This is a genomic window from Microbacterium aureliae, assembly GCF_054780155.1.
In genome coordinates this window covers 1,190,745-1,248,415 of record NZ_BAAGWW010000002.1, presented here as the reverse complement: position 1 = coordinate 1,248,415, position 57,671 = coordinate 1,190,745, and the positions used below count along the sequence as shown (strand labels likewise).

The 57,671-nt window shown below is 72.3% G+C and carries 47 protein-coding genes and 1 pseudogene (2 of these 48 cut by a window edge); 16 read left to right on the top strand and 32 right to left on the bottom strand.

The window, feature by feature from the left end:
- Window positions 1-265, top strand: partial view of a fumarylacetoacetate hydrolase family protein gene (locus ACYVF4_RS11835; RefSeq protein ID WP_460722904.1) — the final stretch only. It extends 602 nt beyond the left edge of the window; 265 of the gene's 867 nt are visible here — the last part of the coding sequence; the start codon falls outside the window, past its left edge; its stop codon occupies window positions 263-265.
- Between the two features lie 61 nt (window positions 266-326).
- Here the strand turns inward: ACYVF4_RS11835 and ACYVF4_RS11830 are convergent, their stop codons facing one another.
- The 5 genes from ACYVF4_RS11830 to ACYVF4_RS11810 form a co-directional block, all read right to left on the bottom strand.
- Entirely contained in the window at window positions 327-746 is a 420-nt protein-coding gene (locus ACYVF4_RS11830; protein ID WP_460722902.1) for a DUF4190 domain-containing protein, read from the bottom strand.
- A gap of 91 nt (window positions 747-837) precedes the next feature.
- Window positions 838-2,310, bottom strand: coding sequence for an aspartate ammonia-lyase (locus ACYVF4_RS11825; protein WP_460722900.1), 1,473 nt, complete (start codon window positions 2,308-2,310; stop codon window positions 838-840).
- Between the two features lie 128 nt (window positions 2,311-2,438).
- Window positions 2,439-3,344, bottom strand: a complete 906-nt coding sequence (locus tag ACYVF4_RS11820) for a phosphodiesterase (protein WP_460722898.1) — start codon at window positions 3,342-3,344, stop codon at window positions 2,439-2,441.
- A gap of 36 nt (window positions 3,345-3,380) precedes the next feature.
- On the bottom strand, window positions 3,381-3,710 hold the full coding sequence (locus tag ACYVF4_RS11815; protein WP_460722896.1) for a peptidase: 330 nt from the start codon (window positions 3,708-3,710) through the stop codon (window positions 3,381-3,383).
- Complete coding sequence (locus tag ACYVF4_RS11810; protein ID WP_460722894.1) at window positions 3,707-4,921, bottom strand: inorganic phosphate transporter; 1,215 nt, start codon at window positions 4,919-4,921, stop codon at window positions 3,707-3,709. Before ACYVF4_RS11810 ends, ACYVF4_RS11815 begins: the two co-directional genes overlap by 4 nt.
- 205 nt (window positions 4,922-5,126) lie before the next feature.
- Here ACYVF4_RS11810 and ACYVF4_RS11805 point away from each other — a divergent pair, with 205 nt between their 5' ends.
- From ACYVF4_RS11805 to ACYVF4_RS11795, 3 genes are all read left to right on the top strand, one after another.
- Window positions 5,127-6,677 carry a molybdopterin-dependent oxidoreductase gene (locus ACYVF4_RS11805; protein WP_460722892.1) on the top strand — a complete coding sequence of 517 codons (1,551 nt, stop codon included), beginning with the start codon at window positions 5,127-5,129 and terminating at the stop codon, window positions 6,675-6,677.
- A 37-nt stretch (window positions 6,678-6,714) separates the two neighbouring features.
- Window positions 6,715-8,832 (top strand): S9 family peptidase, encoded by a 2,118-nt coding sequence (locus ACYVF4_RS11800; RefSeq protein WP_460722890.1) that lies wholly within the window; start codon window positions 6,715-6,717, stop codon window positions 8,830-8,832.
- A 519-nt stretch (window positions 8,833-9,351) separates the two neighbouring features.
- Complete coding sequence (locus ACYVF4_RS11795) at window positions 9,352-10,065, top strand: hypothetical protein (RefSeq protein ID WP_460722888.1); 714 nt, start codon at window positions 9,352-9,354, stop codon at window positions 10,063-10,065.
- Between the two features lie 52 nt (window positions 10,066-10,117).
- Here the strand turns inward: ACYVF4_RS11795 and ACYVF4_RS11790 are convergent, their stop codons facing one another.
- From ACYVF4_RS11790 to ACYVF4_RS11775, 4 genes are all read right to left on the bottom strand, one after another.
- The gene (locus ACYVF4_RS11790; protein WP_460722886.1) at window positions 10,118-11,146 is read right to left on the bottom strand and encodes a 6-phosphofructokinase; all 1,029 of its coding nucleotides are present in this window, start codon (window positions 11,144-11,146) and stop codon (window positions 10,118-10,120) included.
- Window positions 11,147-11,267: 121 nt separating this feature from the next.
- Window positions 11,268-13,430 (bottom strand): DEAD/DEAH box helicase, encoded by a 2,163-nt coding sequence (locus tag ACYVF4_RS11785; protein ID WP_460722884.1) that lies wholly within the window; start codon window positions 13,428-13,430, stop codon window positions 11,268-11,270.
- Between the two features lie 217 nt (window positions 13,431-13,647).
- Entirely contained in the window at window positions 13,648-14,295 is a 648-nt protein-coding gene (locus tag ACYVF4_RS11780) for a hypothetical protein (protein WP_460722882.1), read from the bottom strand.
- A gap of 81 nt (window positions 14,296-14,376) precedes the next feature.
- Window positions 14,377-15,288, bottom strand: a complete 912-nt coding sequence (locus tag ACYVF4_RS11775; protein WP_460722880.1) for a glycerophosphodiester phosphodiesterase — start codon at window positions 15,286-15,288, stop codon at window positions 14,377-14,379.
- Between the two features lie 126 nt (window positions 15,289-15,414).
- On the opposite strand from ACYVF4_RS11775, the gene ACYVF4_RS11770 reads away from it, so the two are divergent.
- A complete protein-coding gene (locus tag ACYVF4_RS11770) occupies window positions 15,415-16,809 on the top strand; it encodes an MFS transporter (RefSeq protein WP_460722878.1) in 1,395 nt (464 codons plus the stop codon).
- 9 nt (window positions 16,810-16,818) lie between these two features.
- Here ACYVF4_RS11770 and ACYVF4_RS11765 read toward each other — a convergent pair whose 3' ends face one another.
- The 5 genes from ACYVF4_RS11765 to ACYVF4_RS11745 form a co-directional block, all read right to left on the bottom strand.
- A complete protein-coding gene (locus tag ACYVF4_RS11765) occupies window positions 16,819-17,682 on the bottom strand; it encodes an aldehyde dehydrogenase family protein (RefSeq protein ID WP_460722876.1) in 864 nt (287 codons plus the stop codon).
- The gene (locus tag ACYVF4_RS11760; protein WP_460722874.1) at window positions 17,679-19,121 is read right to left on the bottom strand and encodes an aldehyde dehydrogenase family protein; all 1,443 of its coding nucleotides are present in this window, start codon (window positions 19,119-19,121) and stop codon (window positions 17,679-17,681) included. Before ACYVF4_RS11760 ends, ACYVF4_RS11765 begins: the two co-directional genes overlap by 4 nt.
- Window positions 19,122-19,128: 7 nt before the next feature.
- Entirely contained in the window at window positions 19,129-20,136 is a 1,008-nt protein-coding gene (gene deoC / locus ACYVF4_RS11755; RefSeq protein ID WP_460722872.1) for a deoxyribose-phosphate aldolase, read from the bottom strand.
- Between the two features lie 71 nt (window positions 20,137-20,207).
- Complete coding sequence (locus tag ACYVF4_RS11750; protein ID WP_460722870.1) at window positions 20,208-21,185, bottom strand: bifunctional riboflavin kinase/FAD synthetase; 978 nt, start codon at window positions 21,183-21,185, stop codon at window positions 20,208-20,210.
- Entirely contained in the window at window positions 21,182-21,628 is a 447-nt protein-coding gene (locus tag ACYVF4_RS11745; protein ID WP_460722868.1) for a hypothetical protein, read from the bottom strand. The genes ACYVF4_RS11750 and ACYVF4_RS11745 overlap by 4 nt, the downstream gene beginning before the upstream one ends.
- Before the next feature lie 162 nt (window positions 21,629-21,790).
- Here ACYVF4_RS11745 and ACYVF4_RS11740 point away from each other — a divergent pair, with 162 nt between their 5' ends.
- On the top strand, window positions 21,791-23,503 hold the full coding sequence (locus tag ACYVF4_RS11740; protein ID WP_460722866.1) for an SH3 domain-containing protein: 1,713 nt from the start codon (window positions 21,791-21,793) through the stop codon (window positions 23,501-23,503).
- 18 nt (window positions 23,504-23,521) lie between these two features.
- Here the strand turns inward: ACYVF4_RS11740 and ACYVF4_RS11735 are convergent, their stop codons facing one another.
- Both ACYVF4_RS11735 and truB read right to left on the bottom strand, forming a co-directional pair.
- Entirely contained in the window at window positions 23,522-23,890 is a 369-nt protein-coding gene (locus ACYVF4_RS11735; protein ID WP_460722864.1) for a hypothetical protein, read from the bottom strand.
- A complete protein-coding gene (gene truB, locus ACYVF4_RS11730; protein ID WP_460722862.1) occupies window positions 23,887-24,777 on the bottom strand; it encodes a tRNA pseudouridine(55) synthase TruB in 891 nt (296 codons plus the stop codon). Before truB ends, ACYVF4_RS11735 begins: the two co-directional genes overlap by 4 nt.
- 49 nt (window positions 24,778-24,826) lie before the next feature.
- Between truB and ACYVF4_RS11725 the strand changes: the two genes are divergently transcribed.
- Together ACYVF4_RS11725 and ACYVF4_RS11720 are read left to right on the top strand one after the other, a co-directional pair.
- Window positions 24,827-25,693: an HhH-GPD family protein gene (locus ACYVF4_RS11725; RefSeq protein WP_460722860.1), complete on the top strand. Its 867-nt coding sequence runs from the start codon at window positions 24,827-24,829 to the stop codon at window positions 25,691-25,693.
- 46 nt (window positions 25,694-25,739) lie between these two features.
- Window positions 25,740-26,243, top strand: a complete 504-nt coding sequence (locus tag ACYVF4_RS11720; RefSeq protein ID WP_460722858.1) for a flavodoxin family protein — start codon at window positions 25,740-25,742, stop codon at window positions 26,241-26,243.
- A gap of 6 nt (window positions 26,244-26,249) precedes the next feature.
- On the opposite strand, the gene rbfA is transcribed toward ACYVF4_RS11720, so the two are convergent.
- The 5 genes from rbfA to ACYVF4_RS11695 all read right to left on the bottom strand — a co-directional run bounded on the left by rbfA (window position 26,250) and on the right by ACYVF4_RS11695 (window position 32,893).
- The gene (gene rbfA / locus ACYVF4_RS11715; RefSeq protein WP_460722856.1) at window positions 26,250-26,681 is read right to left on the bottom strand and encodes a 30S ribosome-binding factor RbfA; all 432 of its coding nucleotides are present in this window, start codon (window positions 26,679-26,681) and stop codon (window positions 26,250-26,252) included.
- Window positions 26,682-26,817: 136 nt separating this feature from the next.
- Window positions 26,818-29,610 carry a translation initiation factor IF-2 gene (gene infB / locus ACYVF4_RS11710; RefSeq protein ID WP_460722854.1) on the bottom strand — a complete coding sequence of 931 codons (2,793 nt, stop codon included), beginning with the start codon at window positions 29,608-29,610 and terminating at the stop codon, window positions 26,818-26,820.
- Window positions 29,611-29,704: 94 nt separating this feature from the next.
- Complete coding sequence (locus ACYVF4_RS11705; RefSeq protein ID WP_460722852.1) at window positions 29,705-29,956, bottom strand: YlxR family protein; 252 nt, start codon at window positions 29,954-29,956, stop codon at window positions 29,705-29,707.
- A gap of 26 nt (window positions 29,957-29,982) precedes the next feature.
- Window positions 29,983-30,972 carry a transcription termination factor NusA gene (gene nusA / locus ACYVF4_RS11700; RefSeq protein WP_460722850.1) on the bottom strand — a complete coding sequence of 330 codons (990 nt, stop codon included), beginning with the start codon at window positions 30,970-30,972 and terminating at the stop codon, window positions 29,983-29,985.
- Between the two features lie 82 nt (window positions 30,973-31,054).
- Window positions 31,055-32,893, bottom strand: a complete 1,839-nt coding sequence (locus tag ACYVF4_RS11695) for a lipase family protein (protein ID WP_460722848.1) — start codon at window positions 32,891-32,893, stop codon at window positions 31,055-31,057.
- Between the two features lie 61 nt (window positions 32,894-32,954).
- On the opposite strand from ACYVF4_RS11695, the gene ACYVF4_RS11690 reads away from it, so the two are divergent.
- Both ACYVF4_RS11690 and ACYVF4_RS11685 read left to right on the top strand, forming a co-directional pair.
- Window positions 32,955-34,466, top strand: a complete 1,512-nt coding sequence (locus ACYVF4_RS11690; RefSeq protein WP_460722846.1) for an alanine/glycine:cation symporter family protein — start codon at window positions 32,955-32,957, stop codon at window positions 34,464-34,466.
- A 75-nt stretch (window positions 34,467-34,541) separates the two neighbouring features.
- Window positions 34,542-35,342 carry a DUF1206 domain-containing protein gene (locus tag ACYVF4_RS11685; RefSeq protein ID WP_460722843.1) on the top strand — a complete coding sequence of 267 codons (801 nt, stop codon included), beginning with the start codon at window positions 34,542-34,544 and terminating at the stop codon, window positions 35,340-35,342.
- Between the two features lie 73 nt (window positions 35,343-35,415).
- On the opposite strand, the gene ACYVF4_RS11680 is transcribed toward ACYVF4_RS11685, so the two are convergent.
- Complete coding sequence (locus tag ACYVF4_RS11680) at window positions 35,416-37,446, bottom strand: PhoX family protein (protein ID WP_460723145.1); 2,031 nt, start codon at window positions 37,444-37,446, stop codon at window positions 35,416-35,418.
- Window positions 37,447-37,589: 143 nt separating this feature from the next.
- Window positions 37,590-39,389: a proline--tRNA ligase gene (locus tag ACYVF4_RS11675; RefSeq protein WP_460722841.1), complete on the bottom strand. Its 1,800-nt coding sequence runs from the start codon at window positions 39,387-39,389 to the stop codon at window positions 37,590-37,592.
- A 52-nt stretch (window positions 39,390-39,441) separates the two neighbouring features.
- On the opposite strand from ACYVF4_RS11675, the gene pcp reads away from it, so the two are divergent.
- Window positions 39,442-40,077, top strand: coding sequence for a pyroglutamyl-peptidase I (gene pcp / locus ACYVF4_RS11670; RefSeq protein ID WP_460722839.1), 636 nt, complete (start codon window positions 39,442-39,444; stop codon window positions 40,075-40,077).
- 15 nt (window positions 40,078-40,092) lie between these two features.
- On the opposite strand, the pseudogene ACYVF4_RS11665 reads toward pcp, so the two are convergent.
- Both ACYVF4_RS11665 and ispG read right to left on the bottom strand, forming a co-directional pair.
- Window positions 40,093-41,253: pseudogene (locus ACYVF4_RS11665) on the bottom strand (benzoate/H(+) symporter BenE family transporter).
- A gap of 143 nt (window positions 41,254-41,396) precedes the next feature.
- Window positions 41,397-42,527, bottom strand: a complete 1,131-nt coding sequence (gene ispG, locus ACYVF4_RS11660) for a flavodoxin-dependent (E)-4-hydroxy-3-methylbut-2-enyl-diphosphate synthase (RefSeq protein WP_460723143.1) — start codon at window positions 42,525-42,527, stop codon at window positions 41,397-41,399.
- Window positions 42,528-42,737: 210 nt separating this feature from the next.
- Between ispG and ACYVF4_RS11655 the strand changes: the two genes are divergently transcribed.
- Entirely contained in the window at window positions 42,738-44,669 is a 1,932-nt protein-coding gene (locus tag ACYVF4_RS11655; protein ID WP_460722837.1) for an anthranilate synthase family protein, read from the top strand.
- A gap of 10 nt (window positions 44,670-44,679) precedes the next feature.
- Here ACYVF4_RS11655 and ACYVF4_RS11650 read toward each other — a convergent pair whose 3' ends face one another.
- A complete protein-coding gene (locus ACYVF4_RS11650; RefSeq protein WP_460722835.1) occupies window positions 44,680-46,008 on the bottom strand; it encodes a M50 family metallopeptidase in 1,329 nt (442 codons plus the stop codon).
- Window positions 46,009-46,087: 79 nt separating this feature from the next.
- Here ACYVF4_RS11650 and ACYVF4_RS11645 point away from each other — a divergent pair, with 79 nt between their 5' ends.
- Window positions 46,088-47,737: a Mur ligase family protein gene (locus tag ACYVF4_RS11645; RefSeq protein WP_460722833.1), complete on the top strand. Its 1,650-nt coding sequence runs from the start codon at window positions 46,088-46,090 to the stop codon at window positions 47,735-47,737.
- Here ACYVF4_RS11645 and dxr read toward each other — a convergent pair whose 3' ends face one another.
- Complete coding sequence (dxr, locus tag ACYVF4_RS11640; protein ID WP_460722831.1) at window positions 47,738-48,823, bottom strand: 1-deoxy-D-xylulose-5-phosphate reductoisomerase; 1,086 nt, start codon at window positions 48,821-48,823, stop codon at window positions 47,738-47,740.
- Between the two features lie 20 nt (window positions 48,824-48,843).
- Entirely contained in the window at window positions 48,844-49,788 is a 945-nt protein-coding gene (locus ACYVF4_RS11635; protein ID WP_460722828.1) for an FKBP-type peptidyl-prolyl cis-trans isomerase, read from the bottom strand.
- 115 nt (window positions 49,789-49,903) lie between these two features.
- Between ACYVF4_RS11635 and ACYVF4_RS11630 the strand changes: the two genes are divergently transcribed.
- A complete protein-coding gene (locus tag ACYVF4_RS11630; protein WP_460722818.1) occupies window positions 49,904-50,698 on the top strand; it encodes a lysophospholipid acyltransferase family protein in 795 nt (264 codons plus the stop codon).
- Here the strand turns inward: ACYVF4_RS11630 and ACYVF4_RS11625 are convergent.
- The gene (locus ACYVF4_RS11625; RefSeq protein ID WP_460722816.1) at window positions 50,667-51,161 is read right to left on the bottom strand and encodes an OsmC family protein; all 495 of its coding nucleotides are present in this window, start codon (window positions 51,159-51,161) and stop codon (window positions 50,667-50,669) included. The genes ACYVF4_RS11630 and ACYVF4_RS11625 overlap by 32 nt on opposite strands.
- A gap of 51 nt (window positions 51,162-51,212) precedes the next feature.
- On the opposite strand from ACYVF4_RS11625, the gene ACYVF4_RS11620 reads away from it, so the two are divergent.
- Both ACYVF4_RS11620 and ald read left to right on the top strand, forming a co-directional pair.
- Window positions 51,213-52,202, top strand: a complete 990-nt coding sequence (locus ACYVF4_RS11620; protein WP_460722814.1) for an asparaginase — start codon at window positions 51,213-51,215, stop codon at window positions 52,200-52,202.
- A gap of 55 nt (window positions 52,203-52,257) precedes the next feature.
- Window positions 52,258-53,373, top strand: coding sequence for an alanine dehydrogenase (gene ald, locus ACYVF4_RS11615; RefSeq protein WP_460722813.1), 1,116 nt, complete (start codon window positions 52,258-52,260; stop codon window positions 53,371-53,373).
- A 28-nt stretch (window positions 53,374-53,401) separates the two neighbouring features.
- On the opposite strand, the gene ACYVF4_RS11610 is transcribed toward ald, so the two are convergent.
- From ACYVF4_RS11610 to ACYVF4_RS11600, 3 genes are all read right to left on the bottom strand, one after another.
- Window positions 53,402-54,631 carry a saccharopine dehydrogenase family protein gene (locus ACYVF4_RS11610; RefSeq protein WP_460722811.1) on the bottom strand — a complete coding sequence of 410 codons (1,230 nt, stop codon included), beginning with the start codon at window positions 54,629-54,631 and terminating at the stop codon, window positions 53,402-53,404.
- 30 nt (window positions 54,632-54,661) lie between these two features.
- Window positions 54,662-57,529: an FtsK/SpoIIIE domain-containing protein gene (locus tag ACYVF4_RS11605; RefSeq protein WP_460722809.1), complete on the bottom strand. Its 2,868-nt coding sequence runs from the start codon at window positions 57,527-57,529 to the stop codon at window positions 54,662-54,664.
- Window positions 57,530-57,596: 67 nt separating this feature from the next.
- Window positions 57,597-57,671: the 3' portion of a PP2C family protein-serine/threonine phosphatase gene (locus ACYVF4_RS11600; protein WP_460722807.1), read on the bottom strand. 750 nt of this gene lie beyond the right edge of the window; 75 of the gene's 825 nt are visible here — the last part of the coding sequence; its start codon lies off the right edge, out of view — the gene reads right to left on this strand; it ends in the stop codon at window positions 57,597-57,599.

Below are 57,671 nucleotides of genomic sequence, written 5' to 3'. Positions count from 1 at the left end.
GCAGGACCTGCATATCTGGACGGTGCTGGACGGCCGGACCCTGCAGGACGCCTCGACCGCGCAGATGGTGCGGCCGGTGAAGACGCTGATCTCGCACCTGTCGAAGTCGGCCACGCTGCTGCCGGGGACGCTCATCTCGACCGGCAGCCCGGGCGGGGCCGGGTACTCTCGGGACCCGCAGGTGTTCCTGCGTGACCGGTCGACCGTGACGGTCGGCATCGACGGGATCGGCGAGCTCACCACCCACTGCCGGATCCTCGACTGAGCCCGGACGCGAGAAGGGCGCGCACCTTCCGGTGCACGCCCCGCTCGAACGGATGCCGGTGTCAGCCGCAGGTGATCGTCACGCCGCTGTCGAGCGTGTGCATGCCGGGTCCGAGCTCGGCGCAGATGCGCGCGAGATCCTCGGCGGCGGGAATGGCGAAGGTGAGCACGGTGATGACGACGACGACGCCGACGACCATCAGGACCGCGCTGATCACGATCGCCGCGACGGCCCAGCCGTTCTTGACCCCCGCCTTGCGGCTCTGCACGAGCGCGACGATGCCGAGGACGAGGGCGACCAGCTGCACGAAGAACGACAGCACGAACGCGACGATGCCGAGGGTCCTGCCCGGCACGGGGCCGGTGCCCGGCGCGCCGGTGTACGCGGGCGGCGGGGGCGCCGAGCTGTAGGCGGGCGGCGGCGTGGGCTGGGCCGGCGGCGGGGTCGGCTGGCTGGACGGCGGGGTGAGCGGGTCTGTCATGTCGGCCTTTCTGTGGTCGATCGCGGACGCGTCGAACCTATCGACGCCTCCGCCCGCGCGCCGGGATCGACGCGCGGGGCCCGCCCCGACGTCAGTCCCGCGTCACCGCCACGACGTTCTCGGCAGGCTGGACGGTGGGGATGGCCGCGGTCACGACCTCAAGGCCCGACAGCCGGGCCGGCGAGAGCTGCTTGGCGACCTCTTCACGCGACATCAGCCCCGCCTCGACCACGAGGTCGGCGACGTTCCGGTTGGTGAGCAGTGCCGTCTTGGCCAGCGCCGCCGACGCGGCGTAGCCGATGAAGGGGGTCAGCGCCGTCACGACGCCCACCGATGAGCCCACCATCGCGCCGAGTCGCTCGCGGTTGGCGGTGATGCCGTCGACGCAGTTGACCCGCAGGGTGTGCATCCCCCGCCGCATCCACGTGATCGACTGGAAGATCGAGTGGGCGATGACCGGCTCGAAGGCGTTCAGCTGCAGCTGGCCGCCCTCGACCGCCATCGTCACGGTGGTGTCGGCCCCTGCGACGGCGAACGCGATCTGGTTGACCACCTCGGGGATGACGGGGTTGACCTTGCCGGGCATGATGCTGGACCCGGCCTGGCGCGCAGGCAGGTTGATCTCGCCGAAGCCTGCCTGCGGCCCCGACGACAGCAGTCGCAGGTCGTTGCAGATCTTCGACAGCTTGATGGCGTTCCGCTTGAGGGATGCCGAGAACGACATGAACGACCCGGTGTCGCTCGTGGCCTCGACGAGGTCGCCCGCGAGAGCGAGGTCGAGCCCGGTGATCTCGCGGAGGTGGCGGACCACCGCGTTGGAGTAGTCGGGGTGGGTGGTGATCCCCGTGCCGATCGCCGTCGCCCCCATGTTGACCTCGAACAGCAGGTAGGCGTTCTCGGTGAGCCGCTGGTGGTCGTAGCCGAGGGTGGTCGCGAATCCGTGGAACTCCTGCCCGAGGGTCATCGGCACGGCATCCTGCAGCTGCGTGCGCCCCACCTTGAGGATGTCGTGGAACTCCACGGCCTTGGCCAGGAACGCCCGGCGCAGCAGATCCAGCTCCTCCAGCAGCGTCTGCAGGTCCAGGCTCAGCCCCACCTTGATGGCCGTCGGGTAGACGTCGTTGGTGGACTGGCTGCGGTTGGTGTGGTCGATGGGCGACAGGAAGGCGTAATCGCCCTTCTCGCGACCGGCCAGCTCGAGGGCGATGTTGGTGATCACCTCGTTGGCGTTCATGTTCGTCGACGTGCCCGCGCCGCCCTGGATGACGCCGACGACGAACTGATCGTGGTACTCCCCGTCGATGACCAGCTGCGAGGCACGGTCGATGAGCTCCGCCCGCTCGGCGTCCAGCACGCCGATCTGACGGTTCGCGCGGGCGGCGGCCTGCTTCACCATGGCCAGGGCCCGCACGAGGTCCTTGTAGACCGAGATCGGCCGCTTCGAGATCGGGAAGTTCTCCAGCGCGCGGGCGGTGTGGATCCCCCAGTACGCGTCGGCGGGGATCTCCATGGATCCCAGGGAGTCGGTCTCGGTGCGGGTGAGCGTCGTTGCGTCCGTAGCCATGTGCAGGTGTCCTCGTGGGTCGATCACGGCGGTGTGTCACCCTCGAGCCTAGTCGCGCAGCCCGCCCGCTCCGGTGTCCACCGGGTACGGTCGCGCGCGGGGCTTGTACAGCGTGGCGGGAGCGATCGTCACCGCTTGCGTGAGAAGTGCTCGAGGCGCTCGGCGGGTGTGAGCGCCGCCATGCGCGACACCCACGCGGCGTCGAAGTAGTCCCCGGTCTCGGCCTGCACGACGGGGACCGTCGCATGCGTGATCGTGTCGTCGTAGACGTGCACCAGGTGGAAGGACTGCGCGGCGTCCATGCCGTTGACCTCGACGGCGGGCCGGGCGAGGTTCATCGTGTAGCACGTCGCGGCCGCGACGCTCACCGGGATGCCGGCGAAGCTCCCCGACGTCGAGTAGTGCAGGTGGCCGGCGAGGATGGCGCGCACGTCGCTGCCCCGCAGCACCTCGGCGAGGCGCGGCTGGTCCCGGAGCTCGAGGATGTCGAAGAGCGGGATGTGGCTCGGCAGCGGCGGATGGTGCATCGCCACGATCGTGCCGAGTTCGGCGGGGGCGACCAGCAGCTCGCCGAGCCAGGCCAGCTGGGCGTCGTCGAGCTCGCCGTGATGCCAGCCGGGGACCGAGGTGTCCAGCGCGATCAGGCGGAGCCCGGCGAGGTCGTGCACCGAGACGACGGGCTGCTCGGTGGCGTCGACGTCCAGCAGGGCGCTGCGCAGCGCCGGGCGCTCGTCGTGATTGCCGGCCACCCACACCAGCTGGGCGCCGATCCGCTCGGCGACCGGCTCGACGGCATCCCGGAGCGCTCGATACGCATCGGCCTCGCCGAGGTCGGTGAGGTCGCCGGTGAACACCATCGCGTCGGGGCGCAGCTCGAGCGCCTCGACCGCGGCGAGCGTCCGATCGAGGTTCGCCGCAGTGTCGTAGCGCCCGCCCAGCCGAGGGTTGCCTGCCAGCAGGTGCGTGTCGCTGAGGTGCAGCAGGGTGCGCCGCGGCGGGGCGTACTGCCCGAACTGCGGAGGGGACGCGTCCATCGCCCCAGACTATGCCGAGGCTCGGGCGGCGATGGGTCAGTGATTGAGAACGATGAGCAGGATGCCGCTCAGCACCGCCGCCGCGCACACTGCGAAGCAGGCGATCGCCCCCAGCAGTGCCGCGCGCTTCTGGAAGGGCGTCAGCGGATTCTTGCGGGCCGCCTTGGCGGCCGCCTTCTCGGCACGCCGGGCCTGCTTCTCGGTGATCACGGCGATCGCGTCGGTGAACTCGGCGGGAGCCACCACCGGGGCGTGCCCCGAAGCCACGAGCAGGCGCAGGCCAAGGGCGTAGAAGGTCACGACCACGCCCGCACCCAGGAGAGCCGCGGTGAAGACCTGCCCGAAGGCCAGCCAGTCGATGGTCATCGCTTGTGCTCCTCTCGGCGCTCGAGCGCGCGCTGACGACGGGTCGGCGGGGGCGTCGGGGTCACCTTCACGGCCGCGCCGGAGTCGGCGACCTCGCTCATGGCGTTGGCGGCGTTGACGGCGTTGCGGCGCGAGCGCAGGAACATCCCCAGGATGATCGCGACGGCGATCACCGCGTCGATCACGACGCCGGGGGTGCCCAGCCAGACCACGACGAGCGCGGCCAGCCCGCCGACGATCCCGGCGGCGGGCAGCGTCATCACCCAGCCGATCATGATGCGCCCCGCCGTGCGCCAGCGCACCTGCGAGCCGCGGCGGCCGAGGCCCGAGCCGATGACCGAACCCGATGCCACCTGCGTGGTCGAGAGGGCGAAGCCCAGGGCGCTCGAGGCGAGGATCGTCGCCGCCGTCGACGACTCCGCCGAGAAGCCCTGCGCGGGCTTGACGTCGGTCAGTCCCTTTCCGAGGGTGCGGATGATGCGCCAGCCGCCCATGTAGGTCCCGAGCGCGATCGTCACCGCGCACGCCACGATCACCCACAGCTGCGGATCGGGGGTCGACGCCGACTGCCAGCCGACGGTGATGAGAGCCAGCGTGATGACCCCCATCGTCTTCTGGGCGTCGTTCGTGCCGTGGGCCAGGGCGACCAGGGACGACGTGAAGATCTGCCCCCAGCGGAATCCGTCGCGTCCATCCGGCCGGCCGTCGTACCGGCGGGTGACGGCGTAGGCGAGCTTGGTGGCGATGAAGGCGATGAGCCCGGCGGTGAGGGGCGCGGCGAGCGCCGGGAGCACGACCTTGCTCATGACGACGCCGACGTCGATCGCGGCGGCGCCGACGCCGACGAGCGTCGCACCGATGAGCCCGCCGAACAGGGCGTGGGAGGACGAGGAGGGCAGACCCAGCAGCCACGTCAGCATGTTCCAGGTGATGGCGCCGATGAGCCCGGCGAAGATCACCGCGGGGAAGACGGTCGCCGAGATCTCGTCCTCTCGGATCATGCCGCCCGAGATCGTCTTGGCGACCTCGGTCGACAGGAACGCGCCCACGAGATTCAGCACCGCGGCCAGCAGGACGGCCGTGCGTGGTTTGAGGGCGCCGGTGGCGATCGGCGTCGCCATCGCATTGGCGGTGTCGTGGAAGCCGTTGGTGAAGTCGAAGAACAGCGCCAGGGCGACGACGAGCACGATGATGAGGGCTGCGGTTTCCACGTTCGCTTTCCGTGAGGCCGAGAAGGAAGGTGCCGACGGGATCGGCGCGACGAACGAAGAGTTCACCTGGAGTTCATGAACCGGCAACCGGCCGTTGAGAATCCTTACATCGCGGCGGCCCGGGGTCAATCCCGCGACCCCGCAATCCGATGCGCCCGCCGGGCCGAACAACCTGGACCGCACGACGGCGAAGGGAGCACAGCCGGTGGAACGACGTCGCCATGTCCGGTTCGCCCTGCTCGCCGCCGCCGCCGGGGCGGTGGCCGCGGCATCCGTTCTGGCTGTCGCCGAGCTCGTCGCGCTCGTCGTCGCCCGGCCGGCCGGTCCCCTCGTCGCGGTGGGGTCGGTGATCGTCGACGGTGTGCCGCAGCCCGTGAAGGAGTTCGCGATCGCCGCGTTCGGCGAGAACGACAAGATCGTGCTTCTGGTCTCGGTCGGCGTCGCAGCGCTCCTCGCGGCGGCCGGTGCCGGCATCCTGCAGCTGCTGCGCCCGCCGTCGGGCGCGCTCGTCATCGCCGCCGGGGCCGTGGTGGCCGTGACCGCCGCCATCACCCGCTCCGGCGCGGACGCGTCGTGGGCGCTGCCCGGCGTCGTCGGCGGCGCCGCCGGCGTCATCGTGATGACCCTGCTCGTCGGCCGGCTTCGACGATGGCGGGATGCCGTGGGCGAGCCGTCCGCGGCGGCGCCCAGTCGGCGCGCGTTCCTGACGATGGCCGTCGTGAGCGCCGGGGCGGCGATCCTCATCGGCGCGGGTACCCGGGCCCTCACCGCGGTCACGGCGTCGATCGAGGCGATCAGGGATGCTCTGCGGCTGCCGGCGCCGCGGTCGACGGTGACGATCCCCGCCGGCGCGGCCTTCGACGACGTGCCGGGCCTCAGCCCGCTCATCACGCCGAACGCCGACTTCTACCGCGTGGACACCGCGCTCACCCTGCCCGAGGTGGATCCGGCCACGTGGCGGCTGCGGATCACCGGGATGGTGGACTCCCCGTTCGAGATCGGGTTCGACGACCTGGTCGGCCGCGGACTCGACGAGTACTCGATCACCCTGACGTGCGTGTCGAACGAGGTCGGCGGCGGACTCGTGGGAAACGCGGTGTGGCAGGGCGTGCCCGTGCGCGATCTGCTGGCCCTGGCGTCACCGCAGGCGGACGCCGACATGGTGCTCTCGCGGAGTGCCGACGGATTCACGGCATCCACCCCGCTCGAGGCGCTCACCGACCCCGGGCGCGATGCGATCCTCGCCGTCGCGATGAACGGCGAGCCGCTGCCCGTCGAACACGGCTTCCCGGTGCGGATGGTCGTCCCGGGGCTCTACGGCTACGTGTCGGCGACGAAATGGGTGACCGAGCTGACGGTGACGCGGTTCGACCGCGACGAGGCCTACTGGACGCCGCGCGGCTACAGCGCACAGGCGCCGATCAAGATGTCGTCGCGGCTCGACACCCCGCGGGCGGGCACGGCGGTGGATGCCGGCGACGTGACCCTCGCCGGGATGGCGTGGGCGCAGACGGTCGGCATCGACCGCGTCGAGGTGTCCGTCGACGACGGGCCGTGGCAGCGGGCGGAGCTGTCCGCCCCCATCAACGACGACACGTGGGTGCAGTGGCGGATGCCGTGGCGCGCCGAGCCCGGCACGCACTACGTCGTGGTCCGCGCAGTGGACCGCGAGGGACGGGTGCAGGTGCGTGAGCGCGCACCCATCGCCCCGGACGGTTCCACCGGCTGGCAGCGCGTGCTGCTGACGGTGAGGTGACCGCCCCGCGCCGCCGCGGCTCGGCTAGCGTGAACGGGTGACCGACTCCCCCGCCGTCCCGGCCGCGCCCGTCGCCGCCACCCGCCCGTCCGTCCGCAGCCACCACGGCGACGAGGTGACGGACCCGTACGAGTGGCTCCGCGGCAAGGACGAGTCCGACGTCATCGCCCATCTCGAAGCCGAGAACGCCTACACCGCGTCGCGCACTGCCCACCTCGAGCAGCTGCGCACCCGCATCTTCGACGAGATCAAGGGCCGCACGCTCGAGTCCGACCTCTCGGTGCCCGTGCGGCGCGGGCAGTGGTGGTACTACGGCCGCACCGTCGAGGGCAAGCAGTACGGCATCCAGTGCCGCGCCCCCCTCGCCTCACCCGACGACTGGACCCCGCCGGAGCTGAGCGCCGAGGTCGAGGTGCCCGGCGAGCAGGTGCTGCTCGACAGCAACGTCGAAGCCGAGGGCCACGAGTTCTTCTCGCTGGGCAGCTTCGAGGTCTCCAACGACGGCAACCGGATGCTGTACGGCGTCGACGTCGCCGGCGACGAGCGCTACACGATCCGCGTGCGCGACCTCGTCACCGGTGAAGATCTCCCCGACGAGATCCCCGACACCTTCGCCGGGGCGGGCTTCTCGCCCGACGGACGCCACATCGTCTACACCACCGTCGACGACGCGTGGCGTCCGGACACCGTGTGGCTCCACGAGCTCGGCACCGCCGTCGAGGACGACGCCAAGCTCTTCCACGAGCCGGACGAGCGGTACTGGGTGGGCGCCGGCTTCACCCGCAGCGACCGCTACCTGATCATCGGTCTGGGCTCGTCCATCACCTCGGAGGAATGGCTCGTCGACGCCGACGACCTGCGCGCCGAACCGCGCGTGGTGTGGCCCCGTCAGGAGGGGGTGGAGTACGAATCCGAGCACGCCGTCATCGACGGCGAGGACGTGCTGCTGATCCTGCACAACGACGGCGCCCTGGACTTCGAGCTCGTGCAGGTCGACGCCGCCGACCCGCAGGGCGACCGGCAGGTCGTGATCCCGCACCGCCCCGGCCAGCGCCTGCTGGGGGTCTCGACCTTCCGCGACTGGGGTGTCGTGGGCTACCGCCGCGAGGGGCTCGCGCGCCTGGGGCTGCTGGACTACGCCACCGGCGGCGTCGACGAGATCGGCTTCGACGAGCCGCTGTACGCCGTCGGCAGCGGCGGCAACCCCGAGTGGGCACCGCCCGTGCTGCGGCTCTCCTACGGCTCCTTCGTGACCCCCGGGACCGTCTACGACTACGACATCGCCGACCGCCGGCTCCACGTGCGCAAGCGCCAGCCGGTGCTCGGCGGCTACGACCCGGCGCACTACGGCCAGGCGCGGGTGTGGGCGCCCGCGGCCGACGGCACCGGCATCCCGGTCTCGCTCGTGTGGCGACGCTCGTTCGGGGAACCCGGGCAGTCGCCGCGACCCCTGCACCTGTACGGCTACGGGTCGTACGAGCATTCCATCGAGCCCGGATTCTCGATCGCGCGCCTGTCGGAGCTCGACCGCGGCGTGATCTTCGCCGTCGCGCACGTGCGCGGCGGCGGAGAGATGGGCAGGCAGTGGTACGAGGACGGCAAGCTGCTGCGCAAGCGCAACTCGTTCACCGACTTCGTCGACGCCGCCCGCCACCTGGTGGCCGAGGGCTACACCCTCCCGGACCGCCTCGTCGCCGAGGGCGGGTCGGCGGGCGGACTGCTCATGGGCGCGGTGGCCAACCTCGCCCCGGAGCTGTTCGCCGGCGTGCTGGCGGACGTGCCGTTCGTCGACGCGCTCACCACGATCCTCGACCCCTCGCTGCCGCTGACGGTCATCGAGTGGGACGAGTGGGGCGACCCCCTGCACGACCCCGAGGTGTACGCCTACATGAAGTCCTACTCGCCGTACGAGAACGTGCGGGAGGGCGTCCGCTACCCCCGGATCCTCGCGGTGACCTCGCTCAACGACACTCGCGTGCTGTACGCCGAGCCGGCGAAGTGGGTCGCGCGCCTGCGCGAAGCCGGCGCCGACGCGCTCCTCAAGTGCGAGATGGCCGCCGGCCACGGCGGCGTCTCGGGGCGGTACAACGCCTGGCGCGAGCGCGCGTTCGAGCTCGCCTGGCTGCTGGACGTCCTCGGCGTCGCGGAGGCCTGACCTGCCGGCATCCGTCGGTCGATCGTCGAGGCAGGGGGATCGCCGCGAACCGCGGGGCCTCACCCCCGGTCTCGCGCGGATCCCCGCGGCTCGGCGGCGGGAACGGATGCCGCGATGAACGGATGCCGGCGGGCGCGGCATCCGGTCCTCCCCAGGCGGGCGCGGGCGCGCGGTTGTCCACCGGCGAACGCCGGCCGGGCCGAGCCCGCCTGCCGCACGCGAGGCTGGGGCGATGGAGTCCGCCGCCCTGCCGCCGCTGCTGCTCGCCCGGGACCGCCCGTCGGACGTTGCGCGCCTCGATCGCTCCGGCGCGCTGCACCGGGTCCGCCCCGGGGTCTACGTGGCGAAGGCCGTGTGGGACTCGCTGGCGCCGTGGGAACGGTACCGGGTGCGGGTGCGCGCCGTCACCATGACGTGGACGGCACCCGTGCTGTGCCTGGAGTCCGCGGCTGTCGAAGCCGGGCTGCCGATCTTCGGGGAGCCGCGCCACATCCACCTGCTGAGCCCGAACAACCGCTCGTGGCGCGAGGGGACGTCGTGGTCCACGGGTCACGCGACGAGCGCGAGATCGTGGCGCGCGACGGCATCCATGCCACCTCGATCGCAGAGACCACCGTCGACCTGTGCCGCGTGCTTCCCCCGGCCTTCGCCCTCGCCGTGGCGGATGCCGCCCTGCGCGCCGCGACGGCACAGGGGGCGCGGCTCGATGTCGCCGCGACGGGTCGGGGGCGCGCCGACCGCCGCGGCCTGCGCCAGCTCGACTGGGTCGGAGCCCGCGCGTCCGCGGTTCCGGAATCCGTCGGAGAGTCGGTCAGCCGGGCGGTCATCGAGTGGCTGGGGTTCGAGGAGCCCGAGATGCAGCGCGAGTTCCGGCACGAGGGCGCGGTGGACCGCGCCGACTTCTTCTTCCGGCGGCTGCGGATCGTCGGCGAGTCCGACGGCTACGGCAAGTACGACGCCGCCGACGCCGAGGCGAGCAAGGCCCACTTCATCGCCGAGAAGAAGCGCGAGGACCGGCTGCGCCGGCACGAAGGAGGGTTCGCGCGGTGGGACTGGAGCGATGCGATGGGCGGCGACTCGCTGGGGAGCAAGCTCGCAGCCGCGGGGCTCACGCCCGGGCACAGACGGCAGGCCGCATTCCTGGCGACCCTCACGAGCCATCCGCGCTCGTTCGCTCCGCGAACCAAGGGATCCGCCGCGACACCGGGGGCGACGCCCCGCGGCTCGCGGTGAATCCCTTGGCTCGACGATGCCGGCCGGATGCCGGCGCGCGGGCGGCGCGGGGTCAGCCGAAGAGTGCGGCGGCCTCTTCGTAGCGGTAGAGCGGGACGGTGTTGAGCTCGCCCAGCGCCTCGGCGAACGGCACGCGCACGATGTCGGTGCCGCGCAGGGACACCATCTGGCCCCATGCGCCCTCGACGACCGCATCGGCGGCGTGGAGCCCCAGGCGCGTCGCGAGCACACGGTCGAAGCCCGACGGCGAACCGCCGCGCTGGATGTGCCCGAGCACGGTGGCGCGGGTCTCGATGCCGGTGATCCGCTCGATCTCGGGGGCGAGCACCTCGCTGATGCCGCCCAGGCGAGGACGGTTGAAGGCGTCGAGGCCCTTGTCGCTGTAGGCCTCCTGCATGCCCGTGAGGGTGAAGCCCTCGGACACCACGACCAGCGGCGCGCGACCGCGGTCGTGCGCCTTGCTGACCTGCGCGCACACCTCGTCGATCGACATCGGAACCTCGGGGATGCAGATGACGTGGGCGCCCGCGGCGACGCCGGCGTGCAGGGCGATCCAGCCGACGTGGCGGCCCATGACCTCGGCGACCATGCAGCGCTGGTGGGAGTCGCCGGTGGTGCGCAGGCGGTCCATCGCGTCGGTGGCGATGTTCACGGCGGTGTCGAAGCCGAAGGAGTAGTCGGTGGCGCGCAGGTCGTTGTCGATGGTCTTGGGGACCCCGATGACGTTGATGCCGTCGCCCGCCAGGCGGTTGGCCGCAGCGAGGGTGCCCTCGCCGCCGATGGCGATGATGCCGTCGATGCGGTGGCCGTACAGCGTCTTGGCGATGTTCTCGGCGCCGCCGCGCGGGCCCTCGTAGGGGTTCGTGCGGCTCGTGCCGAGGATCGTCCCGCCGACCTTGGACAGGCCCTTCACCTCGTGGCGCGTCAGCGGGAAGAAGTCGCCGTCGACGACGCCGCGCCACCCGTCGCGGATGCCCACGAACTCAAGGTCGTACGTCGTCGTGCCTTTGAGGACGACGCCGCGGATGACCGCGTTGAGGCCGGGGCAGTCGCCCCCGCTGGTCAGGATGCCGATCTTCATGGGGGGTCCTTGCGTTGGGTGGTACGGGGCTGTCTCGTGACGAATCGGCGACGCTGCCTCACCCGACATTAGCGGCGGATGCCGCACCCTGCCACAACGGCGCGGTGCGGCATCCGTTCGCTCAGGCGGCGCCCAGAGCCTGCCGCAGCAGGTGCATCAGCGCCGACAGCTGGACCGAGTCGCTGGACTGCGGATCGACCGCCTCGCCGTCCAGCGCGCGCTGCGCCAGCCCCTGCTTGGAGTCGATGAGCTCGGCGATCTTCGTGTCGATGGTGTGGGCGGCGATGATGCGCCACGCCGTCACCGGCTCGTCCTGTCCGATGCGGTGCACGCGGTCGATGGCCTGCGTCTGCTCGGCGGCCGTCCACGACAGCTCGGCGAGGACGACGTTCGAGGACGCCTGCATGTTCACGCCGACGCCGGCGGCCGTGAGCGAGCAGACCGCGATCCCCACATCGGGGTCGCTGTTGAACGCGTCGATCGCCTGCTGACGCACCGGAGTCGTCTGGTCGCCGCGCAGCGACACCGTCCGAAGGCCCGCAGCGGCGAAGTGCGCCTCGGCGGCGTCCATGACGTCGATGTGCTTGGCGAAGAAAACCACCTTGCCCACCGAGCGCTGCAGCTGCAGCGCGTAGTCGGCGGCCAGCAGCGCCTTGGCCTGACCGATGCGGCGGACCATGGTGAACACGTTCTCGGAGCCCGTGCCGGCGGCCTTGGACTCGTCGAGCTCGTGCCGGGCGACCAGGCGCACGATGTCCTCGTCGACCTCGCCGTGGGCGAGCCCGCGGTCGCCGCGGGCGTCGATGATGCGGCGGTAGCGGTCGGCCAGGCGGGCACCGAGCTCCTTCTCGGCCTGCCGGATCGAGCGGCCGTACTCGTCGTCGAGCTCGACGGGGAGGTCGGCGATGAGCTTGTCGGGCAGGTCTGCGGCGACGTCGGTCTTCCGGCGGCGGACGATGCCCATCGAGATGACGGCTTCGCGCGCGGCCGGGTAGAAGGCCTTGTCGGCGGGGGTGAGCCCGGTCTCGTCCAGCTTCTCCATCAGCAGGGGCCCGGGCTTCTCGCCGTTCGTCCAGCCGAGGAAGCGCCAGATCGCGTCGAAGTCCTCGACGTCGTTGATCAGCGGCGTTCCGGTGAGGGCGAGCATCAGCGGGTCCCGCACCTGCTCCCGGATGCGGGAGGCCAGGGCCAGCACGTTCTGCGAGCGCTGCGAGGTGAGGTTCTTGATGAAGTGCGCCTCGTCGACGACCATTCCGCGCAGCCCGAGCGAGCTCAGCCACGACAGGTGGCGGTCGAGGATCTCGTAGTTGACGATGAACACGTCCGCGAACGCGTCGATGCTCTCGCCGTCGCCCTGGATGACCGTCGCGCGCCGGTGCGGGGTCCACCGCTGCACCTCGCGCGCCCAGTTCATCTTCACCACGTTGGGCACGACGGCCAGCAGCGGGTAGGCATCGGCGACGGATGCCGCGATCACCGACTCGGCGGTCTTGCCCAGGCCCGGCTCATCGGCGAGCAGGAAGGATCGGTGCCCCTCGCGCACGGCCTCGATGAAGCGGGACTGGTGCGGCATGATCTCGAGGCCCTTGGGCGAGACCCGGTCGAACTCGGGGACGGGCGGCAGGTCCATCGTGGCCGAGCCGCCGCCGGCGCCGGTCTCGAACGCCTTGTACAGCGGCCCCATGAGCTCCCAGCCGTCGAGGCGGCGGCGGGGCGTGGGCTTGGGTGCGCGCAGGGCGAGGTCGGGAGCCAGGAACGGGTTGGCCAGCTGGCGCGATTCGATGGCGGCCGGTACCACCTGGCGCTCGGCGAGCGCCGGCGGCACGACGGTCGCCGGTGCGGGCGCCACGTCGGTGATGATCAGCTCGTCCGGCTGCAGCTCGGCGCCCGATTCCAGCAGCCAGTCCCGCCGCATGCGGCGAGCGACCGGGGACGCGGCCTGGTCGACCTCGAGCAGCTGGATGAGGGACGTGTCGCGCGCCGCCGTCTTGGCGAGGATCGTCGCGACGCCGTCCAAGCGCTTGAGCAGCTCGGCGCGGGCGTTGTCGGGGACGGCGCCTTCTTCCTTCACCCGGGCGCGCTCCTCGCGGACGAGGAAGGCGATCACCTGGAACTTGACGCGGTTGGTGGGCCCCAGCTTGCCGCGCTGGGCCTTGGCCTCGACCTCGCGCACCTTGCGGGCGAGGATCGGGATGATGGGCGCTTCGTCGTCGCGACGCGCCGATGAGGGTCGGCGGCGCTGGCGGCCGGAGCCGGTCTGAGCGGTGGGTGCCGTGGTCGGCATGCTCCTCCTGAGCGTGTCTGCCGGTACGTCCCTGATCGGGGCGAGCGGTGCGTGCAGCGTGCTCCCGCGGGCGGCGCGTGCGCCGTCACGGACGCGGGATCGGATGTCGCCGACTCCTGCCGCTGGCACTCGCTTCTGCGAGCCGCGGCGCCGGGGAGGGCGTCTCCGCGGGCCAGTCTAGCGCGCCCGGGCCCCGGACGCGGCGCAGAAGCTCCGGTCAGCCCTTCGCCGCGGCCTCCTGCAGGTGCGCGACGATGTCGGTGGTGTACCCGTCGGGCATGAAGTTGATCCAGGACGTCGCCACCCACAGGCCCTCCGCCACGTGGTGGGTCTCACCGCGGACGTACTCCACGTCGTCGAAGGTCACGCCGCGCTGCTCGATCTCGCACAGCTGACCGCCCAGCTGCTCGGAGCAGCCGAAGCCCTCGGCGCGCAGGGTGTCCAGGACGGCCTGCTCCTGCGTCTGGTCGACGACGGTGATGTTGGTGGACAGTCCCCGCTCGCTGGGCGCCCCCCACGTGCACCGCAGCGTGGGCGCGCCGGACTCGATGACCTCGATCAGCGGCACGTACTCGGTCGACAGCATCGTGACGCCCGGGTCGTTCAGCGGCGGGTTCTCGGCATCCAGCAGATCCAGCATGTCGAGCGAGTACACGTCCTCGCACCGCTCGGGCAGCGCGTCGTCCTGCGGCAGGTTCGTCTCGATGGGTGTCGGCGAGGGACCGGTCGTGGGTTCGGCGATGCTCGGCGTCGGCTCGGGCGACCCCGTCGCGCTGGGCGAGGGCTCGGGGCGGCATCCCGCGGCGGCGATGCTCAGGACGACGGCGAGGCCCGCCACCAGGGCGAGTCGGGGTGCGGCGCGCATGGGTTCCTCCGGTTGGCTCCCCTCGACGGTAGCGGAGGGATGCCGCAGTCCCGGGGCGCCCGCGGCGTGTCCGCCGCGCGATCAGCCGTCGGCGGGCGGGGTGCCGGGCTCGGGCAGGGTCCGCTGCCAGTCCGAGAGCGTCCTGGGGTCGTCGGTGACGATGCCGTCCACGCCGAGATCGGTCACCTCGCCCCACTCGTCGTCGGAGTTGAGGGTGTAGACGACGATCCGCATGCCGGCGTCGTGCAGGGCGTCGACGACCCCCGGGCGCTCGAGCACCGCCCGGCGGTCGGCGATGATCCCGCGGACGCCGGCGTCGGAGGCGGCGCGGACGACGTCGTCGGGAAGGTGACGCAGGATCAGCAGCCGCGCGACGATGCTCGTCCGCGCCTCGACGAGGGCGAGGAGCGTGGCGTCGAAGCTCGCCACGGTGACCCGCCGTTCGAGGCCGCGCGCGACGACGGCGTCGATCAGGCCGCCGACGGCCGCGGAATCCCACCTGCCCTTCAGCTCGACGATCGCCCGACCGTCCTCGGCGCCGAGCACGTCCAGGAACTCCTCGAAGGTCGGCACGCCGGTCCCGGCGTAGTCGGGCGAGAACCACGAGCCGGCATCCAGCCGGCGGACGTGGGCGAGGTCCAGATCGGCGAGCGCGCCGCGTCCGTCGGTCGTGCGGTCCACGCGCTCGTCGTGCATCAGCACCGCGTGGCCGTCGGCGGTGAGGGCGACGTCCACCTCGACGTGGTCGAACCCGTGGCGCAGCGCCTCGACGACGGCGGGAAGGGTGTTCTCAGGCGCGGTGGCCGCTCCCCCGCGATGGCTGGCGATGAACGCGGCCTGACCGGGTGCACGCTCGGCCCCCAGCGCCTCGGTGGCGCTCACGCGGGCGGGCGTGGCGCCCAGCGTCGCGATGATCGCGCTGGCCACGGCGAGCACGCAGACGACGGCGAGCGCCTGCATCCGGTCGGCGGGTCGGGCGAGGGGGTCGGGCATCGCGGGGTCCTCCGATTCACCGCGTCCTCGTCGACGCGGTTCGGACCACCCTACACAGCACCGTTACCTTTCCGTTACCTCGGATCGGCCGGTCGCGGCGCGGCGCCCAGGGTCTAGGTTGAAGCCATGGCGCAGATGGCGCGTGAGGAGCGGCTGGTCCTGGGGATCGCGATCCTCGCCTCGTTCGTCGCATTCCTCGACGGCACCGTCGTCAACGTCGCCCTCCCCGCCATCCGCGCCGAGCTCGGCGGCGGGCTGGCCACCCAGCAGTGGGTGGTGGATGCGTACCTGATCACCCTGGGCGCGCTGATCCTCGTGGCGGGATCGGTGTCGGACGTCTTCGGGCGGATCCGGGTGCTGCGGATCGGCGTCATCGGCTTCGGCCTCACCTCGGTGGCGATCGCAGCCGCCCCCACGGCGGAGTTCCTCATCGTGGCACGGGCGGCCCAAGGGGTCGCCGGAGCATTCCTCGTGCCCAGTTCGCTCGCGCTCATCACATCGACCTTCCGCGATGCCGCCCAGGCCCGTGCGATCGGCGTCTGGACGGCGCTGACGACCGCGGCGATGCTGGTGGGACCCGTGCTCGGCGGACTGTTCGTCGACTTCGCGTCGTGGCGGCTCGCCTTCCTCATCAACGTGCTCCCGATCGCGGCGACCATGTGGATGCTGGGCGCGCTGCGGCGCCGGGACGTCCGGCGCGAGGGCGTCGGGATCGACTGGCCCGGAGCAGCGCTCTGCACGGTGGGGCTGGGCGCGACGGTGTTCGCCCTCATCGAGCAGCCCCACCTCGGCTGGGGCTCACCGGCCATCTGGGGAAGCTTCGCCGGGGGCCTGGCCGCCCTCGCGGGATTCCTCGTGCGGCAGCGCTCCGCACGGCATCCGATGATGCCCCTCTCGCTCTTCGGCGTGCGCAACTTCTGGACGGGCAACGTCGCCACGGCGTTCATCTACGCCGCCCTCGCCCTCAACGGCTTCGTGCTGGGCGTCTACCTGCAGCAGGGTGCCGGGCTTCCGGCCACGCTCGCCGGGCTGGCGACCCTGCCGGCGACCGTGCTGCTGATCCTCTTCAGCGCGCGGGTGGGGACCCTCGCCGGGCGCGTGGGCCCGCGGCTGTTCATGACCGCCGGGCCGCTGGTCATGGCGGTCGGCTCCCTCATGCTGCTGTCGGTGTCGTCCGACTTCTCCTACATCGCCCAGGTGCTGCCCGGGACGATCGTGTTCGGGCTGGGGCTGAGCCTCACGGTGGCGCCCCTCACCTCGGCGATCCTCGGCGCGATCGATCCGTCGCGCAGCGGAATCGCCTCAGCGGTCAACAACGCCGTCAGCCGCGTCGCGGGGCTGCTGGTCATCGCCGCGCTCGCGACGATCGTCGGCGGCGAGCTGGACCTCGACGGCTTCCACCGCGCCGCGGTCGTCACCGCGGTGCTCATGGCCGCCGGCGGCGTGATGTCGTTCGCCGGCATCCGCAATCCGCGCCCCGCGGCTGCCGCCGGAGCGGCGACCGCGGAGACGGCCGGCTGATCCGCGCGATCAGACCAGGCTCTTGGGATGCCAGACGGTCTTGGTCTCGGTGAACGCCGTGATCCGGTCCAGCCGCGGCGCGGTCGCGTCGGCGCCCTGCTCGGGGGGCAGCACCCGCGTGAGGGTCTCGGCGGCGGCGATCTGCAGGTCGACCCAGTCCAGATCACCCGCGCCGACCAGGTCCAGGCCGTGCACATCGGGGTGCGAGGCGAGCCACGGGGCGATCTCGGCCGGCGATCCGGTGAGCACGTTCACCGCGCCCGCGGGCACATCGCTCGTGGCCAGAACCTCGGCGAGGCTGATCGCCGGCAGCGCGTGGCGCTCGGACGCGACGACCACGACGGTGTTGCCCGACACGAGGGCCGGGGCCACCGCCGAGACGAGGCCGACCAGGCCGGTGTCCTGCGGCGCGACGATCCCCACCACGCCCGTGGGCTCGGGGACGGAGATGTTGAAGTACGGCCCCGCCACCGGGTTGCCGTTGCCGGCGACCTGCGCGTACTTGTCGCACCACCCGGCGTACCAGACCCACCGGTCGACCGCCTCGTCGACCTCGTCGGCGGCGCGCGCGGGCTTGACGCCCGTGAGCGCGGCGATCTCGGCGGCGAACTGGGCGCGACGGCCCTCGAGGATCTCGGCCACACGGTAGAGGACCTGACCGCGGTTGTAGGCCGTCGCACCCGACCACGCCTTCAGGGCGCCCGCGGCGGCGGCCACGGCATCCCGCGCGTCCTTGCGGGACGCCTTCGCCGCGTTCGCGAGGAACCGCCCGTCGGCGCCCTCGACCGCGTAGGTGCGGCCGGATTCGCTGCGGGGGAACGCCCCGCCGATGAACAGCTTGTAGGTCTTCGGCACCGTGAGTCGCTCGCTCATGCCGCACCGCCCTTCAGGTAGGCCGCCAGGCCATGCCGGCCGCCCTCGCGGCCGTATCCGGATTCCTTGTAGCCGCCGAAGGGGCTCGTCGGGTCGAACCTGTTGAACGTGTTCGCCCACACCACGCCCGCGCGGAGCTTGTCGGCCACCGCGAGGATCCGCGATCCCTTCTCGGTCCAGATGCCCGCCGACAATCCGTAGGGGGTGTTGTTCGCCTTCGCGATCGCCTCGTCCGGCGTGCGGAAGGTCAGCACGGACAGGACGGGACCGAAGATCTCGTCTCGCGCGATGCGGTGACTCGCCTGGACGTTGGTGAAGACCGTGGGGGCGAACCAGAAGCCCCGGTCGGGGATCGCGCAGTCGGCCGTCCACCGCTCGGCGCCCTCCTCGTCCCCGATGCGGCTGAGCGCGCGCACGCGCTCCAGCTGCTCGAGCGAGTTGATCGCACCGATGTCGGTGTTCTTGTCGAGGGGATCGCCGAGGCGCAGGGTGGACAGCCGGGCCTTCAGCCGGTCGACGACCTCGTCGTGGATGGCCTCCTGCACGAGCAGGCGGCTGCCCGCACAGCACACCTGACCCTGGTTGAAGAAGATGCCCGTGACGATGCCGTCCACCGCCTGATCGATGGGAGCGTCGTCGAAGATGATGTTCGCGGCCTTGCCCCCGAGCTCGAGCGTGACCTTCTTCTTCGTCCCGGCCACGGCCTTGGCGATCTCCCGGCCGACGGCGGTGGACCCGGTGAAGGCCACCTTGTCGACGTCCGGATGCCGGACCAGTGCCGCACCGGTCGCGCCGGCCCCGGTGATGATGTTCACCACGCCGGCCGGCAGATCGGCCTGCTGCAGGATCTCGGCGAACAGCAGCGCCGTCAGCGGAGTGGTCTCGGCGGGCTTGAGCACGACGGTGTTCCCCGCGGCGAGCGCGGGGGCGAGCTTCCACGCCAGCATGAGCAGCGGGAAGTTCCACGGGATCACCTGCGCGGCCACGCCGAGCGCGCGGGGGTCCGGGCCGAGGCCCGCGTGCTCCAGCTTGTCGGCCCAGCCGGCGTAGTAGAAGAACCAGGCCGCGACCATCGGGATGTCCACGTCCCGGCTCTCTTTGATGGGCTTGCCGTTGTCGAGGCTCTCGGCCACGGCGAGTTCGCGGGCGCGCTCCTGCACCAGCCGGGCGATGCGGAAGAGGTACTTCCCGCGGTCGCGGCCGGGCATCTTCGACCACGTCTTGTCGTAGGCGCGGCGCGCTGCGGCCACGGCCGCGGCGACGTCGGCGTCGCTCGCGGCGGCGACGGTGGCGAGGTGGGTCTCGTCCGCCGGCGAGATCGTCGAGAACGTCTCGCCCTGCCCGGGACGGAACTCGCCGTCGATGAACAGTCCGTATTCGTCGCGCAGCTGCAGGATGCTGCGGGACTCGGGTGCGGGTGCGTAATCCAGGAAGCTCATCGTGTCCTCAGTCGATCGTGACGTAGTCGGTGCCGGTGTAGTGCCCGGACGAGACCTTCTGACGCTGCCGCAGCACGTCGTTGAGCAGGCTCGAGGCTCCGAAGCGGAACAGGTGGGGCTGCAGCCATTCCTCGCCGGCGATCTCTGCGACCGTGACGAGGTACTTGATCGCGTCCTTCGACGTGCGGATGCCGCCGGCGGGCTTCACGCCGATGCGCTCGCCCGTGGCGCGGTACCAGTCCCGCACGACCTCGAGCATGAGGAGGGTGGTGGGCAGGGTCGCCGCCGGCTGCACCTTGCCCGTGGAGGTCTTGATGAAGTCGCCGCCGGCGAGGATCGCCAGCCACGATGCGCGCTTGATGTTGTCGTAGGTGGCCAGCTCGCCGGTCTCGAGGATCACCTTCAGCGACGCGTACGACCCGTCCTCGCGGCGGCACGCCTGCTTCACCTGCGCGATCTGGTCGAACACCGCCCCGTACCTGCCCGAGAGGAAGGCGCCGCGGTCGATGACCATGTCGATCTCGTCGGCCCCGGCGGCCACCGCCTCGGCGGTGTCGGCGAGCTTGATCGCCAGCGATGCGCGGCCGCTCGGGAAGGCGGTGGCGACGGCCGCCACCGAGACGCCGCCGTCATCGGGGTCGCCGTGGGCCTCGCCGAGCGCCTCGATGGCGTGCGGCACCATATCGCCGTAGACGCAGACAGCCGCCACGCGCGGGCAGGTGGGGTCGGCGGCATCCGGCACGAGCGCCTTGGCGACGAGCGAGCGCACCTTGCCGGCGGTGTCGGCGCCCTCGAGGGTGGTCAGGTCGATGAGCCGGATGATCGTGTCCAGCGCCCACGCCTTCGACGACGTCTTGATGGAGCGGGTGCCGAGGTCGGCCGCGCGCTGCGCCAGGCCCACGGCGTCCACGCCGGGGAGCCCGTGCAGGTACCGGCGGAGCGTGGTGTCGTCGGGCTGACCGCCCAGCAGGTCGACGGCGCGTTCGGGAAGCGTCTGCAGATCGGTTCGGCTCATGGCTCCTCGTTCCGGACGGTCCGGCGCTGGCCGTCCACGCTCGATCGTATGCGGCGATCGGGGCCCTGGCGCTACCGACTCAGGGTGTGGCGCACCCGCTCGACGTCGTCGGTCATCTGCGCGATGAGCGCGTCGATGCCCTCGAAGGCCACCATCCCGCGGATCCGCTCGGCGAACTGCACCTGCACGCGGTGGCCGTACAGGTCGAGATCGGTCTCGTCGAGGACGTAGGCCTCGACCTGGCGGACGAGCACGTCGTCGAAGGTCGGATTGGTGCCGATGCTGATCGCGGCGGGGTACCGGATGCTGCTTCCCGGTCCCTCGGTCCGATCGGGGTCGCCGAGCCCCTCGTCCACGAGCCAGCCGGCGTAGACGCCCTCGGCGGGGACGAACCCCTCGAGGTCGGCCGACAGGTTGGCGGTGGGGAAGCCGAGGGCGCGTCCGCGCTTGAGGCCGTGGACGACCTCTCCCCACACCGAGGGGAGCCTGCCCAGGAGCCGTGCGGCGCTGGCGACGTCGCCGTCGGCGAGCAGCTCCCGGATCCACGTCGACGACACCCGTCGCTGCCCTTCGATGGCGCGGATGTCGCCCACGACCTGGACGTCGAAGCCGAACTCGGCGCCGAGCTCGGCGAGGGTCTCGGGGGTGCCGGCGCCGCCGCGCCCGAACCGGAAGTCCGCGCCCACCAGCACCACGCGCGCGCCGAGCCGGTCGGCGAGCACGTGCTCGACGAACGCGCGCGGGCTGAGCGAGGCGAGCGCCTCGTCGAATCGCAGCACGAGCGTGGCGTCCACGCCGGCGTCGGCCAGCAGCGCCAGCTTCTGGTGCAGGCCGATGAGACTGTCCGGACACCGCTCCGGGCGCAGCAGCGCGAGGGGGTTGCGGTCGAAGGTCACGGCGACCACCTTGGCCGCCGAGGTCGCCGCGTCCACGCGCGCGCGGTCGATGACGGCGCGGTGCCCGCTGTGGACGCCGTCGAACTTGCCGATCGCGACCACCGACGGGCCGAAGTCCGCGGGAACGGCCTCGGGGTCGTCGAAGACGATCACTGCGCGACCGCCGCGGCGGGCAGGGCCGGGCTCGCACGGGGGCGATGGACGACGAGCCACCACAGCCCGAAGAAGGGCAGGACCAGGGGGACGAAGAGGTACCCGAGGCCGAACCACGACCACACCGTCGGGTGGGCGAAGAGCTCGGGGAGCAGGAGCGACAGCGATCCGATGACGAGCACGCCGGCCAGTTCGAACACGATGGCCGCCCATGCCACGACGTACCAGGCCCTGTTCCCCGCGAAGACGAGGGCTGCCGTGGCGAGGATGTACACCACGGCGGACAGCGCGGACAGCGCGTATGCCAGGGGTGCCTCGTCGAAGCGTTCGACGATCTGGACGAAGGAGCGGCCGGTGGCGGCGAGCGCCATGATCGCGTAGACGATCACGAGGACTCGGCCGATGCCGCTCATGCGACGGCGGGGGCGGTCGGGGGAGGTCATGACCTTCCCATCCTAGTTCTCGACCGCGACACGCCGATGGCGAGCGAATCACATAGATCACATCCGCCACAGAAGTAGACAGACACACCGAAAAGTGTCAATATTCACAGACGGCACCCGACCGCATCCTGCCCACTCCCGCTCCAGACTCGAAGTGCCCTCATGCGATCCACGCGCTCCCTTCTCGCGGCGACTCTCGCGACCCTCGCCCTCCTCGCCGGCGCGCTCGCTCCCGCACCCGCCGTCGCCGCCACCGTCCCCGGGGCCGCAGGCGTGCCCGTCGCGGCATCCGTCCCTACGACGGTCCCGCTGGCCACCACGTTCCGCAATCCGCTGACCGCGAAGACCTACTGGATCAGCTCGCACTACGGTCCGCGCTGCATCCCGCTGCCCGGCGCATCCACGTTCCACCTCGGCACGGACATGGCCGCCAAGGCCGGCGCGCCGATCTACGCGATCGCCGCCGGTGTCGTCACCGCCACCGTCAGCGGCACGAGCTCCCGCGTCGGCTACGTCGCCGTGCGGCATAACATCGCCGGCGCCGAGTACACCTCGATGTACATGCACGTGTGGTCGGCGACGACGCAGGTGCGCGTGGGGGACGTCGTGAAGGCCGGTCAACGCATCAGCGAGGTCGGCACCAGCGGCGGATCCACGGGCAACCACCTGCACCTCGAGGTGTGGCGCGCGACCAGCGGCGCCGCCCAGCCGCAGGATCCCCGCGCTTTCATGTCGGCACGAGACGTCGACCTGTACACGGCGTCTTCGGGCGTCACCGCCCGCGACACGCCCGCCACCTGCACGTACTACACCACCGCCGAGGTCAACTTCCGCAGCGCCGCCTCGCTGGCCTCCGGGGTGATCCGCCTGCTGCCGCCGGCCACCCAGATGGTGCACGTCCCTGGTCAGATCAGCTCCGGGTTCATCCCGGTGAAGATCGGGTCGCAGTCCGGATGGATCTCGTCGTCGTACGTCTCGCCGGTGAAGCCCGTCGTCGCACCGACTCCCACTCCGACCCCGAGCCCGACACCGACCCCGACCCCGACCCCGGCCCCGGCCCCGGCTCCGGCCGTCACGCCGTCCGGCACGTTCGAGACGACCGCCCCCCTCAACCTGCGGGCGGCCGCCTCGACGACAGCGAGCGTGCTTCGCATCATCCCGCGCGGCGCGGACGTCGGGCGCGTGCTCGCCGTGGACGGCATCTGGTATCAGGTGACTTACGAGGGGACGACCGGCTGGGTGTCGTCGGACTTCCTGCGGCCCGCCGCGCTCACGGCGCCGACGCCCACGCCCTCCGTGACGCCGACCCCGACGGTGACCCCGACCCCGACCCCGACCGTCAAGCCGTCACCGACCCCCACCCCCACGGTGAAGCCGTCGCCGACGCCTACGCCGACCTCCACGGTGAAGCCGTCGCCGACGCCTACGCCCACACCCACGGTCAAGCCGGCCCCGGCCCCGGCGCCGGTCACGTCACCGGCGGCGACCTACGTCACCACCACGGCGCTCAACCTGCGCGGCACTCCGTCGCTGTCGGGCACGGTGCTGCGACTGATCCCCAAGGGCGCGAACGTCGGCAAGGTGCTCGCGACCTCCGGAGTGTGGCGCAAGGTCGTCTACCAGGGCCGCACCGGCTGGGTCCACTCCGGCTACCTGCGGACGGCGACGGCGGCGACCGCACCCAAGCCCGCGACGTACGCCACGACCACGTCGCTGAATCTGCGCAAGGCCCCGTCGACCGCGAGCGCGCGCCTGCTGATCATCCCCAAGGGAGCGAGCGTCGGCTCCGTGCTCGCCAAGAGCGGCGTGTGGTTCAAGGTGACGTACAAGAGCCGCACCGGCTGGGTGCACTCCGCCTACCTCGTGAAGCGCTGAGCCGCGGCGCGGGCGTGCTCAGGCGATCTGCACGGTCCAGATGACCTGCATCCGCCACACCATGACCGCTACGGCGAGCCCCGCGATCCCCATGATGACGGTGCTCCAGCGGCTGCGTTCGAGAAGCGCCCAGAACACCGACGCGGGCGGCAGCAGGGCAGCCGAGACGAGGTAGACCCAGTACTCCAGCAGGCTGCCCGTCGGCGGGTTGCCCGCGAGCGGCGAGACGATCCCGACGACGATCTGCGCAACCAGCAGCAGCTCCACCAGCGCGAGTCCCCCCACGCTCAGGTCGCTCGGCCGGCGACCGGCCAGCCCCAGGACGATCGCGAGCACGCCCGCGATCGTCGCGACCACCACCTGCACCACGGCGAACCACAGGATCATCGCGCGTCCTCCTCGGGCATGTTCATCGCACTCTTCACATCGGCGCCCCGGCGCTCGACGACGCCCACGAGCCGCCCCTCGGGATCTACCGCGGCCACGACGCCGCGGGCATCACCCAGCCGGACGGCCGCTCCGGTCAGCCGCTTCCCGTGGCGCAGATCACGCGCCTCGTCGGCCGAGACCGGCAGGACGCCGAGCACGGCGGCCGCCGCGTGGGCGGGCGAGAGGGGCGCGGCGTCGCCCAGGCCGTCGACGGAGGCGGCGTCGGCGACGTCGAACGGCCCGATCCGGGTGCGGCGCAGCGCCGTCAGGTGCCCGCCGACGCCGAGCGCGGCACCCAGGTCGCGGGCGAGCGCACGGATGTACGTCCCGCTGGAGCAGTCCACGACGACGTCGAGCTCGATGGTGGCGCCGCGGCGGCGCTCGTCGAGGACGTCGAAGCGGGCGACCGTCACCTCACGGGCTGCCAGCACCACCTCCTCCCCCGCACGGGCGAGGTCGTAGGCCCGGCGCCCGCCGACCTTGATGGCCGACACCCGGCTGGGGATCTGCGAGATGCGGCCGGTCAGGGCGCGGATCTGCCGCGCGATGTCGTCGGAGTCGACGTGCGCGGCGTCCGCGCGCGCGACGACCTCGCCGTCGGCGTCGTCCGAGTCCGTCGAGACCCCCAGGACGATCGTGGCGAGGTAGGTCTTGTCCAGGCCGACGATGAAGGTCAGCAGGCGCGTGGCCCCGTCCACGCCCAGCACCAGCAGTCCGGTGGCCATCGGGTCGAGGGTGCCGGCGTGCCCGATCTTGCGCGTGCCCAGGATGCGGCGCGCGCGGGCGACGACGTCGTGGCTGGTGATGCCGCCTGGCTTGTCGACGAGAAGGATGCCGGAGGTCACCGCTCCAGCCTAGGGCCGCCTCCTGCGCGCCCCCGCGTACGCTGAACGGATGCCCGACATCGCCGCGCCCATCGCCGCGTGGTACCGCGAGCATGCCCGCCCGCTCCCCTGGCGGCATCCCGGATTCGGTGCGTGGGGGATCCTCGTGAGCGAGTTCATGCTCCAGCAGACGCCCGTGGCCCGCGTGATCCCGCGGCTGGAGGCCTGGCTGAAACGCTGGCCGACCCCCGCCGCGCTCGCCGAAGCCGCCCCAGGCGACGCCGTCCGGGAATGGGCGAACCTCGGCTACCCGCGGCGCGCGCTGTGGCTGCACCGGGCCGCGACCGAGATCCGCGATCGTCACGGCGGCGTCGTGCCGCGCGACGTCGATGCGCTCCTGGCGCTGACCGGCATCGGCGATTACACGGCCCGCGCGGTAGCGGTGTTCGCCTACGGCGACCGCCACCCGGTCGTGGACACGAACACCCGCCGGGTGCTGGCCCGCGCGGTGGACGGGCGCGCGCAGCCCGGCCCGCCCTCGCGACGGGATCTGGCCGCCATGGCCGGCATGCTGCCCGCGGACGACGCCGACGCAGCCGTCGTCAACGCGGGCGCGATGGAGCTCGGGGCCGTGGTGTGCACGGCCCGCGCCCCGCGCTGCGAGCGGTGCCCGATCGCCGACGTCTGCCGCTGGCGCGCAGCCGGCCACCCCGACACCCCCGACGAACGGCGCAGGCAGGCGCGTTACGAGGGCAGCGACCGGCAGGCGCGGGGCGCCGTGCTGAAGATCCTGCGGGATGCCGACGGCCACGCCCACCCGATCGACGGGGTCCTCGCCGGCTGGCCGGACGCGCGGCAGCGCGACCGCGCCATCGACTCCCTCATCGCGGACGGCCTCGTCGAAGCCGACGGCGACCTGCTGCGCCTGCCGATGTGACCTTCGGCCCTGCAGCCTGCACGCGCAGCGACGTAACGTCGCCGTCATGAGAGCACTGATCGTCTTCGAGTCGATGTTCGGCAACACCCGCGAGGTCGCCGACGCGATCGCCGCGGGGCTCGCCGAGCACATGCAGGTCGACACCCGGAGCGTGGACGACGCGCCCGCGGAGGTCCCGGCGGACGTCGACCTGGTGGTCGCGGGCGGCCCGACCCACGCGTTCTCGATGTCGCGCGAGACCACGCGCCGGGATGCCGTCACGCGCGGGGCGGATCACCCGACCCACCGCGGCCTGCGGGACTGGATCACCGACCTGCCAGAGGCGGCCGGGGGCGCCGCCGTCGCGACGTTCGACACGCACGTGACGATGAAGTGGATGCCGGGATCGGCGGCGAAGGCCGCCGCGCACAAGGCGCGCGAGCACCGCATGCGGGTGATCGACACCAAGAGCTTCTACGTCACCGACACTGCCGGGCCGCTCGCCGAAGGAGAGACCGACCGGGCACGGGACTGGGGTCACCGCCTGGCCAGGCTCGTCCAGCAGGGCTGACGGGGATCAGTCCTCGTCGTCGTCCTCGCGCGTGATGTAGGGGTCGGCTTCGCCCGCGTAGTCGGCCGAGGCCGCGAGACCCGCCACGGCGGCATCCCGCTCCCGCGCCTCGCGCAGCAGATCCTCGATGTGCCCCGCGTTCTCGGGGATCCCGTCGGGGATGAACTCCAGGGTCGGGGTGAGGCGGACGCCGAGCTTGCGCCCGACCTCGCTGCGCAGCATCCCCGTCGCCGCGCGCAGCGCCTGCCCCGAGGCCTCGCGCTCCTCGGCGGTGCCGAGCACGGTGTAGAACACCGACGCGTGCTGCAGATCGCCGGTCACCCGGACGTCCGTGATCGTCACGAAGCCCAGCCGCGGGTCCCGCAGACCCTTCTCGAGACGCTCCGCGATGAGGACGCGGATGCGGTCCGCCAGGCGCGCCTGCCGTTCGCCAGCCATCTTCTCTCCTTGCTCTTCACCACGCCCGCCCGCGGTCGTCCACGGGAGCGGAGGCGAGGGATGCGCCGCCGACAGTCGGGGTCTTGGGGGTCCCGTTGTCGGTGGTGCATCCCTCGCCGCAGCGCAGATACGGGGATCAGCCGCGCGGCTTCTCCACCATTTCGGTCGTCTCGATCTCGTCGCCGATCTGGATGTCGTTGTACTTGCCCAGGCCGATACCGCACTCGAAGTCCGTGCGGACCTCGGTGACGTCGTCCTTGAAGCGGCGCAGCGACTCGATGGCCAGGCCGTCGGCGATCACGACGCCGTCGCGGATGACGCGCGCCTTGGCGTTGCGCGTGATCGTGCCCGAGCGGACGATGACACCGGCGATGTTGCCGAACTTCGAGGAGCGGAACACCTCGCGGATCTCGGCGACACCCGACTGCACCTCTTCGAACTCCGGCTTGAGCATGCCCGTGAGGGACTGCTCGACATCGTCGATCGCGTTGTAGATGACCGAGTAGAACCGGATGTCCACGCCCTCGCGGGCGGCGCGCTCGCGTGCCTTGGCGTCGGGGCGGACGTTGAAGCCGATCACGATCGCGTTGTCGATCGTGGCCAGGTTCACGTCGGACTCCGTCACCGCGCCCACGCCGCGGTGGATGATCCGCAGCTGCACCGAGTCGTCGACCTCGATCTTGAGCAGCGACTCCTCGAGCGCCTCGACGGCACCCGACACGTCGCCCTTGATGATGAGGTTGAGCGACTCGACCTTGCCCTCTTCGAGAGCGCGCGTGAAGTCCTCGAGCGAGATGCGCTTGCGGGCCTTGGCCAGCTGGGCGTTGCGCTCCGCGGCTTCGCGCTTCTCGGCGATCTGACGCGCGGTGCGGTCCTCTTCGGTGACGATGAAGGTGTCGCCGGCGCGGGGCACGGAGTTCAGACCCTGCACCTGCACCGGACGCGAGGGCGCTGCCTCGTCGACCGGCTCGCCGTTCTCGTCGATCATCGCGCGGACGCGGCCGTACGCGGTGCCGGCGACGATGGCGTCGCCGACGCGCAGCGTGCCGGACTGGATCAGCACGGTGGCCACGGAGCCGCGACCCTTGTCGAGCTTGGCCTCGATGGCGACGCCTCGCGCGGCCTTGTTCGGGTTCGCGGTCAGGTCCAGGCCGGCGTCGGCGGTCAGCAGCACGGCGTCCAGCAGTTCCTGGATGCCGGTTCCCTGGCGAGCCGAGACGTCGACGAACATGACGTCGCCGCCGTACTCCTCGGCCACCAGGCCGTACTCGGTGAGCTGCTGGCGCACCTTCGCGGGGTTCGCCTCGGGCTTGTCGACCTTGTTGACCGCGACGACGATCGGGACGCCGGCGGCCTGGGCGTGGTTCAGCGCCTCGACCGTCTGCGGCATGATGCCGTCGTCGGCGGCGACCACGAGGATGGCGATGTCGGTCACCTGCGCACCACGGGCACGCATGGCAGTGAACGCCTCGTGACCCGGGGTGTCGATGAAGGTGATCGCACGCTCGATCTCGTCGTGCTCGGTCCACACCTGGTACGCACCGATGTGCTGCGTGATGCCGCCGGCCTCACCGGCGACCACGTTGGTCTGCCGGATCGCGTCGAGCAGTCGCGTCTTACCGTGGTCGACGTGACCCATGACGGTCACGACGGGAGGCCGGATCTCGAGGTCCTCCTCGTTCTCGGCCTCCAGCTCGGCCTCGAGGTCCAGACCGAAGCCCTCGAGGAGCTCCTTGTCCTCGTCCTCGGGCGAGACCATCTGGATCTTGTAGCCGAGCTCCGCGCCCAGCACCTCGAAGGTGGCCTCGTCCAGCGACTCCGTCGCCGTCGCCATCTCACCGAGGTTGAACAGGATCGTCACCAGGGTGCCCGGCTGCACGGTGTAGCCGCGGATCGCCTCGAGCTTGTCGGCGAAGTCCGAGATGGACGCGCCGCGGCGCAGGCGGATGATCTCGCCGTTGCCCTTCTGGACGTTGACGCCGCCGACCTGCGGGGCATCCCGCATCTCGAATTCCTGCCGCTTCGCCCGACGCGACTTGCGCTGCTTGGACTTGCCGCCGCCCTTGCCGAACGCGCCGGCGGTGCCGCCGCCGGGGCCACGGCCACGGCCGCCTCCGCCGCCGGGACGACCGGCGAAGCCGCCGCCGCCACCGGGACGCTGGAAGCCGGTTCCGGCACCGGCGCCGCCGGGACGACCGGGACCGCCGGGACGCTGCTGGAACGGGGCGCCGGGGCGACCGCCGCCACCGGGACGACCGGCGCCGCCGGGACGCGGGGCGCCCGGGCGCGGGGCACCGGGGCGAGGCGCCTGCGGACGCGGGATGTTGCCGGGGTTCGGACGCTGGCCCATGCCCTGCGCCGAGGCGAACGGGTTGTTGCCCGGGCGCGGGCCGGCCGGACGCTGGCCCATGCCCTGCGAGGACGCGAACGGGTTGTTGCCGGGGCGCGGCGCTCCGCCGGGACGCGGCGGCTGAGGTGCCGGGGCACCCGGGCCGGGCTTGGGGGCCGCCTGACCGCCGGACGCGTCACCGGGACGCGCCTCGGGGGCGGGGCTGGGAGCCGCAGGCGCCGCGGGTGCGGCGGGAGCCTTCGCCGCGGGAGCCGCGGGCGCCGCCGGAGCGGCGGGTGCCGGAGCGGGAGCAGCCGGGGTCGCGGGAGCCGCCGCGGGTGCGGCGGGCTTGGCCGCCGGACGCGCCGGGCCGGGACGGGCGCCGCCCGGGCGGGCGGGGGTGGCCGGCTTGGCGTCGGCCGGAGCCGACGCGCCGGCGCCGTCAGCCTGCAGGGCGGCGCGGAGCTTCCGCGCCACCGGAGGCTCGATGGTCGATGAGGGGCTCTTGACGAATTCGCCGAGCTCCTTCAGCTTGGCCAGAGCAAGCTTGCTGTCTACGCCGAGTTCGGAAGCGATCTCGTGCACGCGTGGTTTCGCCACAATTCTCCTGTCTCAGGGTCCACCCCAAGGCAGGGCAGACCGTCAGTCGCGGACGGGTCTCATTTCGAGCCGTTCACTTTGTTTCCATAGCCGTTCAGCCTTTTCGCTGGAGGAGCTTTTCGATGGTCTGTGTGTTCAGCGGGCCTGACACACGCAACGCCCGCACGAAAGCGCGGCGCCGCAGAGCGGCATCCACGCATTCGGGCGTCTCGTGCACCCACGCGCCCCGCCCCGGCAAGGATGCCCGCTCATCCGGAAGGAGGACGGAATCCACGCACACCACCCTCAGGAGGGCGGATCGGGGAGCACGCGCGCGGCAGCCGACGCACGTTCGTACGGGTTCCATGGTACACCCCGGACTCGGCGGGCCGGTCAGCTCTCTTCGAGGATGCTGTCGGGCTGGATGTCGATCTTGGCGCCGGTGAGCTTCGCTGCCAGGCGCGCGTTCTGCCCTTCCTTGCCGATCGCGAGGGACAGCTGATAGTCGGGGACGAGCGCGCGGACGGCCTTCGTGCCGGCATCCAGGACGAAGCTCGACGTCACCTTCGCCGGCGACAGGGCGTTGGCGACGAACTTGGGAAGCTCGGGGTCGTAGTCGACGATGTCGATCTTCTCGCCGCCGAGCTCCTCGGTCACGGCGCGCACGCGCCGGCCGAGCTCGCCGATGCAGGCGCCCTTGGCGTTGATCGCCGGGTCGTTGGCCTTGACGGCGATCTTCGTGCGGTGGCCGGCCTCGCGGGCCAGCGACACGATCTCGACCAGGCCGGCGTGAATCTCGGGGACCTCGAGCGCGAAGAGCTTGCGGACCAGGCCCGGGTGCGTGCGCGACACGGTGATCGCGGGGCCCTTCGTGCCCTTGGCCACGCTCGTGACGTACACGCGCAGCCGGGAGCCGTGCGAGTACTCCTCTCCGGGCACCTGCTCCTCGGGCGGCAGGATGGCCTCGACCGAACCGAGATCGACGTGGACCATGCGGGGATTGGGCCCCTGCTGGACCACGCCGGCGACGATGTCGCCCTCCTTGCCGCGGAACTCCCCCAGCACCGCGTCGTCGGCGATGTCACGCAGACGCTGGCTGATGACCTGCTTGGCGGCGAAGGCGGCGATGCGGCCGAAGTCGTCGGGAGTGGTCTCCTCCTCGCCGATGACGGCGCCGTCCTCGTCCTGCAGCGGCAGGAACACGGCGACGTGACCGGTCTTGCGGTCGATCGAGGCGCGCGCGCCCTCGGGGAGCTCGCCGTCCGGGGAGCTGTGCTTGGCGTAGGCGGTCAGGATCGCCTGCTCGATGATCCGCACGAGCTCGTCGAGCGGGATCTCCTTCTCTCGCTCGATGGTCCTGAGAAGTCCGAGATCGATGTCCACGCTTGCCTCCGTATTCAGCTCTCACCGGCTGGTCGTGCTCGCCGGAACCATACAACGCTACCCGATGGCGCCCCTGCCGAGGTCACTCGCCGGCGCCGAGGCGCTCGCAGTCGTCCACGGGACCGGCGCCGCCGTCCAGGCGGTCCTCGGTCCAGCCGATCAGCAGCGGCAGGAATCGCGAGGAGGGCAGCAGGATGCCGAGGTGGTCGGTGCCGCCGTAGATCGCCCACCGCACCTGCGCGCCGTCCGCGCACGCGCGATCGACGAAGCCCTGCTGCAGAGCCGGCGGGATCACCTCGTCGGCCGTCCCCCAGGCCACCAGCAGCGGCTGCTCGAACGGCCCGGTCGCGGCGTTCTGCGCCAGCCGGGCACCGAGCGCGCCGCCGGTCAGATCACCGACGTAGAGCGGGCGGTCCTCGGACACGCCCAGGGCGGCGAGGACCGAGACCACCACGCCCGGCTCGCTGGGGCAGCGCGCCGTCATCTCGCGCACGATCGAGCGCGCGCCCGCGGCGACGTAATCCTCGAGGACGACGTCCGGGTAGGTGTCCGCGTACGGCACGAGCACCCACGAGATGAGCACGGTGAGAAGCGGCGAAGGATCGGGCGCCGCCAGTTCCCGCGCGACGGCGAGGGGGTCTGCCACCGGGGCGAGCGCCGCGGTGCCCACGACGGTCAGATCCGGGGTGTACTCGCGGGCCAGCTGCGCCGTCCACAGCGCCGCGTGGCCGCCCTGCGAGTGCCCCCACACCGCGACGCGGTCGGTGAGCCACACGCCGAACGCCTCATCTGCCGCGAGCACGGCGTCCAGCGCCGACTGCGCCTCGCCCTCGCCGATCAGGTAGGGGAAGACACCCGGAGCGCCCTGCCCGCTGTAGTCCGGAGCGACCACGACCCATCCGCGCGCGATCGCCTCGTCCAGCGCGGGGATCGCCCACTTCGTCGCCGAGGCCTCGCGCAGGCTGGGCGCGCACCCGCGCGCGACGCCGGTCGTGCCGTGGTTCCACAGGATGACGTCGCGGGGCTGCCACGAGACTCCGTCGGGGATGATCACCAGCGCGCTGCCGACGGCCGGGGCGCTGCGGGCGTCGATGGTCGTGTACAGGATGCGGCGGACCGTCGCCCCCACCGGCTGGCGGCCCTCGAAGTCGTCCTCGCGGATCAGCATCCCGTGTTCGCGCGGAAGCTCGGCCGGCGGATCGTAGAACGCGTCGATGACCGGTGCGCCCTCGGCGAGCCACTGGTTCACCCACCATGCACCGGATGCCGTGGCGATGAGCAGCGCGGCCAGCGCGATGCGTCCGGCCGCCAGCCAGCGACGGGCCGCGCCCGAGGCGCCGCGGCGGCGGCCCGGCCCGCGTCGCGCGTAAAGCTCCTGTCCCCCGCGGATCATGAGCGTCAGGCCGAACAGCAGCGTGCGCACGCCGAACACCGCGGCCACCAGCAGCACCGTCACGTCCGGCCAGGTCAGCGCGAGCACGCCGAAGACGAGCTGCGCGGCGCCCCACGCCACCCCGAGCAGCCGCTGGCTCACGAGCCCTCCGGCCGTCGCGTCGCCCAGCGAGGCGAGGCCGCCGACCACCAGCAGCACCGCCAGCGCGGTGGGGGCGAGGTCGAGGCTGCGGCCGAACCACACGATGACGGCGAGCCCCACCAGCACCCACGCCGCGGCGAAGACGCGCCGCCACCACACGGCACCCCGCGGCGAGGCGAGCTCCCACACGCCCGCGACGATGGCGCTCACGCCGACGTACAGCGCCAGGAGGAACAGCGACGTCAGCGGGCGCAGCGCCATGAGGGCGCCCAGCACGGCGAGGGCAAGGCCCACCAGCAGCACCACACGGGGGTGGGCTCCCTCGACCAGGCGCGGCAGCACGCTCCACCGGACGGACCGGCGCGGCTGCGGGCTGCGGTGTGCCATCCCGCCCATGCTAGGTCGCGCCGCGCTGGCCGACGCGTACGCCCGCCGCCATACTGGGGCGATGAACGCGGTGAACGACTGGATCCTGCTGTGGGGCGACAACCTGTGGACGTGGGCGGTGCTGCCGGTCGTGGTCGCGCTCGGGCTGTACTTCACCATCCGCTCCGGCGTGGTGCAGTTCCGGCTGCTGCCCGAGATGTTCCGCACCCTCACCGACAAGACCCCGCGCACCGCTGACGGGGCGCCGCAGTCGGTGTCCAGCTTCCAGGCGTTCACCATCTCGGCGGCCTCCCGAGTCGGCGTGGGCAACATCGCCGGAGTGGGGACGGCCATCGCCATCGGCGGGCCGGGAGCGGTGTTCTGGATGTGGCTGATGGCCTTCATCGGCGGCGCGTCGGCGTTCATCGAGTCGTCGCTGGCACAGCTCTACAAGACGCGGGACGCCGACGGCTTCCGTGGCGGCCCGGCGTACTACATGCAGCGCGGGCTGGGCGCCCGGTGGATGGGCATCGTCTTCGCCGTCATCCTCATCATCTGCTTCCCGATCGCCTTCAGCTCGCTCCAGGCCAACACCATCCAGGCGACGATCGCCGGCAGCTTCGGCGACAGCGCGGCGGCATGGCTGCCCTGGCTGGTCGGTGGTGTGCTGGCAGCGCTCATGGCTCTGGTGATCTTCGGCGGCGTCCGCCGCATCGCCTCGGTCACCCAGGCGCTCGTGCCGGCGATGGCGCTGGTGTACCTGCTCCTGGGGCTCGTGATCGTCGCGATCCACATCGAGCGGCTGCCCGAGGTCTTCGCCACCATCTTCACCCAGGCCTTCGGCCCCAACGAGGTCGTCGGCGCCACCCTGGGCTACATCATCCTCACCGGCGTCAAGCGCGGCATGTTCTCGAACGAGGCGGGCCTCGGCTCGGCGCCGAACGCAGGGGCGACCGCGGCGGTGACCCACCCGGTCAAGCAGGGCCTCGTCCAGACCCTCGGCGTCTACTTCGACACGTTCCTGGTGTGCTCCATCACCGCGTTCATCGTCCTGGTGTCGGTCCCAGACCTCGCCGGCGCGGAGCGCGGGATCGCGCTGACGCAGGGCGCCATCGTGGGCGCCCTGGGCGAATGGTCGAACGTGCTGCTGAGTGTCGTGATCTTCCTGCTGGCCTTCAGCTCGATCCTCGGCAACTACTACTACGGCGAGTCGAACATCGAGTTCATCACCCCGCGCCGCGGCGTGCTGCTCGGCTACCGGATCTTCGCCGTCGCGGCCGTGTTCCTCGGGGCGCTCGCCTCGGCGGACCTGGTGTGGAACTTCGCCGACGGTGCCATGGGCTTCATGGCGCTGGTGAACCTGGTGGCCATCACCCTGCTGTCGGGGATCGCCTTCCGGCTGCTGCGCGATTACACCCAGCAGCGGCGCGAGGGGCGCGACCCGGTCTTCACGCGGGACCGGCTCCCGGATGTCCGCGGCATCGAGGTCTGGGAGGACGAGCTCTCGGTCACCGGTCCGATCGATCTGCCGGTCAAGCGCCGGCAGGCTGAGAAGCACCGCGACCACCTGCACCACGCGCCGCGTCCGGAGTGAGGCTCCCTAAGCACATCCGGCGGTTCGCGGTCAAGATCTGTTCCGCCGGCGCGGTGCCGCTTCTATCCTGAGCGCATGAATCAGACGCACAAGCAGGTGGCCCGGAAGGCGTCCGCCTCACCCGCGCTGCGTGCCCTCGCCCGCATCGGCTATGCCGCCAACGGACTCGTCCACATCCTCATCGGCGTCATCGCCCTCACGATCGCCTTCGGCGGTGCCGGTTCGAGCGACCAGTCCGGCGCCATGCGGGCGATCAGCGACGCCCCCGCCGGCATCGCGCTGCTGTGGATCCTCGCGCTGGGACTGTTCGCGCTCGCGCTCTGGTACGTCATCGAGGGGATCCTCGAGCCCGGCGAGGGCAAGGACAAGTGGACCGACCGGCTGGCGAGCTTCGGGCGCGCGGCCGCATACCTGTTCCTCGGCGGGGTGGCGCTCGTCTTCGCCATGGGCGGCAACGCCAACAGCGAGCAGAGCACCGAAGACACCGCGGCGAGCCTGCTGCAGATGCCGGCCGGGCCCTTCCTGGTGGGACTCGGGGGCGTCATCGTCCTCGCGATCGGCGGGTATTTCGTCTACAAGGGCGTGACGAAGAAGTTCCTCGAGAACCTGGCTCTGCCCGGCGGGACCGTCTCGAACGGCATCACCAAGCTCGGCATCGTCGGCTACGTGGCCAAGGGCATCGCACTGGGGATCATCGGCATCCTGCTCATCGCCGCCGCCGTCACCAGCGACCCCGAAAAGGCCGGCGGGTTCGACGGGGCGCTCAAGAGCCTGCTCGAACTGCCGTTCGGTCCCTGGCTCGTCGGTACCATCGGCGTCGGGCTGATCGCGTACGGCATTTTCCAGTTCGCCCGCGCGCGCTACACCCGGCTCTGACGCGTCCCCGACGCCCGAACCACGAGCGCCCCGGCCCGCACCTGCGGACCGGGGCGCTCGGCCGCGGATCGGGTCAGCCCCGGAAGACCTGCACGACCGACGGACGCGGCGCGTTCGGGGCGTCGCCCGGGCCGGAGGCGCCGTAGTCGGGGAACAGCGAGTTCGGTGCGGCGAACGTGCCGTCCTCGCCCGGATGCTGGACGGCAACCAGCACGATGCCTTCGGCGTCGCGGATGACGGGGCCGCACGTCTCGGCATCCCGAGGGACCGCCAGGAACTGCTGCACGTGCCCGCGCTCCGCTCCCTCGAGCGGCACCTTGAACAGGCCGTCGTTGCGGCCGAGGGTGCTCGGGGCGCCGTCCGTCGAGATCCACAGGTTGCCCTCGGAGTCGAACGCGACGTTGTCGGGGCACGAGATCGGCGAGACCTTGTCCTTGGGGAAGCCCGCGAAGTAGGCGCTCTCGAACGTGTTCGGGTCGCCGCACAGCAGCAGGATGCTCCAGCCGAACGTCGCACCGGCCTGTCCGTCCGTCTCGGTCAGCTCGATGACGTGACCGTAGCGGTTGCCGGTCACCGGGTTGGCCTCGTCGACGGGCGCGGCGCTGCCGCGCTGGCTGTTGTTGGTGAGCGCGACGTACACCTTGCCGGTCTTCGGGTTCGGCTCGACGTCCTCGGGCCGGTCCATCTTCGTGGCGCCGACCTTGTCGGCCGCGAGCCGCGTGTACACGAGCACCTCTTCGACGCTCATGCCGGCGACCGCGCTGCGGCCGTTCAGGGTGAGGGGCAGCCAGATGCCCGTGCCGTCGAAGGCGCCGTCCGCCGGCAGCGCGCCGGTGCCGGTGATCTCGGCGGCCGGGGAGTCGCCGAAGAACTTCGCCACGTACAGGTCGCCTTCGGCGAGCAGGCCGAGGTTGTTCTTGCGTGAACCGGACATGCGGTTCTTCGACACGAACTTGTACAGGTAGTCGTTGCGCTCGTCGTCGCCCATGTAGGCCACCACGCGCTTGTCCTCGGCGACGATGACGTTGGCGCCCTCGTGCTTCATGCGGCCCATCGCGGTGTGCTTGCGCGGGGTGGACGTGGGGTCCTCGGGGTCGATCTCGACGATGTAGCCGAAGCGGTTCGGCTCGTTGACGTAGCCGGGGTCGTGGCTGTTGAAGCGCGGGTCCCACTTCTCCCAGCCGGTCGAGGTCGACGTGCTCGAAGAGCCCTGGTAGCGCTTCTGCCCCGCCGTCGTGGCGTCCCACGCGAAGTAGCCGTTGAAGTTCTCTTCGCCCGACAGGATCGTCCCCCAGGGGGTCGTGCCGCCGGCGCAGTTGCCGAGGGTTCCCTTGACCATGCGGCCCGTCGGGTCGCCGGCGGTCTTCATCAGGTCGCTGCCGGCCGCGGGACCGGTGAGCTCGAACGGCGTCTCGACGGTGATCCGGCGGTTGCGGCGGCCGTCGATCTCGTAGGTCCACGGCTCGCCGATGCGGGAGCGGGTGACCTCGACGACCGACATGCCCTGCGCGGCCTTGTAGATCTCGCTGCGGCGCCGCACCTCGGCCGCATCCGCGGTCGGCGGGAACATGATGCCGGGGTTGACGTACTCGTGGTTGTTGACCAGGACGCCGCGCTTGCCGCTCGGGTCGGGGACGATGTCGAGGTAGTCGCAGTTGTAACCGAACTGGCCGGCCTGCGCCTCGGGCGACTGGGCGTCGATGTCGAACAGCGGCGCCGACGAGAACAGCGGGTCGCCCCACCGGATGATCGGGCGCCACGTGTAGCCCTCGGGGACGGTGAACGCGTCCACGGTGCTCGCGACGGGGGCGATCGGCGTGAACGCCAGCCCGCTCGTCGCGGGTCGCGCGAACGAGGCACCCGGTCCGGCGACGCCCGCGGCCGCCGGGGTCGAGGCGGGGGCGCCGGGGCGCAGCCCGGTCACGGCGACGGCGACGGCGGCCGCGGCCCCCATGCCCAGCAGCGCGCGCCGGGACAGGGCCATGCCGACGATGTCGCGGAAGTGCTCGTTGGCCGAGGTGTTGCACTCGGGTCCGAGGCACGCGTTGGCGCACTTGAACTGACAGGTCACGGCCGAGCGCTTTCCGCGCACGTGGTCGAGCATGGGAAGCGCTCGACGGTTCTCGATGGACGACACCGGACATCCTTCCTTCAGGGATCGGAGTCGACCTTCCTCCGCGAGGAAGACATCGACCCCACCGTCAGGTGAACGGATGCCGACGCCCGCCCGAACGGGCGGCGTACGGGTCAGCGCCCGCCGAGGGCGGCCACCGCGTCGTCGGCCGGCACGACCTGCCGCTCGCCGGTGCGGCGATCCCACAGCTCGACCTGGCCGTCGGCGGCACCGCGTCCGACGATCAGGATGTGCGGGACGCCGATCAGCTCGGCATCGCCGAACTTCACGCCGGGCGAGACCTTGGGCCGGTCGTCGTACAGGACGTCGCGTCCGGCGGCCTCGAGCCGGGACGACAGCGCCTCGGCGAGGTCGTAGGCGACGGCATCCTTGCCCGTGGCCACCACGTGGACGTCGAACGGCGCCACGGACTCGGGCCAGATGAGGCCCCGGTCGTCGTTGTTGAGCTCGGCGAGAATCGCGAGGATGCGGGTCACGCCGATGCCGTACGAGCCCATCGTCACCGTGACGAGCTTGCCGTTCTCGTCGAGCACCTTCAGCCCGAGTTTCTCGGCGAAGAAGCGGCCGAGCTGGAAGACGTGCCCGATCTCCATGCCGCGGGCCAGCTCCACGGGTCCGGAGCCGTCGGGCGCCGGGTCACCGGCCACGACGTTCGCGACCTCGACGACACCGTCCGCGGTGAAGTCGCGACCGGCTACGAGGGAGTGCACGTGCTTCTGGTCGATGTTCGCGCCGGTCACCCACGCGGTCCCGTCCACGACCCGCGGGTCGACGAGATACCGGATGCCGGTGGCCGAGGTCTCGCCGAGCACCGGGCCCGCGGGCGACCAGGGGCCGATGTAGCCCTTCACGAGGCCCGGGTGGCGCGCGAAGTCCGCCTCGGTGGCGGCCTCGACGGCAGCGGGCGCGAAGGCGACCTCGGCGCGCTTGTCGTCGACGTCGCGGTCGCCCGGGATGCCCACGATGACCAGCTCCCGGGTGCCGTCGAGGTTCGTGAGGGCGAGGACGACGTTCTTGAGGGTGTGCGCGGCCGTCCAGGCCGCCGACTCCGCCGTGGCGGGACCGGCGATGCCGGGGGCCGGCGGGTCCAGGTGGGCGTTGCAGTGGTCCACGAGCGTCTGGATCGTGGGGGTGTCGGGCGAGTCGAAGATGACGGCATCCGGCGCACCGTCGATCGGCAGCGGCTCGGGGGCGACGGTGGTGAACGCCTCGACGTTGGCGGCGTAGCCCCCCGCGGAGCGGACGAAGGTGTCCTCGCCCACCGGGGTCGGGTGCAGGAACTCCTCGCTGCGCGCGCCGCCCATCAGCCCGTTGTCGGCGGCGACGATGACGTACTCCAGCCCCAGACGGGTGAAGATGCGCTCGTACGCGTCGCGCTGCGACTGGTACGAGGCGTCGAGGCCGGCGTCGGTGTGGTCGAAGGAGTAGGCATCCTTCATCGTGAACTCGCGGCCGCGCAGCAGGCCCGCCCGGGGACGCGCCTCGTCGCGGTACTTGTCCTGGATCTGGTAGATCGCCAGCGGCAGGTCCTTGTACGACGCGTAGAGGTCCTTCACCAGCAGCGTGAAGAGCTCCTCGTGCGTGGGCGCCAGCAGGTAGTCGGCGTCCTTGCGGTCCTTCAGGCGGAAGATGCCGTTGCCGTAGGCCTCCCACCGGCCGGACTCGCGGTAGGGCTCGGCCGGCACCAGCGCCGGGAAGTGCACCTCGTAGGCGCCGGCGGCGGCCATCTCGTCGCGGATGACCGACTCCAGCCGCGCCTTGACCTTCAGTCCCAGCGGCAGCCATGTGAAGATGCCGGGCGCCGTCCGCCGGATGTACCCGGCGCGCACGAGCAGCCGGTGGCTGGTGACCTCGGCGTCGGCGGGGTCCTCGCGGAGCGTGCGGACGAAGTAGTGCGAAAGACGTGTGACCACGAGGGTCAAGTGTACGGCGGGCGGATGCCGGGCCCCGCCGTAGCCTGGAGCGATGACCCGCGTGCTCCTGACCGGCTTCGAGCCCTTCGGCGGCGACGCCTTCAACCCGTCCCGCGAGGTGGTCCGCTTCCTCGCACAGACATGGTCGGGCCCGGGCGAGATCGTCGCCGACGTCCTGCCCGTCGCCTTCGACGAGGCCGGACGGCGCCTGCGCGCGCTGATCGAGCGGCACTCCCCCGACGTCGTGCTGGCCACCGGCCTCGCGGGCGGTCGCGCGGTGGTCGGCGTCGAGCGCATCGCGGTGAACCTCATCGACGCCCGCATCCCCGACAACGACGGCGCCCAGCCGGTCGACGAGCCGAGCGTGCCCGGCGCTCCGGCGGCGAGGTTCGCGACGCTGCCGGTCAAGCGCATCGCCCGCGACCTCGTCGCCGCCGGGGTTCCCGCGGAGGTCTCCCACTCCGCCGGCACGTACGTGTGCAACCACGTGTTCTACACCGCGCTCGACGCCGCCCCCGTCGGCGTGCGCGCGGGATTCCTGCATCTGCCGTGGACGGCGGAGCATGCTCCGGCCCGGGACGCGGCATCCCTGTCGTTCTTCGATGTCGCGCGCGGGGTCACCGTCGCCATCGAGACCGCGATCGCCCACGACGACGACGTGCGGGTGCCGGCCGGCGCCATCCACTGACCCCGGGCGGCCTCGTCACCGGGCCGGGCGCCTCGCATGGAGCACTCCCCGGACCACGAGCCCCGCGATCAGCGCCCAGAACGCCGCTCCGATCCCGGCCGGCTGCACTCCCGACGCGGCGACCAGGAAGGTCGCCACCGCCGGCAGCCGCTCGCCCGGATCGTCGATGGCCTGCTGGACGGCGGACCCGAACGCCCCGAGCAGCGCGACGCCCGCGACGGCCGGGATGACGGCCGCGGGCGCCACGACGGCCAGTGCGGTGAGCCCAGCCGACAGGCCGCCCAGTGCGACGGCGGTCATCCCCGTCGACACGCCGGCGACCCAGCGGCGGTTCGGATCGGGATCGGCCTCGGGGCCGGCGGCGAGCGCGGCGGTGATGGCGGTGAGGTTGATCGCGTGGCCCCCGGCGGGGGCGCCGATCGCCGTCCCCAGACCCGTGACGAGCATCGCGGGACGCCACGGCACGCGATAGCCGAAGCTGCGCATGATGGCCACACCGGGGACGTTCTGCGATGCCATCGTCACCAGGAAGAGCGGCACAGCCAGGCCGATCACCGCGCCCGCCGTCACGGTCGGCGCGGTGATCTCCAGCCGCGGCACCAGGGATGCGGGCGGGATCTGGGCACCGGTGCGGACGAGGTGGACGGCGCTCACCGTCGCCGCGCTGACGAAGGCCAGCGGCACCGCCCATCGCGGCGCCACGCGTGCGGCGACGAGCCAGGTCGCGAGGACGGGTGCCACCGCCCACGGGTTGCCGATGAGGCCGCCGACGGGAGCCAGGCACAGGGGAAGAAGGACACCCGCGAGCATCGCCTGGGCGAGGGAGGGCGGGATCGCCGCGATCAGGCGGCCGAGCTGCGGCCACAGCGCGGTGAGCAGGATCAGGGCCGCGGCGACCAGGAAGGCCCCGACGGCCGCGCTCCACCCGCCCTCGACGGCACCGCTCGTCGCGAGGACCGCGGCGCCGGGCGTGGACCACGCCGCGGTCGCGGGGATCTACAGCCGCCACGAGAGGACCAGCGACGCCAGACCCATCGTGACGCACAGCGCGAGCAGCCCGCTGGCCGCCTGAGCGGGCGACGCGCCGACGGCCGCGAGCCCGGTGAGCACGACCGCGAACGAGCTCGTCACCCCGACGAGCGCCGTGACGACGCCGGCGATGATCGGCCGGGACAGCGGAACGCGCTCCGGCGCCGGCGGAGCGGTGTCGGGCGCGGTCACGTCGTCACCGTAGCGCTCCACCGCATGGTCATGCGCGCGCGACTGTGGCGCGCGCTCGGCGCCGCGCCGACCCGTCTGGCGCAGCATGTCCCGGCAACTCAGCTGGTGACGACCTGCGCCGTGCCCACGGGGGCGTCCGGACCCATCTCGTCGGCGATGCGATTGGCCTCTTCGATGAGGGTCTGGACGATGTCCGCCTCGGGCACCGTCTTGATGACCTGACCCTTGACGAAGATCTGCCCCTTGCCGTTGCCGGACGCGACACCCAGGTCGGCCTCGCGCGCCTCGCCGGGACCGTTGACGACGCACCCCATGACGGCCACGCGCAGCGGCACGGTCATGTCCTTCAGACCCTCGGTGACGTTGTCGGCGAGGGAGTACACATCCACCTGCGCGCGGCCGCACGACGGGCACGACACGATCTCGAGCTTGCGTTCGCGAAGGTTCAGCGACTGCAGGATCTGGTGCCCGACCTTGACCTCCTCGGCCGGCGGCGCCGACAGCGACACCCGGATCGTGTCGCCGATCCCCTCACCGAGCAGGATGCCGAAGGCGGTGGCGCTCTTGATCGTCCCCTGGAACGCCGGCCCCGCCTCGGTGACGCCGAGGTGCAGCGGCCAGTCGCCCCGTTCGGCCAGCTGACGGTAGGCCTTCACCATGACGACGGGGTCGTTGTGCTTGACCGAGATCTTGAAGTCGTGGAAGTCGTGCTCCTCGAACAGCGACGCCTCCCACACGGCGCTCTCGACCAGGGCCTCGGGCGTCGCCTTGCCGTACTTCTCCAGCAGCCGGCGATCGAGCGACCCCGCGTTCACGCCGATCCGCAGCGACACCCCCGCGGCCTTGGCCGCCTGGGCGATCTCGCCGACCTTGTCGTCGAACTGGCGGATGTTCCCGGGGTTCACCCGCACCGCCGCGCACCCGGCGTCGATCGCCTGGAAGACGTACTTGGGCTGGAAGTGGATGTCGGCGATCACCGGGATCTGGCTCTTGGCCGCGATGATGTGCAGCACATCGGCGTCGTCCTGCGACGGGACGGCGACCCGGACGATCTCGCAGCCGGATGCCGTGAGCTCGGCGATCTGCTGCAGCGTCGCGTTGATGTTGGTCGTGGGCGTCGTGGTCATCGACTGGACGCTCACCGGCGCATCACCGCCGACGAGGACCTTTCCGACCTTGATCTGACGGCTCTTGCGACGCGGGGCGAGGGTCTCGGGGACTTTCGGCATCCCGATGTTCACGGCTGGCACGATCCCCAGCCTACGCCGGGGCCGCCGGCCCACGGCGATGATCCCATCGGCGGCATGTGATAGTTTCGGCGCATGTTCGCGCACCCCACCTGGTGGCCCACCGCATAGGCGGTGGGAGCGTGCGACCACGACCGCCTTCGGGGCGGTCTTCTCTCGTGTGAGGCGACCGGCCCGCGACGAAAGACCGACATGACCGGGCCCGAACCCTCCCCCGCCGACCTGATGCGCCTCGCCGCGGCAGGCGCCCCCTTCGCGCTGATCTCCCGCACGCCGGACACCGTCGAGGTGCTCACCGGCGACGTCGTGGACGTCGAGCACCTGGCCGACATCCCGCTCACCGGCGCCGACGGCATCCCCCGCGAAGTCCTCGCCCTCGTGCCGTTCCGCCAGGTGCGCGAACGCGGGTTCGCGTGCCACGACGACCGCGCCCCGCTGCGCTGCCTGGTCGTCGGCGACCACCGCACCCTCGCGCGCTCCGACGCCCTCGCACAGCTGCCGTCGGCGCCCGTGCCGTTGGCCGACGCCGGGTTCGACATCGCCGACGAGGACTACGCCGACATCGTCCGCCGCGTCATCGCCGACGAGATCGGCCGCGGCGAGGGCGCCAACTTCGTCATCCGCCGCGACTTCACCGCGGGTGTCGACGCCGACCCGGCGATCGCCGCCCTCACGTGGTTCCGGGCCCTGCTCGAGCACGAGCGCGGCGCCTACTGGACGTTCGCGATCGTCACCCCGGGACACATCGCCGTCGGCGCGAGCCCCGAGGCGCACGTGAGCGCCCTTGACGGCGTGGTCACGATGAACCCCATCTCGGGGACGTTCCGCCACCCCGCCGGCGGAGCCACGGTGGCGACCCTCAGCGAGTTCCTCGAGTCCACGAAAGAGACCGAGGAGCTCTTCATGGTCGTCGACGAGGAGCTGAAGATGATGAGCGCCGTCTGCTCGGACGGCGGCCGCATCACGGGGCCGCACCTCAAGGAGATGTCGCGGCTGACCCACACCGAGTACGTGCTCCGCGGCCGCAGCCGGCTGGATCCCCGCGACATCCTGCGTGAGACGATGTTCGCCCCGACGGTGACCGGCTCGCCCATGCAGAACGCCTGCACCGTCATCGCCCGCCACGAGACCACCCCGCGCGGCTACTACTCCGGGGTCGCCGCCCTGTTCACGCCCCGCACCCAGGCGGGTGAACCCGGCGCGACGCACGATCTCGACGCGCCGATCCTCATCCGCACGGCCTATCTCGTCGACGGTCGGCTGCGCGTTCCGGTCGGGGCGACGCTCGTGCGGCACTCCGACCCGTACGGCGAGGTCGGCGAGACCCACGGCAAGGCCGCCGGCGTCCTCGGCGCGATCGGCGCCGTCCCCCGCGACGTCGCCGCCGAGGCGGCCCCGGACGCCATCGACGAGGACGCCCCGGCGCCCGCGCCCCGCGCCCTGGCGGACGACCCCGGCGTGGCGGCGCTGCTGCAGTCGCGCAACGCCCGGCTCGCGGCGTTCTGGCTCAATCCGCAGGATGCCGGCGGCCACGGTCCCTTCGCCGGCCGCTCCGCGATCGTCGTCGACGCCGAGGACCGTTTCACCACGATGCTCGCCCACCAGCTGCGCCACCTGGGCCTGGACGTCGAGATCGCCGCGTGGGACGCCGTGGACGACGCGCGGCTGGACGCCGCGGAGCTCGTCGTGGCCGGCCCCGGGCCGGGGGATCCGCGCGACGAGTCACTCCCCCGCATCCGTCGCATGCGCGACATCGTGCGCCGCCGACGCGAATCGGGCCGGCCGCTGCTGGCGGTGTGCCTGAGCCATCAGATCCTCGCCCATTCCGTCGGCATCGGCCTGGCCTCGCTGAGCGCGCCCCACCAGGGCCTGCAGAAGACGGTCGACATCTTCGGGCAGGACGCCTCGATCGGGTTCTACAACACCTTCACCGCGCGCGTCGCGCCCGGGGTCTCGCGGGTCGGGGCGACCGAGGTCTCGGCCGACGCCGACGGCGACGTCTACGCCCTGCGCGGCCCCGGATACGCCTCGGTGCAGGGCCACCTGGAGTCGATCCTGTCCCGCGACGGCATGATCACCCTCGAGCGACTGGTTGCGCACGCCCTCACCCCCGTCTCGGCCTGACGGGGCCGCCTCACCCGAAGATCGAGATCGGGTTCACGACGTCCGAGACGATCAGCACGACGCCCATCGCGATGAGTCCCACCACGACGATGAACGTCACCGGCACGAGCCGCGTGGCGTCCACGGGGCGCGGGGGCGGCCGGCGGAAGAGCTTCGAGAAGGCCCGCTTCAGCCCGTCCCACAGCGCGACGGCGACGTGCCCGCCGTCCAGGGGCAGCAGCGGCACGAGGTTGAAGACGAACAGCGCGACGTTCAGCGACGCCAGGAGCGACAGGAACCCGGCGACCCGATTGAGCACCGGCGCGTCGGCCGCGGCGACCTCGCCGGCGATGACCCCCGCGCCCACGACGCTGAGCGGCCCGTCGGGGTCGCGCTCCTGACCGGTGACCGTCGCGACGCCGGTCTGCCACACCAGCACCGGCAGACGCCAGATCACCTGCGCCACCGCACCGACGTTCTCGATCGCCGCCGTCGGGCCCGCCCACAGCGGTTCGCGCACGTAGGCGACCTCTTGACGGATGCCGACGAAGCCCACTTCGGCGGTCTGCGGCTCACCGTCCTCGCCCATGACCGGGCGTCCGCGCTCGTCGGTGACCGGCTGGGTCACCGCCGCGGGGGTGAGGGTGAGCGTGCGCTCGGCGCCGCCCCGCTCGACGACGATCTGCAGCGCATCGCCGGGCGACTCGCGGATGATCGCCGACGCCTCGGCGAACGAGGACACGTCGGTGCCGTCGACGCTGCGCAAGACGTCGCCGGGCAGGATGCCGGCCTCGGCGGCCGGGGCCGGAGGATCGTCGGCTGTGCACGCCGTCCGTCCGGCGCCCGCGGGGATGACGCACTCGCTGACGCTCTGGACGGTGGTCGTGGCCGTCTGCACGCCGATCCCGCTCAGCAGGATCGCGAAGAGCACCATGGCGAACAGCAGGTTCATGACGGGCCCGCCGAGCATGATGATGACGCGTTTGAAGACCGGGAGCCGGTAGAACACCCGGTCGTCGTCGGCGCCCTCGACGGTCTCGTCGTTGGCGGCGCGGGCGTCCTGCACCATCGTGGCGAAGAAGCCGCCGCCGGCGCGCCCGGCACGATCGCCCTCGGCGGGCGAGGGCGGGTACATCCCGGCCATCGAGATGTAGCCGCCGGCGGGGATGGCCTTGACGCCGTACTCGGTCTCGCCGTAGCGGCGCGACCACAGCGTCGGGCCGAAGCCGATCATGTACTGGCCGACGCGCACGCCGAACTTCTTGGCGGGGACGAGGTGTCCGATCTCGTGGAGCGCGATCGACAGCGCCAGCCCCACCACCAGGAGGACGACTCCGACGACGAACGCGATCACTTCCACGAGGACACGGTACCCGCGGCGCGCTCCGAGTTCGCCGCGAACACGGTGCGAGCGCCCCGGGTGAGAGGATGGAGGCGCCATGCCGACTGACGCCCCCTCGAATCTTCCCCCCGTGCTGCGGCCGCAGCATCCGCCGGCGCACGCCCTCAGCGCTCTGGCCGAGCGCTTCGGCGCGACCGTGCGCGGCGACGCCGCCGGTGTGACGCTGACCGGACTCACCCTGGCCACCGCCGACCTGCGCCCCGGTGAGGTGTTCGTGGCGATCCGCGGCGTGAACCGCCACGGGGCCGAGTTCGCCCGCACCGCCGCCGACAAGGGCGCCGTGGCCGTCATCACCGACGCCGCCGGGGCAGAGATCGCCGCCGGGGCCGCCCTGCCCGTCGTCGTCGTCGACGACCCGCGCGCGATCCTCGGCGAGTTGTCGGCGTGGGTGTACGGCACCGGGCCCGAGGACCGGCTGCCGCTGATGTTCGGCACGACCGGCACCAACGGCAAGACGAGCGTGTCGCACCTGCTCGAGGGGATCCTGGGTCAGCTCGGCGTCGTCACGGGTCTCTCCTCCACCGCCGAGCGCCACATCGCCGGCGAGGTGATCGTGTCCCGGCTGACCACGCCCGAAGCCTCGGAGTTCCACGCTCTGCTTGCCCTCATGCGGGAACGAGGCGTCGAGGCCGTCGCGGTCGAGGTGAGCGCCCAGGCCCTCAGCCGCCACCGCGTCGACGGTCTGGTGTTCGACGTCGCCGGCTTCACCAACCTCTCGCACGACCACCTCGACGACTACGCCGACATGCGGGAGTACTTCGAGGCGAAGATGCCGCTGTTCCGTCCGGACAGGTCGCGTCGGGCGGTGATCTCGCTCGACTCCGCTCCGGGTGCCGAGGTCGCCGAGCGCTGCGAGGTGCCGGCGGTGACCATCATCACCCCGGCCATCGCCGCAGACCCCGCCGCCGAGGCGGACTGGGTGGTCGACATCGTCGAGGAGCGTCAGGACGGCACGGCGTTCACCCTGACCGCACGCGACGGCCGCACGCTCACCACCGTCGTCCCCGTCATCGGCCGGCACATGGCCGCCAACGCGGGGCTCGCGATCGTCATGATCCTCGAGGGCGGATACTCCTGGGACGACCTGGTGCGCGCGCTGGACGGCGGCCGCATCGAGGCCTACCTGCCCGGGCGCACGCAGCGCGTCTCGGGCGACCGCGGACCGGCCGTCTACGTCGACTTCGGTCACTCCCCCGACGCCTTCGAGAAGACGCTGGCCGCCATCCGCCACGTCACGCCCGGGCGCGTGCTGATGCTCGTCGGCGCCGACGGCGACCGCGACGCGACCAAGCGCCACGACATGGGACGCACGGCCGTCGAGGGCAGCGACATCCTGGTGATCACCGACCACCACCCCCGCTTCGAGGATCCGGACGGCATCCGCGCCACGCTCATCGAAGGCGCCCGGCGCGCCCGCCCGGACGCCGAGATCCACGAGTTCTCACCGCCGGAGCGCGCCATCGTCGAGGCGGTGCGGCTGGTGGGCGAGGGCGACGCGATCCTGTGGGCAGGCCCCGGGCACCAGGACTACCGCGACGTGCGCGGCACGCGCGCGCCGTACTCGGCACGCGAGCTGGCCCGGCGCGCCCTGCGTGCGGCGGGCTGGCCGGTGCCGGATCCGCAGTGGCCGGTCCCCTATCCCGAGGACCGCATCATCGCCTCGGACCCCGAGCGTCCGATCGACTGATCAGGATGCAGCGGCGATCGCGCGATCCGCGCGCGCCCTCGCCCACGCCTCGGCTTCGGCGAGCGACTCGCGGGTGAGCGCGTCCGGCGGCTCGTGCGCGTCGACGACGCGCTCGACGATGTCGAGGATGCCGAGGAAGCCGATCCGCCCCTCGTGGAACGCATCCACCGCCTGCTCGTTGGCGGCGTTGAAGACCGCGGGGTAGGTCGCACCGGCACGGCCCACGCGCTTGGCCAGGCGCACCGCCGGGAAGGCGGTCTCGTCCAGCGGCTCGAAGGTCCACGTCGCCGCGCGGGTCCAGTCCAGCGGCGCCCCCACGCCCGTGATCCGGTGCGGCCAGTCCAGGCCGAGCGAGATCGGCAGCCGCATGTCCGGCGGCGACGCCTGGGCGAGGGTCGATCCGTCGACGAACTCCACCATGGAGTGGACGATCGACTGCGGATGCACGACGACGTCGATCTCGGAGTACGGCACCCCGAAGAGCAGGTGCGCCTCGATGACCTCGAGGCCCTTGTTCACCAGCGTCGCGGAGTTCGTCGTCACGACGCGCCCCATGTCCCACGTCGGGTGGGCGAGGGCCTGGGCGGGGGTCACCGACTCCAGCTGCGACCGGTCCCGGCCCCGGAACGGCCCGCCCGAGGCGGTGAGCACCAGGCGGCGGACCTCGGCGCGGTCGCCGCCGCGCAGCGCCTGCGCGATCGCGGAGTGCTCCGAGTCCACCGGCACGATCTGCCCGGGCGCGGCCGCGCGCGTGACGAGGTCGCCGCCGACGATGAGCGACTCCTTGTTGGCCAGCGCGAGCGTCCGCCCGGTCTCGAGGGCCGCGAGCGTGGGCCCGAGACCGACCGAGCCGGTGATGCCGTTGAGGACCACGTCGGCCTCGACGTCGCGCACCAGCTGCTCCGCCTCGACGGCTCCGAGCGCCGTGTGCTCGACGCCGAACTCCGCGGCCTGGGCCGCCAGCGTCGTCCGATCGCTGCCCGCGGCCAGCCCGACGACGTCGAAGCGGCGCGGGTTGGCGCGGATGACATCCAGCGCCTGGGTTCCGATGGAGCCGGTGGAGCCGAGGACCAGGACGCGCCGCATCCGGCCAGCCTATCCGCAGGTCACGCGGCCGGCTGGGCTCCCAGGATGTCGATGACGAAGACCAGCGTCTGGCCCGTGAGGTCCTGGTCGTTGATGTCGCCCTCGCCGTAGGCGACCGCGGGCGGCAGCACCGCGACGACCTGCGAGCCGACGGTCTCGCCGACGACGGCATCCGAGAAGCCCTGGACGACCCCGCCGTCGGTCGAGAACGTGAAGGGCGCCTTGCCCCAGCTCTCGTCGAAGACCTCGCCGGTGTCCCACGACACGCCGTGGTACTGCACCAGCACCCCGTCGCCGGCCTCGACGACCTCGCCGTCGCCCTTCTTCAGGGTTCCCTTGGCGAACTCGGTGGGGGCGTCGCCGTCGGGCAGCGACACCGTGGGCGACCCGTCCTCGGCGAGCTCGACGGCGGGCAGCCCGTCGGGGGCCTCCTGCGGCTCGCCCCACGCGGCGCCCGGGACGATGCCGAGCATGTCGACGATGTACACCTCGCCGGCGGCGTTCTCGCTCGGCGGGAAGGTGCCCACGACGCGCGTGCCCGGCGTCGCGCAGCCCAGCAGCTGGCCCAGCGGGTTGTCGGCCGAGATCTGCTGCGGGAGCACGGTGTTCTCGCCATAGCCGAACGAGCCCAGCTGCTCGCCGGTCTCGGCGTTGAAGGCGCTCAGGGCGTACGAGACCAGGTCGCCGGCCTTCGCGGGCTCACCCGATCCCTCGGCGATCACGGTGGTCTGCAGCTCGCCGATCTCGAGCGGCGACTCGAACGTCGCCGTGGACTCCTCGCCCACCTCGCCCTCGACGGTCACGGCGTCGGATGCCGCGCCCGAGGACGCCGCCGCCGCGCACAGGTCGGCGGTGCCCGAGGAGCTCGGCTGCGGCTCCGCGTCGGGGGCGCCGGCGGAGCACCCCGCCAGCAGCAGGGCCGACACGGCGGCAGCGGACAGGGCGACGAGCGGTCGAGCGCGCAAGAGGATTCCTCGGTGGTTCGGGGACGGAAGACTCCATCCTCCCCCATGTCGGCTCCGCTCGCGCTGGGAAAGGGCTATGCCATGGGTGGTATGGATTCGGGAGTACCCTCTTCGGGTGACTTCCGACCAGGCGACCGACACCGTTCCCGACGCCGCCGGTCCCGCACCGGACGCCGAAGAGCCGACCACGCGGATGGGTGCGACCTACGTGCTGGGGCGCACCGTGATCCGGCCGCTCGCCCGGATCATGTACCGCCCCCGCGTCGAGGGACGCGCGAACGTGCCGCGCACCGGCCCGGTGATCTTCGCCAGCAACCACCTCTCGTTCATCGACTCCATCGCCATCCCGGTAGCCGCTCCCCGGCCGGTGCACTTCCTGGCCAAGTCGAGCTACTTCGAAGGCAGCGGCTTCCGCGGCATGCTCTCCCGCGAGTTCTTCACCGCGATCGGCGCGATCCCGGTCAAGCGCGGGGCCGGGCAGGCGGCGCTGGACGCCCTCGACCAGCAGCGCGTGCTGCTGGAGCAGGGAAGCGCCGTCGCGCTGTATCCCGAGGGGACGCGATCCCTCGACGGGCGGCTCTACAAGGGCCGCACCGGGGTCGCCTTCCTCGCGCTCCAGACCGGCGCACCCGTCGTGCCCGTCGGCCTCGTCGGCACCGACAAGGTGATGCCGGTCGGGGCCCGCATGCCGTCGATGAAGCACCGCGTGACCGTGCGGTTCGGCGAGCCCCTCGATCTGTCGCACCACGGACCGGCCGCGTCGGGTCGCGCGCGACGGCTGGCCACCGACGACATCATGGCGGCCATCCACGCCCTGTCCGGGCAGGAGCTCGCCAACGCCTACAACGAGGCTCCGGCGCACGGCACGATCGAGCGGATCAAGCAGGCGCTTCCCCACGAGCGCCGCTGACCTCGATCACCGGTTCGTGGCGGACCGGGAAATTGACCGAGTTCGCGATGAAGCACCACTCGTGCGCCTGCGCGTGAGCGGCGGTGGCGGCATCCCTCATCGACTCCTCCGCCACGGTGACGTGCGGCCGCAGCACGACCTCGCGGAACGCCCCGCCGCCGCGCCCGTCCTCGACCATCACGCCGCTGGCCTCGTCGCGGTAGGCGGTGACGACCACGCCGGCGCGGACGCACGCGTGCAGGTAGGACAGCAGGTGGCATTCGCTCAGGGCGGCCAGCAGCATGTCCTCGGGGTTCCACCGCGACGGATCGCCGCGGAAGGGCTTGTCGGCGGAGGCGAGCAGCTCGGGCTTGCCCGCGACTTCGAGGAGCACGGCACGGTCGTAGTCGCGGTAGCCGCTCGTGCCGGTTCCGCGGTTGCCCGTCCACTCCGACCGGACGAAGTATCGATGCTCGCCGAACATGTGCACAGTCTGTCACGCGGGCTCGCCGGGACCCGACGGTAGGCTTTCGTCGTGCCCCACACCTTCGCCGTTTCGGATGCCGTGGAGCTCGCCGTCGTCGAACGCAGCGGCTTCGTCGAGTCGCGGCACGCCGGCGCGGCGATCGTGCTCTCGCCCGACGGGAGCGTGGCCGCCCGCTACGGAGACGCGTCGGCGCTCATCCTGCCGCGCTCGACGCTCAAGCCCCTGCAGGCCCTCGCGATGCTGTCCGCGGGCGCGCCGCTGGAAGGCGAGCAGCTGGGGCTGGCGACCGCCAGCCACTCCGGCACCGACCGCCACGTCGCCGTCGTGCGCAGCATCCTGGGCGCCGCGCGTCTGGGTGAGGACGCGCTGGGCTGCCCGCCCGCATGGCCGTCGGACACCGCGACGCGGGACGAGCTCATCCGCGAGCGCTCGACGGCGGCCCGCGTGCGCATGAACTGCTCCGGCAAGCACGCCGCCATGCTGCTCACGTGCGTGGTCAACGGCTGGCCGACCGGCGACTACCTCTCGCCCGCCCACCCCCTGCAGGTCCACATCCGCGATGTCGTGGAGCGCCTGATCGGCGAGAAGTCGCCGGCCACGGCCGTCGACGGGTGCGGAGCCCCCGTCTACGCCGTGACCCTGTTCGGCCTGGCCAAGGCGATCCACCGCATCGGGACGGCGTCGACGACGTCGCCCTTCGCGCTCCACCGGAGCGCCGGCGCGCTCGTGCAGGCCGTCCGCGACAACCCGTGGACCATCGACGGGCCGGGTCGACCCGACACCCTGGCCATCGAGCGCGCGGGCGTCTTCGCCAAGACCGGCGCCGAGGGCGTGATGGTGATGACCGCGCCCGACGGCACGACGGTGGCGCTGAAGATGCTCGACGGCAGCAGCCGGGCGAGCACGATCGTCGCCCTGACGATGCTCGAGCGCGCCGGAGCACTGCCGGCTGCCGCGGTCGCCGCCGCGCGCGCGGGCCTGTCGCTGGCCGTCACCGGCGGCGGACACGACGTCGGGGCCATCCGCCCCGCCTTCTAGAAGCGCTCCCAGAAGGAGCATGAACGCTCCAACGGCGGAGCGGAAAGGACCGCACATGAGGATCAGCGTCCCCTCCGAGGTCAAGAACAACGAGTTCCGAGTGGCTCTCACGCCCGCGGGCGTGCACGACCTGGTCGCCGCGGGCCACGAGGTGTTCGTGCAGCGCGGCGCGGGCGAGGGCTCGTCGATGCCGGACTCGGAGTACGACGACGCCGGGGCGATCCTGCTGGACGACGCCGCCGAGGTGTGGTCCCGCGCCGAGCTGCTGCTCAAGGTCAAGGAGCCGATCGCGTCGGAGTACGGCCACTTCCGGGACGACCTGGTGCTGTTCACCTATCTGCACCTCGCGGCCGACCGGCCCCTCACCGAGCGCCTCATGGCCGACGGGGTGACCGCGATCGCGTACGAGACGGTGCAGCTGCCCGGCGGCGGGCTGCCGCTCCTGGCGCCGATGAGCGAGGTCGCCGGTCGGCTGGCCCCCCTCGTGGGGGCCTCGACCCTCATGCGGTCCGCCGGCGGGCTGGGCCTGCTGATGTCGGGGGTTCCGGGCACCCGGCCCGCGCGCGTCACCGTGATCGGCGGCGGCGTGGCGGGCGCGAACGCCGCCGTCATCGCCGTCGGCCTGGGCGCCGATGTGACGGTCTTCGACACCAACATCCAGCGCCTTCGCTACCTCGACGATCACTTCCAGGGCCGCGTGAAGACGGCCGCCTCCAACCCGTTCGACCTCGATCGCGCCGTGGTCGACTCCGACCTGGTCATCGGATCCGTGCTCATCCCCGGCGCGAAGGCGCCGAAGCTCGTCACGAACGAGATGGTCTCGCGCATGCGGCCGGGCTCGGTGCTGGTCGACATCGCCGTGGATCAGGGCGGCTGCTTCGAGGACACCCGCCCCACCACGCACGCCGACCCGACCTTCCCCGTGCACGGGAGCGTCTTCTACTGCGTGGCGAACATGCCCGGCGCCGTGCCGAACACCTCGACCTCGGCGCTGACCAACGCGACCCTGCCCTACGTCCGCCAGATCGCCCGGCGGGGCTGGCGTGAGGCGATGCGGGCGGATGCCGCGCTGGCGGGCGGCCTGAACGTCATCGGCGGCCGGGTCGTCAACGCCGGCGTGGCCACCGCCCACGGGGTCGAGGGCGCGCCGCTGGCCGACGCGCTGGGCTGACCGCGCGGCGACCCGCGGCGGCCTGCGGTCACGGCAGCGGCTTCTCCTGGATGCCCCACGGCGAGTCGTAGCCGGCCGGCGCGGGGGCGGCGAGCAGCTCGAGGAAGGGCCGCGCGTCGAAGGCCTCGGGACCCAGCACGCCGCTCCCCTGCCACGTGCCGCGCGCCAGCAGCTCGAGGGCGACGACGGGGTTGATCGCCGTCTGCCACACGACGGCCTGGCATCCGTCCAGCGCCATCGTGTGCTCGTTGTCGACCACGTGGTACAGGTAGGTCGAGCGCGGCGCGCCGTCCTTGCCCGTGCCGGTGACCCAGACGCCGGCGCACGTCTTGCCCGACATGCGGTCGCCGAGGGTCGCGGGATCCGGAAGGCACGCGGCGACGACGTCCCGCGGCGAGACCGTCACGCCTTTCACGCTCACGGGGTCCGTCCGGTCCAGCCTCAGCTTGTGCAGCACCTTCAGCACCTCGATGAACTCGTCGCCGAGCCCGTACTTGAACGTCACCCGCCGCGCCGAGGTCCAGCGCGGCATCAGCAGCACCTCCTCGTGCTCGACGTTCACGCACTCGACCGGGCCGATCCCCTCGGGGAAGTCGAACACCTCGGGCTCGCTGAAGGGGGCGGTGGTGTACCAGCCGCGGTCACGCTCGTAGATCACCGGCGGATTGAGGCACTCCTCGATCGTGGTCCAGATCGAGAAGGACGGCGCGAAGTCGTAGCCGGCGACCACCAGGTTCGCGCCGTCGCGCACCCCGATCTCGTCGATCTCGTCGAACAGCTCGTCCTGGGCGTATCGCGCGAGCACGTCGGACAGCCCCGGCTCGACGCCGATCCCCACGAGCGCCAGGCGGCCGGCGTCGCGCCACGCGTCCTGCTGCGCGAACTGCTCATCCCCCAGCTTCACACCTGTCAGCTCGTGCGGCTTGTCGGGGTGGGGCCGCGAGAGGCTCATCGCCATGTCGAGGTACGTCACGTCCGCCCGCGCGCACCCCTCGAAGATCGGCATGACGAACCGGGGGTCGACGGCGTTGAGGACGTGGGTGCAGGCGTGCTCGCGGATGAGCGCCGCCACCGAGCCGGCATCCGATGCGTCCACCCTCGCCGCCGTGAACCGGGGGTCCGCCAGGGCGCCGACGAGGGCTTCGGGACGGGCCGGGTCGTAGTCGGCGACGACGACGGCCTCGTAGAAGTCGCGGCGTGCGGCGATGCGGGCCGCGGCGGAGCCGACGCCGCCGGCGCCGATGATGAGGATGCGCATGAGTCTCCTGCGGGTGGGTGTGGTGCGACGCTATGGGCGCTCCCCCGCGCGGTCAACCACCCGCCGCGCGACGGAACGACCTGATTCGGCCGCCGGGAGGACGATGCGGACGGGGGTGTCGCCGGCCGAGATGAGCCACGCGCGACCGCGGCCGGGCTCGGCGAACGGCGGCAGCGAGCGGATGCCGGCGAGCATGCGCAGCTCCGCACCGCACGAGGCGTCGACGACCAGGTCCCGCTCGGCGCGGAACTCCGCGAGCACGCGCCAGCTGCGCTGCCAGTCATCGGGGTCGCCCGAGACGACGACGGGCCCCGCGCCGCCGACGCCGCCGCCGGTGTACTCCTCGACGGTGATCACGTCGAGGCCGGACTCCCGCCACGCCGACTCCGCCGCCCGCGCTGCCGGCGAGCGTCTGGTCACGAAGCCGGTCACGGCGGATGCCGGGACCCACACCGGCGGCGGCAGCCGCCGCGGCCGGGCGACGGACGGGCCGACCGCCACGTGGACCGCTGTACCGTCGAGCACGCCGCGGCCGGGCGGCGCGTGGGGCGAGAACAGGGCGGGATCGCCGCCGGCGGCGAGGTGGTCCGCGCGGGCCGGCATCCGCAGCACGAGGCGGCGCGGCAGCATGTCGGCGATGCGGGCCGCGGGACCCACGAGGCGCTGCACCGCCGCGACGACGAGGATGCCGAGGTATCCGCTCTCGCGTGCGAGCCGCTCCAGCGTCTCGGCGAGCTGCTGGGCGTACTCGGTCGGGTACCGGCTCAGCAGCGCGTCCAGATCGTCCGCCAGGACCACCGTCCCGGCCTCGGGCGGGGACGCCTCCCATCCCGCGACCACGTCCCAGGCCTCCTCCGGGTCCGCGGGGATGACGAGCGCGCGCCGCCCCGCCTGCGCCGCCAGCGACCGCACCGCGGTCGTGCGGCCGGAGCCTGGTCCGCCGACGATGAGGAGCCCGCGGTCCTCGATCGCGAGCGCCGCGACCGGCTGGCGCTGGTGGTCGGGCTCGTCGGCCAGCCCCAGGACCAGCGCGCCCTCGGGGCGAGGCGCGGCGGCGAGGTCGCCGAGGTCGACGCGGTCGGCCAGAGCCGGCAGCCATGGTCGTCGGGGTGCGGGCGCCGCGGCATGGACGGCGGTCACCGCGGCCACGTCCTCCTCGCGGGAGAGGGCGACGCGGATGCGGGTGGGTGCCGGGTCGGCCGCTCGCCGGACGACCGCCACCCCGCGCCCCGCGACGCCGCCGGGGATCTCGGCGGCGGCATCGGTTCCCACCACGCTGCGGCTGTCGCCGCGGTCGGTCACCCGCAGGCTGAGGCGCAGCGGGCAGTTCGCGAGCAGCGACTCGCGGATGACGCCCGCGATCCGCTGCGTCCCGAGGACGAGGTGCATCCCGAGCGCCCGGCCGCGGGCGGCGACGTCGGTGAACACGGCGTGGAGCTCCGGCTGATCGGCCAGCAGCGCCGCGAACTCGTCCACGACGATGACCAGGCGCGGGATGCCCACTCTCGGGTCGCCGATGTCGCGGACTCCCGCCGCCGCCAGCGCGCTCTCGCGCCACCGGACCTCGGCGCGCAGGCTCTGGATGGCCCGGTGGGCGCCCGCGCCGTCGAGATCCGTGATGACGCCGGTCACGTGCGGCAGGCCGGCGAGGGCGTCGAAGGCCGTCCCGCCCTTGAAGTCCGCCAGCAGGAAGCTGACCGCGGTAGGCGGATGCGCGGCGCACAGCCCGAGGATCCAGGTGGTCAGCAGCTCGCTCTTGCCGGATCCGGTGACGCCGGCCACCACCGCGTGCGGCCCGTCGGCGACCAGATCGACCGCGAAGAGACCGGCGTCGCTCGTCCCGAGCGCGGCCTGCAGGCCCGTCGAGTGCGGCGACGACTGTGCGAACACGTCCGCGAACGCCAGCGGCTCCTGCGGCACGGGCGGCCCCAGCACCGCGTCCGCCCGGTCGGCGAGCCACGAGGCGATCGCCCGCGCCTGCGTGAGGCCGACCGCCTCGAGGGAGGCCTCCTCCTCACCGGTCCCACGGGTGATGGAGCCGCGATCGAGCCCCCGGACGCGGATCGACACCGCGCAGTGCGGCGCGCGAGCCGCATCGTCGCCGCGGCACAGGATCAGCTCGGCATCGTCGGGAACTCCTTCCCCGGGACCGACGATCGCGAGCGCACGCCCGGTGACGGCGCGGCGGTGCGGCAGCGCCTCGGCCCACGCGTTTTCGCCTCGGAGCGGCCCGACGATGCGCAGCGTCCCCGGCGGCGCACTGAGGCACAGCTGCAGGACGAGTCCCCGCAGCACGCCGTCGGCTGCGAGCTCGTCCCCCGCCACCGAGACGCCCGCGTCGGCGGGGACGACCAGGGGCGCGCCGTCGAGGACCGCGGCGGCCGCGCGGATGCTCGCCGCCTGCGGGTCGCCCGTCCCGCCCGAGACCCGCACGGAGCTCCCGGTGGCGCCCGCCCCGACGACGAGCGTCCCCGCCCGGCCGGGCACCGACCGCCACAGCTCGGCCTCCGCGGTCAGGAAGCGGGAGACATCCGGATGCAGCGACCAGCGCTCACGGCGCTCCGCGTCGTGCCGCCTGGCGACCTCGGCCGCAACGGCCTCGCACGCGACCGCGGCGGCTGCTGCGGCGCGGCGCCGCTCCCGCCGCGTGGACCGGGCGTGATCGAGCATGGTGGCACCGGCCACGAGGGGTCCGAGAGCGGCGAGCCACAGTGCGAGGACCGACCCGGTCACGAGCCAGATCGCCACTGCGCCCACCACCGGGACGACGGCGGCCAGGATCGGAACGCCCGCCCGCGACGGCGGGGTCCAGGCGTCGGGCAGAGCCAGCGGCTCGTCGGATGCGACGACCGGGGCGCGGGAAGGGGCGCGAAGCGCTGCGGCGACGGCGTCGGTCATGCCCCCAGCCAAGACCCCCGCCGCAGTCGACACGGGGGTTCTGCGCGCGCCTGTGGATGAAGGGGCGTCAGTCCTCGGCTGGGGAGGAGACGTCGCCGGCGGGGGAGGCGACGTCGTCGGCCCGCGAAGAGCCGTGCACGTC

Bases quoted from the DNA above. Each gene is read 5' to 3' on its own strand.
- ACYVF4_RS11770 (WP_460722878.1), top strand. From the start codon at position 15,415: ATGGCGCAGATGGCGCGTGAGGAGCGGCTGGTCCTGGGGATCGCGATC.
- ACYVF4_RS11725 (WP_460722860.1), top strand. From the start codon at position 24,827: ATGCCCGACATCGCCGCGCCCATCGCCGCGTGGTACCGCGAGCATGCC.
- ACYVF4_RS11610 (WP_460722811.1), bottom strand. From the start codon at position 54,631: ATGCGCATCCTCATCATCGGCGCCGGCGGCGTCGGCTCCGCCGCGGCC.
- ACYVF4_RS11655 (WP_460722837.1), top strand. From the start codon at position 42,738: ATGACCGGGCCCGAACCCTCCCCCGCCGACCTGATGCGCCTCGCCGCG.
- ACYVF4_RS11695 (WP_460722848.1), bottom strand. From the start codon at position 32,893: ATGGCACACCGCAGCCCGCAGCCGCGCCGGTCCGTCCGGTGGAGCGTG.
- ACYVF4_RS11625 (WP_460722816.1), bottom strand. From the start codon at position 51,161: ATGTTCGGCGAGCATCGATACTTCGTCCGGTCGGAGTGGACGGGCAAC.
- ACYVF4_RS11825 (WP_460722900.1), bottom strand. From the start codon at position 2,310: ATGGCTACGGACGCAACGACGCTCACCCGCACCGAGACCGACTCCCTG.
- ACYVF4_RS11720 (WP_460722858.1), top strand. From the start codon at position 25,740: ATGAGAGCACTGATCGTCTTCGAGTCGATGTTCGGCAACACCCGCGAG.
- ACYVF4_RS11790 (WP_460722886.1), bottom strand. From the start codon at position 11,146: ATGAAGATCGGCATCCTGACCAGCGGGGGCGACTGCCCCGGCCTCAAC.
- ACYVF4_RS11735 (WP_460722864.1), bottom strand. From the start codon at position 23,890: ATGATCCTGTGGTTCGCCGTGGTGCAGGTGGTGGTCGCGACGATCGCG.
- ACYVF4_RS11740 (WP_460722866.1), top strand. From the start codon at position 21,791: ATGCGATCCACGCGCTCCCTTCTCGCGGCGACTCTCGCGACCCTCGCC.
- ACYVF4_RS11745 (WP_460722868.1), bottom strand. From the start codon at position 21,628: ATGACCTCCCCCGACCGCCCCCGCCGTCGCATGAGCGGCATCGGCCGA.
- dxr (WP_460722831.1), bottom strand. From the start codon at position 48,823: ATGCGGCGCGTCCTGGTCCTCGGCTCCACCGGCTCCATCGGAACCCAG.
- ACYVF4_RS11605 (WP_460722809.1), bottom strand. From the start codon at position 57,529: ATGACCGACGCCGTCGCCGCAGCGCTTCGCGCCCCTTCCCGCGCCCCG.
- ACYVF4_RS11780 (WP_460722882.1), bottom strand. From the start codon at position 14,295: ATGCGCGCCGCACCCCGACTCGCCCTGGTGGCGGGCCTCGCCGTCGTC.
- ACYVF4_RS11705 (WP_460722852.1), bottom strand. From the start codon at position 29,956: ATGGAACCCGTACGAACGTGCGTCGGCTGCCGCGCGCGTGCTCCCCGA.
- rbfA (WP_460722856.1), bottom strand. From the start codon at position 26,681: ATGGCTGGCGAACGGCAGGCGCGCCTGGCGGACCGCATCCGCGTCCTC.
- pcp (WP_460722839.1), top strand. From the start codon at position 39,442: ATGACCCGCGTGCTCCTGACCGGCTTCGAGCCCTTCGGCGGCGACGCC.
- ACYVF4_RS11775 (WP_460722880.1), bottom strand. From the start codon at position 15,288: ATGCCCGACCCCCTCGCCCGACCCGCCGACCGGATGCAGGCGCTCGCC.
- ACYVF4_RS11765 (WP_460722876.1), bottom strand. From the start codon at position 17,682: ATGAGCGAGCGACTCACGGTGCCGAAGACCTACAAGCTGTTCATCGGC.
- ACYVF4_RS11690 (WP_460722846.1), top strand. From the start codon at position 32,955: ATGAACGCGGTGAACGACTGGATCCTGCTGTGGGGCGACAACCTGTGG.
- ispG (WP_460723143.1), bottom strand. From the start codon at position 42,527: ATGCCGAAAGTCCCCGAGACCCTCGCCCCGCGTCGCAAGAGCCGTCAG.
- ACYVF4_RS11815 (WP_460722896.1), bottom strand. From the start codon at position 3,710: ATGACCATCGACTGGCTGGCCTTCGGGCAGGTCTTCACCGCGGCTCTC.
- ACYVF4_RS11830 (WP_460722902.1), bottom strand. From the start codon at position 746: ATGACAGACCCGCTCACCCCGCCGTCCAGCCAGCCGACCCCGCCGCCG.
- ACYVF4_RS11685 (WP_460722843.1), top strand. From the start codon at position 34,542: ATGAATCAGACGCACAAGCAGGTGGCCCGGAAGGCGTCCGCCTCACCC.
- ACYVF4_RS11760 (WP_460722874.1), bottom strand. From the start codon at position 19,121: ATGAGCTTCCTGGATTACGCACCCGCACCCGAGTCCCGCAGCATCCTG.
- ACYVF4_RS11645 (WP_460722833.1), top strand. From the start codon at position 46,088: ATGCCGACTGACGCCCCCTCGAATCTTCCCCCCGTGCTGCGGCCGCAG.
- ACYVF4_RS11785 (WP_460722884.1), bottom strand. From the start codon at position 13,430: ATGCCGACCACGGCACCCACCGCTCAGACCGGCTCCGGCCGCCAGCGC.
- deoC (WP_460722872.1), bottom strand. From the start codon at position 20,136: ATGAGCCGAACCGATCTGCAGACGCTTCCCGAACGCGCCGTCGACCTG.
- ald (WP_460722813.1), top strand. From the start codon at position 52,258: ATGAGGATCAGCGTCCCCTCCGAGGTCAAGAACAACGAGTTCCGAGTG.
- ACYVF4_RS11820 (WP_460722898.1), bottom strand. From the start codon at position 3,344: ATGGACGCGTCCCCTCCGCAGTTCGGGCAGTACGCCCCGCCGCGGCGC.
- ACYVF4_RS11680 (WP_460723145.1), bottom strand. From the start codon at position 37,446: ATGCTCGACCACGTGCGCGGAAAGCGCTCGGCCGTGACCTGTCAGTTC.